At 69.8% G+C, this 57,671-nt stretch carries 46 protein-coding genes, 2 tRNA genes, 2 pseudogenes and 1 riboswitch (1 of these 51 running past the window's edge); of the genes and pseudogenes, 27 read left to right on the plus strand and 23 right to left on the minus strand.

Translation table 11 applies throughout. From position 1 onward, the window contains the following. Positions 1 to 247: 247 nt before the first annotated feature. The 7 genes and pseudogenes from AB0M46_RS12790 to rpmH form a co-directional block, all read right to left on the minus strand. Positions 248 to 1,150: a tetrahydrofolate dehydrogenase/cyclohydrolase catalytic domain-containing protein gene (locus AB0M46_RS12790; RefSeq protein WP_363335388.1), complete on the minus strand. Its 903-nt coding sequence runs from the start codon at positions 1,148 to 1,150 to the stop codon at positions 248 to 250. Positions 1,151 to 1,167: 17 nt separating this feature from the next. Next, positions 1,168 to 1,250: riboswitch (ZMP/ZTP riboswitch) on the minus strand. A gap of 537 nt (positions 1,251 to 1,787) precedes the next feature. Continuing rightward, a complete protein-coding gene (locus AB0M46_RS12795) occupies positions 1,788 to 2,549 on the minus strand; it encodes a R3H domain-containing nucleic acid-binding protein (protein WP_363335389.1) in 762 nt (253 codons plus the stop codon). A gap of 115 nt (positions 2,550 to 2,664) precedes the next feature. Next, positions 2,665 to 3,738, minus strand: coding sequence for a membrane protein insertase YidC (gene yidC, locus AB0M46_RS12800; RefSeq protein ID WP_363335566.1), 1,074 nt, complete (start codon positions 3,736 to 3,738; stop codon positions 2,665 to 2,667). 11 nt (positions 3,739 to 3,749) lie between these two features. Next, positions 3,750 to 4,021: pseudogene (gene yidD / locus AB0M46_RS12805) on the minus strand (membrane protein insertion efficiency factor YidD). Next, the gene (rnpA, locus tag AB0M46_RS12810; RefSeq protein ID WP_363335568.1) at positions 4,018 to 4,464 is read right to left on the minus strand and encodes a ribonuclease P protein component; all 447 of its coding nucleotides are present in this window, start codon (positions 4,462 to 4,464) and stop codon (positions 4,018 to 4,020) included. Before rnpA ends, yidD begins: the two are co-directional and overlap by 4 nt. Positions 4,465 to 5,094: 630 nt before the next feature. After that, positions 5,095 to 5,196: pseudogene (locus AB0M46_RS12815) on the minus strand (ribonuclease P protein component); the annotation flags it as partial. A gap of 38 nt (positions 5,197 to 5,234) precedes the next feature. Then, entirely contained in the window at positions 5,235 to 5,372 is a 138-nt protein-coding gene (rpmH, locus tag AB0M46_RS12820) for a 50S ribosomal protein L34 (RefSeq protein WP_344616653.1), read from the minus strand. A 560-nt stretch (positions 5,373 to 5,932) separates the two neighbouring features. Between rpmH and dnaA the strand changes: the two genes are divergently transcribed. From dnaA to AB0M46_RS12845, 5 genes are all read left to right on the plus strand, one after another. After that, positions 5,933 to 7,651: a chromosomal replication initiator protein DnaA gene (gene dnaA / locus AB0M46_RS12825; RefSeq protein ID WP_363335391.1), complete on the plus strand. Its 1,719-nt coding sequence runs from the start codon at positions 5,933 to 5,935 to the stop codon at positions 7,649 to 7,651. A 903-nt stretch (positions 7,652 to 8,554) separates the two neighbouring features. Then, positions 8,555 to 9,685 carry a DNA polymerase III subunit beta gene (gene dnaN / locus AB0M46_RS12830; protein WP_363335393.1) on the plus strand — a complete coding sequence of 377 codons (1,131 nt, stop codon included), beginning with the start codon at positions 8,555 to 8,557 and terminating at the stop codon, positions 9,683 to 9,685. Between the two features lie 14 nt (positions 9,686 to 9,699). Beyond that, positions 9,700 to 10,575 carry a phosphogluconate dehydrogenase (NAD(+)-dependent, decarboxylating) gene (gene gnd, locus AB0M46_RS12835; protein WP_363335395.1) on the plus strand — a complete coding sequence of 292 codons (876 nt, stop codon included), beginning with the start codon at positions 9,700 to 9,702 and terminating at the stop codon, positions 10,573 to 10,575. 2 nt (positions 10,576 to 10,577) lie between these two features. Then, positions 10,578 to 11,741, plus strand: a complete 1,164-nt coding sequence (gene recF, locus AB0M46_RS12840; protein WP_363335397.1) for a DNA replication/repair protein RecF — start codon at positions 10,578 to 10,580, stop codon at positions 11,739 to 11,741. Then, the gene (locus AB0M46_RS12845) at positions 11,734 to 12,249 is read left to right on the plus strand and encodes a DciA family protein (protein ID WP_363335399.1); all 516 of its coding nucleotides are present in this window, start codon (positions 11,734 to 11,736) and stop codon (positions 12,247 to 12,249) included. The genes recF and AB0M46_RS12845 overlap by 8 nt, the downstream gene beginning before the upstream one ends. Here AB0M46_RS12845 and AB0M46_RS12850 read toward each other — a convergent pair. Beyond that, positions 12,246 to 12,803, minus strand: a complete 558-nt coding sequence (locus AB0M46_RS12850; RefSeq protein ID WP_363335400.1) for a hypothetical protein — start codon at positions 12,801 to 12,803, stop codon at positions 12,246 to 12,248. The two genes, AB0M46_RS12845 and AB0M46_RS12850, sit on opposite strands and share 4 nt — an antisense overlap. A gap of 454 nt (positions 12,804 to 13,257) precedes the next feature. Between AB0M46_RS12850 and gyrB the strand changes: the two genes are divergently transcribed. The 6 genes from gyrB to AB0M46_RS12880 all read left to right on the plus strand — a co-directional run bounded on the left by gyrB (position 13,258) and on the right by AB0M46_RS12880 (position 19,396). Then, positions 13,258 to 15,201 carry a DNA topoisomerase (ATP-hydrolyzing) subunit B gene (gene gyrB / locus AB0M46_RS12855; RefSeq protein WP_363335402.1) on the plus strand — a complete coding sequence of 648 codons (1,944 nt, stop codon included), beginning with the start codon at positions 13,258 to 13,260 and terminating at the stop codon, positions 15,199 to 15,201. A gap of 32 nt (positions 15,202 to 15,233) precedes the next feature. After that, positions 15,234 to 17,756, plus strand: coding sequence for a DNA gyrase subunit A (gene gyrA / locus AB0M46_RS12860; RefSeq protein WP_363335404.1), 2,523 nt, complete (start codon positions 15,234 to 15,236; stop codon positions 17,754 to 17,756). 3 nt (positions 17,757 to 17,759) lie between these two features. After that, a complete protein-coding gene (locus tag AB0M46_RS12865) occupies positions 17,760 to 18,590 on the plus strand; it encodes a DUF3566 domain-containing protein (protein WP_363335406.1) in 831 nt (276 codons plus the stop codon). A 128-nt stretch (positions 18,591 to 18,718) separates the two neighbouring features. After that, positions 18,719 to 18,792, plus strand: a tRNA-Ile gene (locus AB0M46_RS12870). Between the two features lie 349 nt (positions 18,793 to 19,141). Further along, positions 19,142 to 19,270, plus strand: a complete 129-nt coding sequence (locus AB0M46_RS12875; protein ID WP_345120593.1) for a DLW-39 family protein — start codon at positions 19,142 to 19,144, stop codon at positions 19,268 to 19,270. 53 nt (positions 19,271 to 19,323) lie between these two features. Continuing rightward, a tRNA-Ala gene (locus AB0M46_RS12880) sits at positions 19,324 to 19,396 on the plus strand. 66 nt (positions 19,397 to 19,462) lie between these two features. Here AB0M46_RS12880 and AB0M46_RS12885 read toward each other — a convergent pair. Then, positions 19,463 to 20,101: a tyrosine-type recombinase/integrase gene (locus tag AB0M46_RS12885; RefSeq protein WP_363335408.1), complete on the minus strand. Its 639-nt coding sequence runs from the start codon at positions 20,099 to 20,101 to the stop codon at positions 19,463 to 19,465. A 40-nt stretch (positions 20,102 to 20,141) separates the two neighbouring features. On the opposite strand from AB0M46_RS12885, the gene AB0M46_RS12890 reads away from it, so the two are divergent. Both AB0M46_RS12890 and AB0M46_RS12895 read left to right on the plus strand, forming a co-directional pair. After that, positions 20,142 to 20,777, plus strand: a complete 636-nt coding sequence (locus AB0M46_RS12890) for an XRE family transcriptional regulator (RefSeq protein WP_363335410.1) — start codon at positions 20,142 to 20,144, stop codon at positions 20,775 to 20,777. A 128-nt stretch (positions 20,778 to 20,905) separates the two neighbouring features. Beyond that, the gene (locus tag AB0M46_RS12895) at positions 20,906 to 21,583 is read left to right on the plus strand and encodes a YdcF family protein (protein WP_363335412.1); all 678 of its coding nucleotides are present in this window, start codon (positions 20,906 to 20,908) and stop codon (positions 21,581 to 21,583) included. 19 nt (positions 21,584 to 21,602) lie between these two features. Here the strand turns inward: AB0M46_RS12895 and AB0M46_RS12900 are convergent, their stop codons facing one another. The 5 genes from AB0M46_RS12900 to AB0M46_RS12920 form a co-directional block, all read right to left on the minus strand. Continuing rightward, positions 21,603 to 22,664 carry a hypothetical protein gene (locus tag AB0M46_RS12900; RefSeq protein WP_363335414.1) on the minus strand — a complete coding sequence of 354 codons (1,062 nt, stop codon included), beginning with the start codon at positions 22,662 to 22,664 and terminating at the stop codon, positions 21,603 to 21,605. 419 nt (positions 22,665 to 23,083) lie between these two features. Further along, positions 23,084 to 24,196: a three-Cys-motif partner protein TcmP gene (gene tcmP / locus AB0M46_RS12905; RefSeq protein WP_363335415.1), complete on the minus strand. Its 1,113-nt coding sequence runs from the start codon at positions 24,194 to 24,196 to the stop codon at positions 23,084 to 23,086. Between the two features lie 89 nt (positions 24,197 to 24,285). Beyond that, positions 24,286 to 25,044 (minus strand): phage Gp37/Gp68 family protein, encoded by a 759-nt coding sequence (locus AB0M46_RS12910; protein WP_363335417.1) that lies wholly within the window; start codon positions 25,042 to 25,044, stop codon positions 24,286 to 24,288. A 1,519-nt stretch (positions 25,045 to 26,563) separates the two neighbouring features. After that, a complete protein-coding gene (locus tag AB0M46_RS12915) occupies positions 26,564 to 27,100 on the minus strand; it encodes a tyrosine-type recombinase/integrase (RefSeq protein ID WP_363335418.1) in 537 nt (178 codons plus the stop codon). Further along, positions 27,097 to 27,651, minus strand: coding sequence for a hypothetical protein (locus tag AB0M46_RS12920; protein WP_363335420.1), 555 nt, complete (start codon positions 27,649 to 27,651; stop codon positions 27,097 to 27,099). Before AB0M46_RS12920 ends, AB0M46_RS12915 begins: the two co-directional genes overlap by 4 nt. A 403-nt stretch (positions 27,652 to 28,054) precedes the next feature. On the opposite strand from AB0M46_RS12920, the gene AB0M46_RS12925 reads away from it, so the two are divergent. Both AB0M46_RS12925 and AB0M46_RS12930 read left to right on the plus strand, forming a co-directional pair. Continuing rightward, on the plus strand, positions 28,055 to 28,480 hold the full coding sequence (locus AB0M46_RS12925; protein ID WP_363335421.1) for a CBS domain-containing protein: 426 nt from the start codon (positions 28,055 to 28,057) through the stop codon (positions 28,478 to 28,480). Between the two features lie 48 nt (positions 28,481 to 28,528). Next, on the plus strand, positions 28,529 to 28,957 hold the full coding sequence (locus tag AB0M46_RS12930; protein WP_363335422.1) for a SufE family protein: 429 nt from the start codon (positions 28,529 to 28,531) through the stop codon (positions 28,955 to 28,957). Here AB0M46_RS12930 and AB0M46_RS12935 read toward each other — a convergent pair. The 3 genes from AB0M46_RS12935 to AB0M46_RS12945 form a co-directional block, all read right to left on the minus strand. Continuing rightward, on the minus strand, positions 28,907 to 29,440 hold the full coding sequence (locus AB0M46_RS12935) for a YbaK/EbsC family protein (RefSeq protein ID WP_363335570.1): 534 nt from the start codon (positions 29,438 to 29,440) through the stop codon (positions 28,907 to 28,909). The genes AB0M46_RS12930 and AB0M46_RS12935 overlap by 51 nt on opposite strands. Further along, positions 29,437 to 31,161 carry a substrate-binding domain-containing protein gene (locus tag AB0M46_RS12940; protein WP_363335424.1) on the minus strand — a complete coding sequence of 575 codons (1,725 nt, stop codon included), beginning with the start codon at positions 31,159 to 31,161 and terminating at the stop codon, positions 29,437 to 29,439. The genes AB0M46_RS12935 and AB0M46_RS12940 overlap by 4 nt, the downstream gene beginning before the upstream one ends. Positions 31,162 to 31,291: 130 nt before the next feature. Next, positions 31,292 to 32,029 carry an arginase family protein gene (locus AB0M46_RS12945; RefSeq protein WP_363335426.1) on the minus strand — a complete coding sequence of 246 codons (738 nt, stop codon included), beginning with the start codon at positions 32,027 to 32,029 and terminating at the stop codon, positions 31,292 to 31,294. A 143-nt stretch (positions 32,030 to 32,172) separates the two neighbouring features. On the opposite strand from AB0M46_RS12945, the gene AB0M46_RS12950 reads away from it, so the two are divergent. Both AB0M46_RS12950 and AB0M46_RS12955 read left to right on the plus strand, forming a co-directional pair. Continuing rightward, positions 32,173 to 32,943: an SGNH/GDSL hydrolase family protein gene (locus tag AB0M46_RS12950; RefSeq protein ID WP_363335428.1), complete on the plus strand. Its 771-nt coding sequence runs from the start codon at positions 32,173 to 32,175 to the stop codon at positions 32,941 to 32,943. 19 nt (positions 32,944 to 32,962) lie between these two features. After that, positions 32,963 to 33,853, plus strand: a complete 891-nt coding sequence (locus AB0M46_RS12955; RefSeq protein WP_363335430.1) for a sulfurtransferase — start codon at positions 32,963 to 32,965, stop codon at positions 33,851 to 33,853. Between the two features lie 25 nt (positions 33,854 to 33,878). On the opposite strand, the gene AB0M46_RS12960 is transcribed toward AB0M46_RS12955, so the two are convergent. From AB0M46_RS12960 to AB0M46_RS12970, 3 genes are all read right to left on the minus strand, one after another. Further along, positions 33,879 to 34,829, minus strand: a complete 951-nt coding sequence (locus AB0M46_RS12960; RefSeq protein ID WP_363335432.1) for a hypothetical protein — start codon at positions 34,827 to 34,829, stop codon at positions 33,879 to 33,881. Next, positions 34,819 to 37,257 carry a glycosyltransferase gene (locus tag AB0M46_RS12965; protein WP_363335434.1) on the minus strand — a complete coding sequence of 813 codons (2,439 nt, stop codon included), beginning with the start codon at positions 37,255 to 37,257 and terminating at the stop codon, positions 34,819 to 34,821. The genes AB0M46_RS12960 and AB0M46_RS12965 overlap by 11 nt, the downstream gene beginning before the upstream one ends. Positions 37,258 to 37,430: 173 nt before the next feature. After that, positions 37,431 to 38,309, minus strand: coding sequence for an ADP-ribosylglycohydrolase family protein (locus tag AB0M46_RS12970; protein ID WP_363335435.1), 879 nt, complete (start codon positions 38,307 to 38,309; stop codon positions 37,431 to 37,433). Positions 38,310 to 38,385: 76 nt separating this feature from the next. Here AB0M46_RS12970 and AB0M46_RS12975 point away from each other — a divergent pair, with 76 nt between their 5' ends. The 9 genes from AB0M46_RS12975 to AB0M46_RS13015 all read left to right on the plus strand — a co-directional run bounded on the left by AB0M46_RS12975 (position 38,386) and on the right by AB0M46_RS13015 (position 52,185). Beyond that, positions 38,386 to 40,161, plus strand: coding sequence for an HSP90 family protein (locus tag AB0M46_RS12975; RefSeq protein ID WP_363335437.1), 1,776 nt, complete (start codon positions 38,386 to 38,388; stop codon positions 40,159 to 40,161). Next, on the plus strand, positions 40,151 to 42,976 hold the full coding sequence (locus AB0M46_RS12980) for a hypothetical protein (RefSeq protein ID WP_363335439.1): 2,826 nt from the start codon (positions 40,151 to 40,153) through the stop codon (positions 42,974 to 42,976). Before AB0M46_RS12975 ends, AB0M46_RS12980 begins: the two co-directional genes overlap by 11 nt. Positions 42,977 to 43,514: 538 nt before the next feature. Further along, a complete protein-coding gene (locus tag AB0M46_RS12985) occupies positions 43,515 to 44,219 on the plus strand; it encodes a TetR/AcrR family transcriptional regulator (RefSeq protein WP_363335441.1) in 705 nt (234 codons plus the stop codon). Between the two features lie 80 nt (positions 44,220 to 44,299). Next, entirely contained in the window at positions 44,300 to 45,637 is a 1,338-nt protein-coding gene (locus AB0M46_RS12990) for a biotin carboxylase N-terminal domain-containing protein (protein WP_363335443.1), read from the plus strand. Continuing rightward, complete coding sequence (locus tag AB0M46_RS12995) at positions 45,634 to 46,527, plus strand: hydroxymethylglutaryl-CoA lyase (protein ID WP_363335445.1); 894 nt, start codon at positions 45,634 to 45,636, stop codon at positions 46,525 to 46,527. The genes AB0M46_RS12990 and AB0M46_RS12995 overlap by 4 nt, the downstream gene beginning before the upstream one ends. 144 nt (positions 46,528 to 46,671) lie before the next feature. Beyond that, entirely contained in the window at positions 46,672 to 47,520 is an 849-nt protein-coding gene (locus tag AB0M46_RS13000) for a hypothetical protein (RefSeq protein ID WP_363335447.1), read from the plus strand. Between the two features lie 264 nt (positions 47,521 to 47,784). Further along, on the plus strand, positions 47,785 to 49,326 hold the full coding sequence (locus AB0M46_RS13005; RefSeq protein ID WP_363335449.1) for a chaplin family protein: 1,542 nt from the start codon (positions 47,785 to 47,787) through the stop codon (positions 49,324 to 49,326). A gap of 172 nt (positions 49,327 to 49,498) precedes the next feature. After that, the gene (locus tag AB0M46_RS13010; RefSeq protein WP_363335451.1) at positions 49,499 to 51,013 is read left to right on the plus strand and encodes an acyl-CoA carboxylase subunit beta; all 1,515 of its coding nucleotides are present in this window, start codon (positions 49,499 to 49,501) and stop codon (positions 51,011 to 51,013) included. A gap of 14 nt (positions 51,014 to 51,027) precedes the next feature. After that, the gene (locus tag AB0M46_RS13015; protein WP_363335452.1) at positions 51,028 to 52,185 is read left to right on the plus strand and encodes an acyl-CoA dehydrogenase family protein; all 1,158 of its coding nucleotides are present in this window, start codon (positions 51,028 to 51,030) and stop codon (positions 52,183 to 52,185) included. A 19-nt stretch (positions 52,186 to 52,204) separates the two neighbouring features. Here AB0M46_RS13015 and AB0M46_RS13020 read toward each other — a convergent pair whose 3' ends face one another. Further along, complete coding sequence (locus tag AB0M46_RS13020; protein WP_363335454.1) at positions 52,205 to 53,680, minus strand: glutamate--cysteine ligase; 1,476 nt, start codon at positions 53,678 to 53,680, stop codon at positions 52,205 to 52,207. Between the two features lie 203 nt (positions 53,681 to 53,883). Further along, positions 53,884 to 54,459 (minus strand): YceI family protein, encoded by a 576-nt coding sequence (locus AB0M46_RS13025; RefSeq protein WP_363335456.1) that lies wholly within the window; start codon positions 54,457 to 54,459, stop codon positions 53,884 to 53,886. 109 nt (positions 54,460 to 54,568) lie between these two features. Between AB0M46_RS13025 and AB0M46_RS13030 the strand changes: the two genes are divergently transcribed. Then, the gene (locus AB0M46_RS13030; RefSeq protein ID WP_363335571.1) at positions 54,569 to 55,045 is read left to right on the plus strand and encodes a MarR family transcriptional regulator; all 477 of its coding nucleotides are present in this window, start codon (positions 54,569 to 54,571) and stop codon (positions 55,043 to 55,045) included. 326 nt (positions 55,046 to 55,371) lie between these two features. Here the strand turns inward: AB0M46_RS13030 and AB0M46_RS13035 are convergent, their stop codons facing one another. After that, on the minus strand, positions 55,372 to 57,671 hold the 3' portion of the coding sequence (locus tag AB0M46_RS13035) for an XRE family transcriptional regulator (protein WP_363335583.1). It continues 115 nt past the right edge of the window; the window shows 2,300 of its 2,415 coding nt (coding positions 116-2,415); the start codon falls outside the window, past its right edge; its stop codon occupies positions 55,372 to 55,374.

Raw genomic sequence — 57,671 nt, forward strand, 5'->3', positions numbered from 1 at the left:
TAGCGGGCGTTGCCGGCGAGGGTGGCGCCGTGGTCGCGGAAGGAGTCGGCGGCGCTCGCGTACGTGCGGAACGACGCGGTCGCGGGGAAGCACCGAGCGGGGGCGGCGCGGGGAATCACATACGAGGCATGGAACGGACGGAGTGGCACGACGCAGAGCGGGCCGACGGACCGCGGCCACCCAACCGCCAGGAACAACAACGGCGGGGGAGCACCGCCGCACGATGACGGCGGGCTCCCCCGATGTTTCACGTGAAACGGCGCTCTGCGGCCTCGATGGCGTTGCGGAAGAGCATGGCGACGGTGGTGGGACCCACGCCGCCGACCCGCGGGGTGATGGCGCCAGCGACGGCCGCGCAGGACTCGTCGACGTCGGGGAGGAGACGGCGACCCTCGTAGCGGACGCCGCCCCCCACGACCACGGCGCCCGGCTTGACGTGCTCCGGCTGAATGATGCCGGGGACGCCGACGGCGGCGATGAGGATGTCGGCGCGGCGGGTGTACCGGGACCAGTCGGGAACACCGGTGTGGACCACCGTCACGGCGGCGTTCGCAGTCGGGCGCTTCTGCGCCAGGAGCATCGCCAGGGGACGGCCAAGCGTGGCGCCCCGGCCGAGGATCACGACCTCGCGACCGCTGACCGGGATGCCGTGGTGGGCCAGGAGAGCCTCGATGCCGGCCGGCGTGCAGGGGAGCGGGCCGGGGATGCCCGCGGCCAGGCGGCCCAGGTTCAGCGGGTGCATGCCGTCGACGTCCTTGTCGGGGTCGACCCGCATGAGGGCGGCGTCGTAGTCCAGGTGCTGCGGGATCGGGTACTGGATCAGCAGCGCGTGGACGTCCCGGTCCTCATTGAACTCGTCGATCACGGCGTGCAGGTCGTCCTGGGTGGCCGTCGCCGGCAGGTGGCGGTGCGGGGAGGCGAAGCCGAGTGACGCGGCTTGGCGCTGCTTGATCCGGATGTACCCGGCGCTGGCGTCGTCGTCACCAACCAGGATTGTGGCCAGGGACGGGGTGATGCCTCGCGCGCGGAGGGCCGCTGCGCGGGATTCGACGTCCGCCAGGATCTGGTCGGCCACCGGAGCTCCGGGCAGGAGCCGGGCGCTCGGCGCCGGGGTGGGAGCGGCGGCCGCGGAAGAAGAGGAAATGGACATGCGACTCCTCGGCGTCACGTGGAAGCCCAGGCGGTCGACTTCCACGCCGAGGCTTCCCGATGGTTGCCCATCCTTGGTGCCGCCAGTCGCGTCTCCCTGAATTATGCCCGCCCTCACCGTGGCCGCCGCTACGCGGGGCTCCCCAGGCCGGAAGCAGATGGGTAGAAGGGGGCGCCACAGGAAGGGGCGTCCGGCACGACGGGCGCACGGGTCGAGCAAGCCGACGGACTAGACGGGAGCCCAGTCGTAGAGCCGGGCGGCGGGTGAGCAGTGAAGGGCCGGGCAGAAAGTCCCACCCAATCTGGACCACACGGGCCGGACACCGCACGAGGCCGTATACCAAGCGGTGCGGGGCGCCGCGCCGGGCCGGACACGAAGCCGGGCGCTGGCGAGGTGTCACAAGGATTCGGCGTAAGTGGGGGCGGGGACGAGCGACGCGGACACGAGGCCGGAGCCAACGCGAAACCGGGCCGGAGACAGGAGCCGAGCGGCGCGCTGGACGAGAGCCGTCGTGGGACAGCTCTAGCGGATCACGAACAAAGTCCAAGCGCTTCGAAGGAGTGGTGGAGAGGGCGTACAAAGGAAACCGCCCCAATCGCCGATGGGCGCTTGGGGCGGTCGGTGGAGCGGGGGAGAACTAAGCCGTCGGGCGGACCACGATCCGGCGGGCCGGCTCGACGCCCTCCGACTCACTCTCCACGCCCGGCAGGGCGTTGATGACGTCGTGCACGCACTTGCGCTCGAAGGCGCTCATCGGCTCCAGGCGGACGGCCTCGCCGTACTCCTTGACCTTCTCGGCGGCGTTCTTGGCGATGGCGCCGAGCTCCTTGCGGCGCAGCGCCCGGTAGCCGCCCACGTCGAGGAGGAGCCGGCTCGGGGAGCCGGTCTGCCGGAAGACGGCGAGGCGGCTCAGCTCCTGCAACGCCTCGAGCGTCGCGCCGCGCTGGCCGACGAGGGCCTGCAGGCGCTTGCCCGAGCCGTCGCCGCCCTCGACGACCTCGACGACCGGGCGGCCGCTCACGACCAGCTCGTCGATGTCGCCGTCGTAGTCGAGGATGTCGAGGAGGCCCTCGACGTAGTCGGCCGCGATCTCGCTCTCGCGGAAGAGGTCGGCGGCGGCGCGGCCGGAGCCGGCGGGGGTCTCCGAGTCGTCCTCGGCCTCCTCGTCGTCGTCTTCCTCGTCCTCGTCGTCGTCTTCTTCGTCCTCGTCGTCTTCCTCGTCGTCGTCATCTTCGTCGGCCTCGGCGTCGACCTCTTCCGAGTCGTCCTCCTCGGCATCGTCGACGGCACGGGCGTCCTGGTCCTCGGCCAGGGACACGTCCTTGTCCTCGTCCCGCACGTTGTCCCGCGAACCGGGGGCTGCGTCGAGGTCACTGGTGGTGTCGGTCACGAAACTCATCTCCGCTTGTTTGGGGCGCCGAGGCGCCGTCACAGGTCGTCGGTGAGGGGTGGGTTGCTGGTGCAGGGAGCGCCGCTACGCCGGGCCGTGAGAGGGGTGGCCCGGCAAGGGTGCGTCAACCCGACTGCCGCTTCGCGGCGCCACCCTTCTTCGGGTTGATCGGCTTCGCGCCGGGCTTCGGGGCGCGGGACTGGCCGCCGTCGGCCGGGGCGTCGGTGCCGGTCGCCTTCGCGCCGGCGGCCTTGGTGCCGGCCGCCTTCGCGGGGGACTTGCCGTTGGTCCGCTGCTGGGCGGCGGCCTCCTCGCGGGCGCGGGCGAACAGGGCGCCCAGGCCGCTCGGCTTCGACTCGGCCACCTTGGCGGTGCCACCCTTGAACGGCGTGGTGCTGCTCGTCGCGCTGGCCGGCGGCGGGTACTTGTGCAGCACCCAGTACTGCTGCGCCAGCGTGATGGCGTTGTTCGTGACCCAGTAGATGATGACGCCGATCGGGAAGTACCAGCCGGAGGTCAGGGTGAAGAACGGGATGCCGTAGAGCATGAACTTCTGGATCATGCGCTGCTGCGGGTCGGTGTTCCAGCCCGTCTTCTTGATCATCTGACGCTGCGTCAGGTAGGTCGTCGTGATCATCAGGGCGACCAGGAAGGCGGCCACGATCTTGACCGTGGTCGAGTTGGCGTTGATGGTGATCAGGTCGGCCGCGCTGCTGCTGAACTTGGCGACGATCGGGGCGTCGAAGAGGCGGGCGTCGACGGCACTGAGGAACTCGGCCTTCGTCCAGCCGTACAGCTCCATCTGGGTGTCCGACGTGTTCGGCCGGAGGTGGCGCAGCACGTGCAGGAGGCCGATGAAGACCGGGATCTGCAGGAACATCGGAAGGCAGCCCATGAGCGGGTTGACCTTCTCCTCCTGGTAGAGCTTCATGACCTCCTTCTGGAGGGTCTCCCGGTCGCCCTTGTGCTTCTCCTGCAGCTCCTTCATCTTCGGCTGGATAGCCTGCATCGCCCGCTGCGACTTGATCTGCTTGACGAAGATCGGGAAGAGGACGACCCGGACGGTGATCACCAGGAAGACGATCGCCAGGACCCACTGCCAGTTGGTGCTCAGCACCCGGTGGTCCGGCAGGATCGAATCCCACACGGTGTGCCAGAACAGCATCACCTTCGAGATCAGCCAGTAGATCCCGGCCATCAGCTTGCTAATCACGACACCGCTCCAGTCACGTCGACTCGGGCTCGGGCGAGTGTCCCCGGCGCGGAGGCACCGGGTCGAACCCACCGGGGTGGAATGGGTGGCAGCGCAGCAGCCGCCAGATCGCGAGACCGATTCCCCGGATCGCGCCGTGGGTGCTGACCGCCTCCAGGGCATAAGCGCTGCACGACGGGTAGAACCGACAACGCGCCGGCAACGCCGGGCTTATCCAACGACGGTACGCGACGATAGGAGCGGCGACGATACGGGCTCCCGCGTTCATCGACGGCCACCTCGGTTCCTCGGTCGGCGCACAGCCTCCAGCGCCAAGTCAAGATCACGAGCCAGGATTTCGTACGGCACGCTCGCCGCCTCCGGCAACGCCCGCACCACGAGCACCGACCCGGCGGGAAGGTCCGCGATGCGCTCCCGCACGAGGTGCCGCAGCCGCCGCTTCACGCGGTTGCGCACAACGGCACCCCCAACGGCCTTGGACACCACGAACCCGGCCCGCACGGCCCCGACGCCGTCTGAGACCGGCTCAACCAGGTCCTCGCCCGAGGCCGGACCCGACTCGGCCGACGCCAACGCCGACGCCGACAAATCGGAAACGGCACCAGAACCCGACAAGTCCGAAATCGCCGATCCGCCACCAGGCAAACGACCACCGGTCGATCCTGCTGAGGCTGAACCGACACCAAGAGAACTCACGGCAGCCGAATCGATGCCAGGCGAACCGGTCGTGATCAAACCGACGGCCGCCGAACCACCGTCAGCAGGGCCGACCTCGGTCGAACCGGTGGCAACAGAACCGCCCCCGGCTGAACCGGCGGCAGCAAAAGCGACCTCGTCCGAACCGACGCCAGCAGGACCAGCCTCGGTCGAATCGGCATCGGACGAAGCTGTGGTGCTCGAACCGGCACCGGTCTGACTCGCACCCGTCGAACCGACTCCGACAGAGCCAGCGGCAGTCGAACCGACAGTGGCCGATGCTGCCGTGCTCGAATCGGCACCGGTCGGGCCTACGTCGGCCGAGCCGACAACCGACGAACCGGCACCAGCCGAGCCGACGGCGGTCGAACCGGCCGTGTCCGAACTCGTAGTGACCGAGCCGACAGCGGAAGACGAATGATCGACGGCTACGGCCGACGAGTCACCGACGCCCGAACCGCCGACGAGGTCCGAGGACCCGCCTGCCGGAGCCGACGACGAGGAAAAGGCCGAACCCGACGACGAGCCGGGGGCCGCCAAGGGGCCGGAGACGGCCGGCGCGGAGCCGAGAGCCGAAGACGAATCGCCGACCGGGACCGCAGCCTCGGGAGACACAGCGACCCCGGGCCGCGAAGACCCGGGGTTCATGAAGTGCACAACTACGACCCCCCGGCCGGCCCGGCGGCCGTTGCGAATGGTGGCGGCGAAGTCCTCCCGCCGCCGCAGTCGCTGTGCGGCCGCCAGCACGCTGCCTCCCGGAGGGCCCGGTCGTCGCGGTTTCAGGCTCAGGCCGAGAGGCGGTCGCGCCCCTTGGCGCGGCGCGCCGACAGGATCGAACGGCCGGCGCGGGTGCGCATGCGCAGCCGGAAGCCGTGGGTCTTCGCGCGCCGGCGGTTGTTCGGCTGGAAGGTGCGCTTGCTCACGTCGGGGCTCCGTCTTCGTGGCTTGGTGGACTCACTTGGCAAAGCCGCGCGCCCACGAGGTGTCGATCGGTGGTTTGGAGTTTACCAGGGAACGGTGCTCCAACCGAAACAGGGTACGCGCCGCCTCACTCACAGTCAACGAGCGCCGGCGCGCGTCGCTGGGCACCCAGGGTGTGAATAAAGAATCCCCAGGTCAAGGCCACAATCCACAGGCTCGTTGTGGACAACGGTTGAGTGGTTGTGGACAACGCTGTTAACGTGCCCGGTTGCCGGTAGACACCGCGACGACCGGCGACGGGGTAAGAACGGACTTTTCGGCCAAACGGGCGCTCGACGAGGGGGACGAGACGCGCGCCTGACCTGTATTTCCGCCGCGTACGCGCTGATCACCGCACAGTCAGCACGGACAAGGGGAAACAGGACGATCCGTCCACGGCACATGACTCGTTGATACACAGGTTGTGGAAAACCTGTGGACAATGGGGCCGGGGGCGGCGGGGAAGTACCGGGCACCGTCCACTCGCGGTGGGGCCGCGAATGATGATGGGGGTGCGCGAACGGTGACGGACACCGACCTCGCAGCGATCTGGCATGCCGCGACGGATCAGCTCGCCGATGGGATCGACTCAGCGCAGCAGCGTGCGTACCTGCGCATGACGAGACTGCGGGCGATCGTCGAGGACACCGCGCTGCTGTCCGTGCCCGACCCGTACTCCCGGGACATGATCGAGAGCCGGCTCCGGCCGGTCATCACCGAAGCACTCTCGCGGCTGCTCGGCCGGGCCATCCAGGTCGCCGTGACGGTGCGGCCGCCCGAGGACGCGCCGTCCCTGTCGGCCCCTTCCGCCTCGCACTGGTCCAACGGCACCTCCGTGACGCTCCGTGACCCACTCCCCCTCGAGCCGACCGTGAACCCCGAGTCCGACCGGCTGTTCGACCTCCCCGAGGAGCGGAGCTTCCCGGAGCGAACCTTCCCAGAAACAGCCGGGCAGGACAGAGGCGTACAGAACAGGGGCATTCAGGAGAGAAGCGGACAGGACAGGAACGGGCTGGACCGAGGCGACCGGGACCGCGAGCGGACCTACGAGCACTCCGGCACGGCCGTCGAGGCCGGCGCCGAGGCCGGCCGCTACGAGCAGGCCCAGTTCGAGGCCACCCGCAACGAGCAGCTGTCCCCGCCCCGCCCCTCGACGCCGGGCACCGGCCGCGAGGACCGCCGCGGCGCGCCCACTCCGGCCGGGGACTCCGCCGGGAACCGGCTCAACCCGAAGTACACCTTCGAGACGTTCGTCATCGGATCGTCGAACCGCTTCGCGCACGCCGCCTCGGTCGCCGTGGCCGAGTCGCCGGCGAAGGCCTACAACCCGCTGTTCATCTACGGCGGCTCCGGGCTGGGCAAGACACACCTGCTGCACGCCATCGGGCAGTACGCCACGATGCTGGGCAATGCCCGGTTCGTGCGGTACGTGTCGACCGAGGAGTTCACGAACGACTTCATCAACTCGCTGCGCGACGACAAGACCCAGGCGTTCCAGCGCCGGTACCGCGACGTCGACATCCTCCTGATCGACGACATCCAGTTCCTGGAGACCCGCGAGCGCACCCAGGAGGAGTTCTTCCACACCTTCAACACCCTGCACAACGCGAACAAGCAGATCGTCATCAGCTCGGACCGTTCGCCCCGGCAGCTGGCCACGCTGGAGGACCGGCTGCGCACGCGGTTCGAGTGGGGCCTGCTGGCCGACATCCAGCCGCCGGACCTCGAGACCCGCATCGCGATCCTGCAGAAGAAGGCGGCCCAGGAGCGGCTCTTCGCCCCGCCGGACGTGCTCGAGTTCATCGCCTCGCGGATCGCCTCGTCCATCCGCGAGCTCGAGGGCGCGCTGATCCGGGTCACCGCGTTCGCCAACCTGACCCGCTCGCCGGTCGAGCTCGGCCTGGCCGAGGAGGTCCTGCGCGACTTCATCCCGGACGGCTCGGGCCCGGAGATCACCGCCGACCAGATCATGGCGTCGACCGCCGACTACTTCGGGGTGAGCCTCGAGGACCTGCGGGGGCACAGCCGCTCGCGGGTGCTCGTCAACGCCCGGCAGGTGGCCATGTACCTCTGCCGCGAGCTGACCGAGCTCTCCCTGCCCCGCATCGGCCAGGCCTTCGGCGGCCGCGACCACACGACCGTCATGCACGCCGACCGCAAGATCAGGCAGCAGATGGCGGAGCGCCGGTCGCTCTACAACCAGATCGCCGAGCTGACCAACCGCATCAAGCAGACGACGTAATCCACAGGATCCACAGGGGTTTCGCCGTCCACCGGGGTTGATCACAGCCTGTGGACAACTTGACTTATCCACCGTGTCCACAGGCGGTTCACCAGGGATCCGGTCCCCATCTGGCCACACGTTATCCACATGCTGTCCCCAGGTGGTCCACAGTTGTCCACAGCCGCAGGTCGCGCGGTTATCCCCAGCATCCACACGCTGTCCACAGAAACCCTGTGGATAACTTCGTTTGTGCCAACTTCCGGGCAACGGTCACCGAATCGCTACGGACTGCACACAGGAGTTACCCACAGCCTGTGGATAACTCCTGTGTATTCGCTGTGGAATGCATGTGGATGATGCCAGAGGGTAATCGAGATGACAACCGAACGTAATCGACCTTCGGGCCCTATGTTATCCACAGGAGTGGATAAACCCTGGGGATTACCGGTGGATTAGCGGTGGATAACCCCTGTGGACAATCGCTCATCCACAATCCACAGGCGTCATCCACACCTTCCATGCACAGGTCATCCACCGGTACACAAGCGGTCTGAGCTGGGAAAACGAGGGTTTTCCACAGTATCCACACCCCCTATGACTACGAAAGAAATTTCTTTTAAGAAGAGAAGAAAAGCAATCATCGGGGTGTGGGTAAGCTCGGGCCGCCGGACTTGGCGGGGTCGGTGCACGACCGCCGCCAGCAGGCCCTAAGGTTCGATGAGCGAGCCTCACCGGACGCACTGCCGACCGGGGGCCACCGCTCACCGGCACACACTCACTCACTCTCGCGACCCCCACCGGACCGAGGCGCTCCACGGGGACGCCGGGACCGGCGACAATCGGACGGCACGGCCGAAACGACCGCACCTGCGCGCGGCGGGTGGCGAACTGAAGTACCGAAGAGAATGCGGGAGGACCGCGATGAAGTTCCGAGTTGAGCGCGACGCGCTCGCCGATGCCGTCGCCTGGACGGCCAAGAGCCTGCCCAGCCGCCCCTCGGTGCCCGTCCTCGCCGGCGTCCTGCTGCGCGTCGCCGACGGCCGCCTCCAGGTGTCCAGCTTCGACTACGAGGTGTCCAGCCAGGTCTCCGTCGAGGTCCAGGCCGACGCCGACGGCGCGACGCTGGTCTCCGGCCGGCTGCTCGCCGAGATCACCAAGTCGCTGCCGGCCAAGCCGGTCGACGTCGCCGCCGTCGGCGCCCACGTCGAGATCACCTGCGGTAGCGCCCGGTTCACGCTGCCGACCATGCCCGTCGAGGACTACCCGACCCTGCCGGAGATGCCCGAGTCGGCCGGCGCCGTCGATGCCGCGCTGTTCGCCAAGGCGGTCTCACAGGTCGCCGTCGCCGCGGGCCGTGACGACACCCTGCCGATGCTGACCGGCGTGCGGATCGAGCTGGAGGGCACGACCCTGACCCTGCTCGCCACCGACCGGTACCGCTTGGCCGTGCGGGAGCTGATGTGGCACCCCGACGAGCCGGACATGAGCGTCGCCGCCCTGGTGCCGGCCCGCACCCTGGACGACACCGCGAAGACCCTCGGCCCGCTCGGCGGGAACGTGTCGGTGGCGCTGTCGCGGGGCAAGCTGGGCGACGGGATGATCGGCTTCGCCGGCGGCGCCCGGCGCACGACGTCCCGCCTGCTGGAGGGCGACTTTCCCAAGGTGCGGGCCCTGCTGCCGGACCACCACAACGCGCAGGCGCGGATCCCGGTGGCGGCGCTCAACGAGGTGGTCCGGCGCGTCGGCCTGGTGGCGGAGCGCCAGACGCCGGTGCGGCTCTCCTTCAGCACCGACGGCCTGGTCGTCGAGGCCAGCGGCAGCGAGGACGCCCGGGCCAGCGAGGCGATGGACTGCCAGTACGAAGGCGAGCCGATGACGATCGCCTTCAATCACCAGTACCTGCTCGACGGGCTCAAGGCGCTCGACGCGCCCATTGCGGTGCTGTCGTTCACTGACCCGAAGAAGCCTGCGGTCATGTCCCCGGCCAAGGATGATGGAGAGATCATCCCTGGGTACTGGTACTTGATCATGCCGGTTCGCATCGGTAGTTGATTCGGAGGCACCAAATGCAGCTCGGTCTCATCGGCCTGGGCAGGATGGGCTTCAACATGCGCGAGCGGCTGCGCGCCGCCGGGCACGAGGTCATCGGTTACGACCAACACCCCGACGTCAGCGACGTGGCGTCCCTCAATGAGCTCGTCGAGAAGCTCGCCGCGCCCCGCGTGGTGTGGATCATGGTGCCGGTGCAGTTCACCGAGTCCACCATCGACGAGCTCGCCGGCCTGCTCGGCTCGGGCGACATCGTGATCGACGGCGGCAACTCGCGGTTCAGCAACGACAAGCCCCGGGCGGACCGGCTGGGTGCCAAGGGCATCGGGTACCTCGACGTCGGCGTGTCCGGCGGCGTCTGGGGCCGCACCAACGGGTATGCGCTCATGGTGGGCGGGCCGAAGCAGCACGTCGAGCACTGCATGCCGATCTTCGAGGGCCTCAAGCCCGAGGGCGAGTTCGGCTTCGCGCACGCCGGCGAGACCCCCGGCGCCGGCCACTACGCCAAGATGGTCCACAACGGCATCGAGTACGGCATGATGCACGCCTTCGCCGAGGGCTACGAGCTGCTCGAGACCTCCGAGTACGTGGACAACATCCCCGAGATCATCAAGAGCTGGCGGGCCGGTTCGGTCGTACAGTCGTGGCTGCTCGACCTGCTCGACCGAGCCCTGGACGAGGACCCGGAGCTCGCCGAGATCAAGGGCTACGCCGACGACACCGGCGAGGGCCGCTGGACCGTCGAGGAGGCCATCCGCCTCGCCGTGCCGATGAACGTGATCGCCGCGTCGCTCTTCGCCCGGTTTGCCTCGCGCCAGGACGACTCCCCGGCGATGAAGGCCGTGGCCGCGCTGCGCAACCAGTTCGGCGGCCACGCCGTCAAGAAGGACTGAGCTTGTACGTCCGGGGCCTGGAGCTCGTCGACTTCCGAAGCTATCCGCGGGTGGTCGTCGAGTTGGGCCCCGGGCCGTGCGTGCTCGTCGGACCGAACGGGGTGGGCAAGACCAACCTCGTCGAGGCCCTCGCCTACGTGGCGACCCTGGAGTCGCACCGGGTCGCCACCGACGCCCCGCTGGTCCGCTTCGGCGCCGCCCGAGCCGTGGTCCGCTGCGCCGTCGTGCACGAGGAGCGGGAGCTGCTGATCGAGCTCTCGATCGAGCCGGGCAAGGCCAACCGCGCCCGCCTGGGCCGCTCGCCCGTGACCCGCACCCGCGACATCCTCGGGGCGCTGCGCCTCGTGCTCTTCGCGCCCGAGGATCTCTCGCTGATTCGCGGAGACCCTTCAGAGCGCCGGCGGTACCTCGATGAGCTGCTCGTCGCCCGCCAGCCCCGCTTCGCGGGCGTGCGCTCGGACTACGACCGGGTGCTCAAGCAGCGCAACGCCCTGCTGCGCAGCGCCTACCTGGCCCGCAAGACCGGCGGCAGCCGCGGCGGCGACCTGTCCACCCTCGACGTGTGGGACGCCCACCTGGCCCGGCACGGCGCCCAGCTCGTGCGCGCCCGCCTCGACCTCGTCGCCGGGCTCGCCCCGAAGGTGGCCAAGGCCTACTCGGCCGTCAGCTCCACCCAGTCCGGCTCGGCAGAGCTTGGCGACGGCCGGCCCGGACCAGGTGCCGGCCGCTCCGACGCCCGGATCTCCTACGCGCCGTCGTTCGGCCTGCAGGACGACCTCGAGCAGGCGTTGCTGGCCGCGCTGTCGGAATCGCGACCGTCGGAGATCGAGCGGGGCGTGACACTGGTCGGCCCGCACCGCGACGAGCTGACCCTGACGCTCGGCGAGATGCCGGCGAAGGGGTACGCCAGCCACGGCGAGTCCTGGTCCTATGCGCTCGCGCTGCGGCTGGCGGCGTACGACCTCCTCCGCGACGATGGCATCGAGCCCGTGCTGATCCTCGATGACGTCTTCGCCGAGCTCGACGCCGGACGCCGGGACCGCTTGGCCGCCCTGGTCGCTGACGCCAGCCAGGTGATCGTGACCTGCGCGGTGGAAGATGATGTGCCGGCCGGACTGCGGGGGGCGCGGTTCCTGGTGGGCGGGGGGGAAGTCCAACGTGTCTGAGAATGTGGCCAAGAACTCGGAAAAATCCGGTCCGGAGCTTGCCCGGGCCGCGGTCGAGGCCGCGCTGGCCAAGCACCGGTCCGCGCCGCGTCGGAAATCCGTCATCGACAGCGGGGGCCGGCGCCGCGGCTACACCGGGCCGGGGCCCGATCCGCGCGACCCGCAGCTCTTCGGCACCGTGCTGGAGCGGCTGATGAAGCAGCGGGGCTGGCAGCGCCCGACCTCCGAGGCCCGCATCTTCGGCGAGTGGGAGAAGGTCGTCGGGGCCGACATCGCGGCGCACAGCCGGCCGGTCAAGCTCGAGGACGGCGACCTGACCATCGAGGCGGAGTCCACGGCCTGGGCCACCCAGCTGCGCATGCTGGCCGCCCGTCTGCTGGCCGGCATCGCGCGTGAGGTCGGACACAACGTCGTCAAGCGCCTGCACATCCACGGGCCGGCCACGCCGTCGTGGGGCAGCGGGCCCCGGCGCGTCCGGGGCCGTGGGCCCCGCGACACGTACGGTTAGAAGTCCGCGTACACCGCGAAGCCGCGGTTGGCGCAGCGCCGGTAGAACCTGGCCAGCACGTCCAGCTCCGAGATGGAGTAGCTCCACTGCGGAGCGTTGCCGGAGTCGTCGCGCAGCGCGTCCAGCCGGCTCTGCAGCCAGCGTAGCTGCTGCTCGGCGAGCCGGGAGCCCTCCAAGGCCTTGCGCAGCACCGCGCTCACCGTCTCGAACGTGATCTCGTCGCCGTGCTCCTGATGGCCGTTGACGAATCGCTCGAGCCCACCGGCGATCCAGGCGCAGTCGTCCGGGCTGATCACCGGATCCTCGTCCTCCGCGGCCGCATCTGTGGCGAAGAGCACGCCGTTGAGCCCGAAGAGGAGGTCGACGAGTTCGGTGTACCCGGTGACGCGCACGGTCCCCGTCTTCGCCACGTGATCGGCGAGCGTGGCGGCCGGCCCGGCGTGCAGCGGCAGCTGCTCGGCCAGGTCGGCGAAGTCCACGAACTCGGCCGGCGCGACCGGGTCGTAGAACCGGCCGGTGCGCGGCCACTGCACGGCGACGTTGTCCAGGCCCATCGGGCACCCCTCATCCCGCTGATTCACTTACCACACACCCGCCCCGCGGCGGGGAACATACGCCACGTTCGGCCTCTCGCGCGACCCCCGGGGGTTCCGAGCGTCACAATCGGATCCTGTACTGCCCGTGCCGCCCGCCACCAGGCGCGGGGACCCCTTCCGCGTAGGGGGACCTTCGGACCGCACCGTTCGAGCCGCTACGTGGACTACAGGCGCCGTCCCGGTGCGAAAATGTCGCCCGCACACAGTAAGATTGCATCGGCTTATAGAACAGTCGATCACATCCCGCGTGTGCGTCACAGCGGAGGTCGGCCCGCCCGAGGTCAGGGCGCTCGCCTGTGGAGCGCCGGGCACTGGCGTGCCTTCTGCCGGCCGCGGCGCGCCCGCACCGACTCCGCACGAGACCCGGGGCGCCACACCAGCGCGGCCGGCCAGTGCGAGAAAGCGACCGAGGGTGGCAGCAAACAAGCCCGAACAGTCCTACGACTCCTCTTCGATCACCGTCCTCGAGGGGCTCGAGGCGGTCCGCAAGCGTCCCGGTATGTACATCGGTTCGACCGGCGAGCGCGGCCTGCACCATCTGGTGTGGGAGGTTGTGGACAACGCGGTGGACGAGGCCCTGGCCGGCTACTGCGACACCATCGAGGTCACGCTGCTCGCGGACGGCGGGGTGCGGGTCGTGGACAACGGCCGTGGCATTCCGGTCGACATGCACCCCAAGGAGAAGCGGCCCACCGTCGAGGTCGTGCTGACCGTGCTGCACGCCGGCGGCAAGTTCGACGGCCAGGCCTACGCCGTCTCCGGCGGCCTGCACGGCGTCGGCATCTCGGTTGTCAACGCGCTCTCCACGCGCATCGACCTGGAGATCCACAAGGACGGCTTCGTCTGGCGCCAGCGCTACAACAACTCCAAGCCGGACCCCCTGCAGAAGGGCGAGGCGACCGACCGGACCGGCACCAGCGTCACCTTCTGGCCCGACGACACGATCTTCGAGACGACGACCTTCGTCTACGAGACGCTGTATCGGCGCATCCAGGAGTACGCCTTCCTCAACCGCGGCCTGACGATCGCCCTTCGCGACGAGCGGCCCGACGTGCCGGAGGAGAAGCGCGAGGTCGTCTTCTGCTACGAGGGCGGCATCGCCGACTTCGTGCGGCACCTCAACGCCACGAAGACGCCCATCCACCGCTCCGTGGTCGAGTTCGGCTCCGACGGCGAGGGCATCGCGGTCGAGATCGCGATGCAATGGAACGAGTCGTACGGCGAGAGCGTCTACACGTTCGCCAACACGATCAACACGCACGAGGGCGGCACGCACGAGGAAGGCTTCCGCAGCGCGCTGACCACGGTCGTGAACAAGTACGGGGCCGACAAGAAGCTGCTCAAGGGCGACGAGAAGCTCACCGGCGAGGACATCCGCGAGGGCCTGGCCGCCATCATCTCCGTCAAGCTCGCCAACCCCCAGTTCGAGGGCCAGACGAAGACCAAGCTCGGCAACACCGAGGCCCGCAGCTTCGTGCAGAAGGTCTGCAACGAGTGGCTGGTCGACTGGTTCGACCGCAACCCGGCCGAGGTCAAGACCATCATCACCAAGGCCTCGCAGGCCGCCCGGGCGCGCATCGCCGCCTCCCAGGCCCGCAAGCTGGCCCGGCGCAAGTCGCTGCTCGAGTCCGGCTCGATGCCCGGCAAGCTGGCCGACTGCCAGTCCAACGACCCGCGCCTGTGCGAGCTGTTCATCGTCGAGGGCGACTCGGCCGGCGGCTCGGCCAAGCAGGGCCGCGACCCGCGGGTGCAGGCGATCCTGCCGATCCGCGGCAAGATCCTCAACGTGGAGAAGGCGCGCATCGACCGCGTGCTGAAGAACAACGAGGTCCAGGCCCTGATCACGGCGCTGGGCACCGGCATCCACGACGAGTTCGACATCGAGAAGCTGCGCTATCACAAGCTGATCCTCATGGCCGATGCCGACGTCGACGGCCAGCACATCCAGACGCTCCTGCTGACGCTGGTGTTCCGGTTCATGCGGCCGCTGATCGAGCTCGGGCACGTGTATCTGGCGGCGCCCCCGCTGTACAAGATCAAGTGGAACAAGAAGGGCGACGACGCGCAGTACGCGTACACCGACCGCGAGCGCGACGGCCTGATCGAGCTTCGGCAGCGCACCAAGCCCAACGCCAAGCCGGACGACATCCAGCGATTCAAGGGTCTGGGCGAGATGAACTACCCGGAGCTGTGGGAGACCACGATGAACCCGGAGACCCGCATGCTGCGTCAGGTGACCTTGGACGACGCTGCAACCGCGGACGAACTCTTCAGCGTCCTCATGGGCGAAGACGTGGAAGCGCGGCGCTCGTTCATCCAGCGCAACGCCAAGGACGTCCGGTTCCTCGACATCTGACCTGCGGACACGAGATAAAGGGATAAAGAAGCGTGACGGAACCGAACTCCACCCCTCAGAACCCGGAAGAGACGCCGGCCGAGGGCGGGTCCGCGGTCGCCAGCCGGATCGAACCGGTCGGCATCGAAGTCGAGATGCAGCGTTCGTACCTCGACTACGCGATGAGCGTGATCGTGGGCCGGGCCCTCCCGGACGTGCGCGACGGCCTCAAGCCCGTGCACCGCAAGATCCTCTATGCGATGTTCGACGGCGGCTACCGCCCCGACCGCGGCTACGTGAAGTGCGCCCGCGTCGTCGGCGACGTGATGGGTAACTACCACCCGCACGGCGACGCCTCCATCTACGACGCGCTCGTGCGGATGGCGCAGAACTGGTCGCTGCGGTACCCCCTGATCGACGGCAACGGCAACTTCGGCTCGCCGGGCAACGACCCGGCCGCGGCCATGCGGTACACCGAGGCCCGCCTCGACCCGCTGGCCATGGAGATGCTGCGGGACATCGACGAGGAGACCGTCGACTTTGTCCCCAACTACGACGGCCGGGCCCAGGAGCCGACGATCCTGCCGTCGCGCATCCCCAACCTGCTCGTCAACGGCAGCACCGGCATCGCGGTCGGCATGGCGACGAACATCCCGCCGCACAACCTGCGCGAGATCGCCGCGGCCGTGCAGTGGTGCCTCGACCACCCGGAGGCCGGCGAGGAAGAGACGCTCGACGAGCTGATCAAGATCGTCAAGGGGCCCGACTTCCCCACGAAGGGCCTCATCGTCGGCACGGCGGCAATTATCGACGCCTACCGGACCGGCCGCGGCTCGATCCGCATGCGGGCCGTGGTCGAGGTCGAAGAGGACCCGCGCGGGCGCACGCAGCTGGTGGTCACGGAGCTGCCGTACGCGGTGAACCCCGACAACCTGGCCGAGCGCATCGCCGACCTGGTGAAGGAGGGCAAGCTCGCCGGCATCGCCGACATCCGCGAGGAGTCCTCGGGCCGTACCGGCATGCGCCTGGTGATCGTGCTCAAGCGCGACGCGGTCGCCAAGGTGGTGCTCAACAACCTCTACAAGCACACGCAGCTGCAGGAGACCTTCGGCGCCAACATGCTGGCGCTGGTCGACGGCGTGCCCCGCACGCTCAACCTGGCCCAGTTCGTGCGCTACTACGTCGCCCACCAGATCGACGTCATCGTCCGGCGCACCCGCTACCGGCTGCGCAAGGCCGAGGAGCGCGCGCACATCCTGCGCGGCCTGGTCAAGGCCCTCGACATGCTCGACGAGGTCATCGCCCTCATCCGCCGCTCCCCGAGCGCGGAGGAGTCGAAGGTCGGCCTCATGAACCTGCTCGAGATCGACGACATCCAGGCCACCGCGATCCTCGACATGCAGCTGCGCCGGCTGGCCGCCCTGGAGCGCCAGCGCATCTTCGACGAGCTGGCCAAGATCGAGATCGAGATCGCCGACTACAAGGACATCCTGGCCACGCCGGCCCGGCAGCGGCAGATCGTCTCCGAGGAGCTCGCCGAGATCGTCGCCCGCCGGGGCGACGACCGCCGCACCCAGATCATCCCGTTCGACGGCGAGGTCTCCATGGAGGACCTCATCGTCCGGGAGGACGTTGTGGTGACGATCACGCGGACCGGCTACGCGAAGCGCACCAAGGTCGACCTGTACCGCTCGCAGAAGCGCGGCGGGAAGGGCGTCTCGGGTGCGACACTGAGGCAGGACGACATCGTCAGCCACTTCTTCGTGTGCTCGACGCACGACTGGATGTTGTTCTTCACGAATAAAGGTCGTGTGTACCGGGCAAAGGCCTACGAGCTGCCCGAGGCGAGCCGGGCGGCGAAGGGTCAGCACGTCGCCAACCTGCTGGCCTTCCAGCCCGACGAACACATCGCGCAGGTGATCGAGATCCCGAATTACCAGATCGCCCCCTATCTCGTCCTCGCGACGAAGGAGGGCCTGGTGAAGAAGACCAAACTGGAGGAGTTCGACTCCAACCGGTCGGGGGGCATCATCGGCATCAACCTGCGCGAGGACGACGAGCTGGTCGGCGCCGCGCTGCTCGGCCCGGAGGACGACCTGCTCCTGGTGAGCAAGCAGGCCCAGGCCATCCGCTTCACGGCCAGCGACGAGGCGCTGCGGCCCATGGGCCGGGCCACGTCCGGCGTGATCGGGATGCGGTTCGCCGAAGGCGACGAACTCCTTGCCATGGAAGTGGTGCGCGAGGGTATGGACCTGGACGTTCTGGTGACCACCGATGGTGGTTTTGCCAAGCGGACGCCCATCGAGGAGTATCCGGTGCAAGGGCGCGGCGGCAAGGGCGTCCTCACCGCTAAAATCACGTCGCGGCGCGGTGGTCTCGTCGGCGCGGTGGTGATCAGCCCGGATGACGAGCTGTTCGCCATCACCTCGAATGGTGGCGTGATCCGGACTCCCGTGAAGCCTGTACGGCGTACGAGGGATCGGAACACAATGGGGGTCAAGCTTATGGACCTTCCTGAGGGTGTGACCATCGTCGCGATCGCCCGCAACGCCGATGAGCCCGACGAACAGGACTAGTTGATGACAGACACACAGGCGAAGTCGGGGACCGCCTCGGCAACCGATGAGGCCAAGCAGGCCGGGGAGGCTGCCATGACGGGATCTGATTCGGGGACGCCTGCCGGCGGTGAGTTCGGCGCGGTCAACGGTGGCCTGCCGAGCGAGACCACGATCGGCGGCACGCCGAAGTTCATGCGCGCGCCGGGCATGGCGCCGCCCCCCGACTCGCTCACGGTGCCGATCCAGACGCCTTCAGGCACCGGCTCCGCGGCGCCCGTCTCGATCCCGGCCGGCGCCTCGTCGGCCAGCGGCTCGGCCACGGGCACGGCCAGTGTCTCCGCGATCGCCCGCGCCGCCGTCCGCACGCCGGCCGCCGCCGCAACGCAGGCCATCAACCAGCCTGCCCCCGCGGTCAGCGGCTCGGCCCGCGTCACGGAGGCCGTGCGCGCGGCCCGCAAGACGGTCAGCTCCGCCGTGGGCCGCGGCCCGCGCCGGGCCCGGCTGCACCTCAAGCGGATCGATCCGTGGTCCGTGATGAAGTTCGCCTTCGCCGTGAGCTTCGTCCTCTTCGTCGTCCTCATCGTCGCGACCTCGGTGCTCTACCTGGCCCTCGACGCGATGGACGTCTTCAAGAGCCTCAACAAGCTCCTGGCCGACCTGGTCAACTCCACGGGCGGCTCGGGCGACAAGACCTTCCGCATCACGGCGAAGGGCGTCATCGGCGGCGCCGCCCTCATCGGCGTCGTCAACGTGGTCCTCTTCACCGCGCTGGCCACCCTGGGCTCGTTCATCTACAACGTGTGCGCCGACCTGGTCGGCGGCATCGAACTGACCCTGGCCGAGAAGGACTGACCTGTGATTTCCACCCCTCGGCGGGGCCTGCGCCGCGCCGAGGGGTAACCGGTTTGAGGCAAGCGCACCGGGTACGGTAACCTTCTGTTCGCACCGCTGGAGCGCTTCAAACCGCGCCCGGTGTCCACGGGGCTATAGCTCAGTCGGTTAGAGCGCAGAGCTGATAACTCTGAGGTCGCTGGTTCGATTCCAGCTAGCCCCACGGACGAATGGCGCCCCCTGCTCAGCGCGGGGGGCGCTTTCGCGTTTTTCGTCCGTCATGCTTCGCGCTCGCTTCGCTCGCTCCCCATTGGGGGAGCTTTGCTCCACCCACGCCCCCTCAAGACCCGCGGCGGGTCCGTATGGCGGCGCAGTGTGCTGCGGGCGCAGGCAGGGTGGGTGGCTGCTTTCTGACAGCCGCTTTCGGTGACCCCCGGCCTTTGCGTGGGGTGCTCGGTGCTAAGCTCCGTCAGGCGGTGGGGGAGTTCTTCGTCACTGCTCGGGACGGGCGCTAATTTCGGTAGCGCCGACGCCTTTCGCGACGTCGCTGGTTCGACTCCAGCTAGCCCCACATGTGGAAAAAGGTGCTGCTGGTGGTCGCCGTCGTCGGGGCCGCCGCCTACGTTGCGAAGCGCGTGAAGGCCGCCAGCGAGGAGCGCGCCCTCTGGCACGAGGCGACCACCGCCCCGGATCTGCGATAGTCTCTATGGGCGTGCGCGGCTTCTGCTGAGGCCACGCCGCCACCCCGACCGGCGGGGGCGTAGCTCAACTGGCAGAGCACCGCCTTTGCAAGGCGGGGGTTAGGGGTTCGAGTCCCCTCGCTTCCACTCTTTAAGGCATCTGACCTGCGGTTGTAGGTCCGCCAAGATCACCCGGCAAGCCGCGGGTAAGTCTCACCGCAACTCTCCCTTCCGGCGCACGGCCGTCAGAGCCTCGCCGAAGATGCCGCGCGCCTTGACCCGCTTCGGCCACCAGCCAACGTAGGTCTCCATCGTGAGACTCAGCGACTTGTGTCGTAGCGCCCGCCGTACCTCCTGTGGCTCCGCGCCGTTCGTGATCAGCACGGTGGCGAAGAAGTGCCGCAGCGCGTGGAACCCGGCGTGCTCCGTGTTCGGCCAACTGGCCGCCTCCCGCCACTTCCCCCACTCCCGCGACCAGATCCGATCGGTCAGCGGGTTGCCGTGCCGCGAGGTGAACAGCAGCGGCGCTTTCCGGCGCACCAGCTCACCCGACGTGATGTCGGGCAGCTCGATCTCCACCGACGGGAACTGCGCCACATGTTCGGCGAGGTGCTCCGCCACCAGGCCGTCGAGATCGACCGTCCCCGACGAGCCGGCCTTCGGTTTCGCCAGGTAGAACCCGCCGTACTCCTTCGGCGAGTACCGCAACTGCTGCACCACGTGCAGCTCACCGGCAGCGGGTTCGGCGCACCGCGGACCGTCCTCCATCCCCAGCGCCTCACCGATCCGCAGGCCCTGCCCGGCTCCGAGCCACCCGGCCAGCCGCCTGCTCGCCCACGCCGAGGCCGCCATCGAGGTCTACACCGGGTCGCAGCTGGACGCCGCGCGGCGCGTGCTCGGCCTCGCGTACCAGCTCGCCGCCGTGCAGCTGACGAAGATCGGTGAGGCCGACCTCGCGTGGATCGCCGCGGACCGGGGTCTCAGCGCGGCCCGGGCCGCCGGCGACATTGTCGTCATCGGGACGCTCCTACGGTCGGTCACCCATGCTCTGCAGGCGACCGGCCGATACCGCGAGGCGGTCCAGCTCACCAACGACGCGGCCAACTACCTCGAACCGAACATGCGGGAAGCCACGCCCGAGATGCTGTCGGTCTACGGGACCCTGTTCCTCGCCGGTTCCATCGCCGCCGCCCGCGCCAACGACGCCATCACGACCAGATCGTTCCTTCAGGCCGCTGATGAGGCCGCGACGCGACTCGGCCGGGACGCCAATCACCTGTGGACCGCATTCGGCCCGACCAACGTCGCCATACACCGCGTCGCCACGGCGGCGGAGCTCGGCGACGTCCAAGTAGCCGTGGACCTCGGCCCGCGCGTCGACACCGCCGGCCTGCCGATGGAGCGCCGAGTGCGTCACGCGCTCGAGGTGGCCCGCGCCTACAGTACGTGGAACCGGGTGATGACGCACTGGCGACGTTGCTCGATGCCGAGAAGATGGCACCGGAGCAGGTCCGCTACCACGTCATGAGCCGCCAACTCGTGCTGACCTGGGTGCGGCAGAACAAGAGCCGGCCGTCCTCCACCCTGGTCGACCTCGCCCGCCGCCTCGACGTCATGGACTGAGCGACCACGGCTCGCACCGCTTAGTGTGTGAGCGTGACGCATGCCGACGAGAGCACCGCAGCGACCACAATCCCAGAAGAACACCGCGCGGACGTCGAGACGTTGTGGGAGTACCACAACATGCACCACGAACTCCGCCCGTGCGACGTAGGCATCGGCCTCGGCAGCCACGACCTGGGCGTGGCCATTATCGCCACCGACCTATACCACCGCGGCATGTACCCGCTTCTGGTCTTCACCGGCGCCAACGCCCCCACCACCATCGACCGCTTCCCACGCGGCGAAGCCGTCCATTACGCCGAATACGCCATCAAAAACGGTGTGCCAACCGGTGCGGTACTGGTGGAGCCGGGAGCAAGGAACACTCAGCAGAACTTCGAACTGACGCGTGACCTTCTTGACGGACGGGGGATCACCACGCGATCCGCGATTGTGATGTCCCGCCCGTACCAGCAGCGTCGTGCTTATGCGACCGCCAAGAAGCTGTGGCCAGAGCTTGACGTCATCTGCGCCCCGAACCCGCTCGACCTCGACGATTACGTGCGCAGCATTGGCGATGTCTCCAGGGTCATCAGCATGCTCGTTGGGGACACGCAACGCATTCGCGTATATGCTGAACGTGGATTTGCTATTCCTCAGAACATTCCTGTCCCGGTTGAGGCGGCATATGGACGCCTGGCTGAAGCTGGTTACGACAGCCGTCTCGTGTGACACGTGGTGCTCTCAGGCCTTAATTGAGTTCGGCACGGTCCGGCTCGCTGGAGGGCCATACCGGGCGAGAGTCGATATACTCGAATAGGTAGTCTCGAGGTAGGTCGCGCAGCGTCGGCCTGATTGTGGCCACCTTCACGAGATCCGCATTCCATGCAATCCAACGCCGCAGCCGAGACCAGACCGGGCTCTTGGGAAGATGGTCGGAAACCAGGCTTCCAAAAGTTTCGAGCCCTCGTGATTCAAGCAGGTTTGCTCGCACAATCTGGCGACTTGCGCGAAATGCCGCACCAATGCCGGTTGTTTGGCCCGTGGCCCAGATGGTTAGGAGCTTTCGACGACGCATCGCTGGACCGTTGTCATCAAACCCGTGAATACGTCCAGCATCGCCGGCGAAAATGGCATGTGCCGCCATCATGTCCAGTAGGAGCATGGTTCGACTTCGGGTCCCGACGGCGGCGACGAGGCTGTCATCCCAGCCGATTTCGTTCGCAACGACATCCAAATCTAGATTTTGCCATCGGTTGACGCGACCCCACTGGCTGCCTGGGCAGCCGTCTACTTCTGGGCTGATCTTGAGCAATCTCCGTACTGCATCCTGATGCTCGACAAGTTCGACACCGAGGATTGTGTACGCGTCGCTTGGCCGAATCGTGTTTTCAAGGACCAACGCGCAAACCCCCGCAAGATACTGAACTACTTCTTCGATTGCTCGCTCGTATGGGATTAGCGCAGAGTAGGAGTTGTTCAGAATCTCGAACGATTTTTGAGCCTGAGCAAAATCGTCAGAATTTGCATGCTTGAGGGCGCGGCCGCCTTCGCTCACAACATGTTGCAGGCTGGTCCGGAAATCTTCTGCGGCTTCAACGGTGACGCCGGCTCGTCGCCGCCCGCCCGGTCCATAGGCGGCCAATAAGGCCAGGTGCCAGTTCTCGCGCAGGTTAGCCCAGCGTGCACTCTCAACCCGAAGTGTTTGTAGGCGCGAAAGTCTGTTCTGCTGCCGAGCCACCAAGATCTGGCCGACGACGCCGAGTACGCCCATAGCCGTAAGAACCGGAGCTAGCCATTGCCAGTTATTCATCGATCACCACTCCCCTGAGCCGGGGTGCTCAGGTATCCGCTAACAATCGTAGTGTCGATTGTCAACGTCTCGTCGGCGTCCAGCGCCAGGTCTGCTACCCCATCGGCGCAAGCTCACGACCCCCATCGACGCAGACCCTTGCCTCACCGGCCCCAACAGCGAGCCAGCTTGCTTCCCCGTGTCCTACGTCGATGCCTACCGACCACGAACGGTGCTTGGGCACTCTTCGTCATCGCCCCTGAGGTCAGGCCACCATACAGCGGGGGAGACGGCAAGCCCCCTGACCGACCAGCTCGAAGCGTGGTCTTTCATAGCGCCGTTGGACGCCCACGACGAATGGGAGGAGTAAGCAACCGCCACCCGCACGGCAGCGGGGGAGGGCCGTCCAGGCGGCACTCGTGGCGACATCCACCCAGCGGCTAGAACATTGCTCCCTGATTGTTGATCTTAACGAACGATGCCCGTGTCAGCCGACCGCCGTCACAGCGAATCAATGATTGCTCGTCCACCAAGCGCTGTACAGCTTTGAGCGTCTGCGCCGGACGATAGATCGTTTCCAGGAGCACGAATTGACGCAACGTATCCACACTTACTTGCCTGTCTGGCGAAACGTTCATTCGGTCTAGTATCAACCGTCGCAAGGCTGCTGTCTGTGGCACCGGTTCTATCGCTAGCGTCTCCTGTGCTGGGTCTCGCGGGTCTCGATAGCCCAAGCCATGATAGGGGTCGACAGTCCAGATCGCGTCCTTCATTTTCTCGACACCGCGTTCCGAATTGGTGCCGTACACGAGATACAGGAGATTGCTTCTCTCGTCGGCCAACTCAAAGTCGAGCACGTAACGGAATCCTGCCTCGTTCAGGACCCGCCGATATTGCTTCTTAATGTAGGAAGCCTTGTTTCTGCTTGGTTGACCCTGCACATCACGCCACACCACAGGACCGAAGATGCGATCGCCGTAGTGATTTGGATCGGCAGCGAATCGCACGAACTGGCTGGGTTCGATCGTCACTACCGCCTCGGCAGCACGGCTGGTTCCGATCCTTCGAAGTAGCTCGAAATTTACCGCAGAGCCCCAGGTGTCAAGAATTACAAGCATTGGTTTACCCCACGCCCTGTGACGGTCGAGCATCTGCGGCAGGGTTTCCGTGCATGGGCCTTTCTCGATATCAACCACAAGGCCACGTTGCGCAAGCTTGGAAACGTCGAGAGTTCCCAAGCTTCTTTCTATGACTCCGCGCAGATAAGTAACGCGTGCAGCATCGCCGTCTACGAGCAGAAACCGAGCCGGGCGCCTCGGATTCGGAGGAGCAATCGATCCTAACGCAGCACTAAGTGCGATTGCTGGCGAGCCGGGCGAGCCGTCCTTATACTCGCCGGGTCCTGAAAATCCTTCCGCGTACGTAACACCTTTGGGGGCGTACTCGGACTGAAGAAGAATCGGGAACCAGGCGTCGAAGTAGGCACGGTATATTCGATGCTTAGCTTCCGTATGCGGATCTTTGTCCCACAGCACATCTTTAGGGGTGGCCATTCGACCTCCGCCGGAGGGTAGCGGACAGCAACTGTCTCGATACCGTACGGCATCTTCGATCGACGCACTAGACCCCCGAGCGTCTAGGCTTAACGCGCTACTTCCCGCACTCTGGCCTCTGGCATCTGGTCCCAAGTCCGCCCATCTAGTGCTCGACCACCTGCTTTAGGTGTACGTCCACCCCACTGCTTGAAGAAGAACGCCGTACCGTTGGCCGTGCACCGGTCGCGAAGTTCGCGGATCCAGTTGGGCTGCGGCGGACGCGATCCGGGCCCAGACTCGCCGCCGGCGATCAACCAGTCAATCCCGTCGAGCGAGAGGGCTCCCAGCGATCCAAGCAGCGGCTCTGCCGACACGAACCGTACGGCCGCGGGAACCATCCGGAGATCGTCAGCTCGGTGGACATGGGCACTGTCCTCGATGCTAACCCCCATCCAGATGTTCGAAGGCCAAGGAAGGTCTGGCGCTAGCCGCGCCAAACGGCTGGCACGCTTGGTCAGAATCTGATACGTGTGTCGGGGCGTTGCCGCCATCACCTCGAAAACGCGCGCTACGAAGCTCATTGGCACACGGGCATGGAACAAGTCGCTCATAGAGTTCACGAAGACCACGCGAGGCTCGCGCCATCGAAGTGGCAAATTGAGATCGCCCTCATGGACCGAGACCCCGAAGCCCGGACCGGACGTCCGCTGATCACCGTCGGTCTGATACTTCGGCGAGCCCATTGCCTTTAACCGCTTCGCGAGTGTGAGCGCATAGCAGTTATCGCAGCCGGCGGATATCCGATCGCATCCGGTGGTGGGGTTCCAGGTTGCTTCGGTCCACTCGATAGCGCTTCGATCCGCCATGTTGGCCTCCTTCGGCGCCGATCAACACATGATGTCGAACATGCGTTCTGATGGGAAGGGGTTCGAGGATCTTTCTCGGAATTGTGTCCTGTCTCCATCTGGGCTCTCCCCCGGTTGCCGAGACGTCAATCCATCGAGTCAACGTCGTACGCGGCCATCACAGGCCGGTGCGCCTGTTGTCCGAGCTCTAGACGGACGTTCATCAGGTCCTGGTACAAGATCGAACCTGCATCCAACTGATCCAACTGAACACTGCCGAGTTTGCCTGTACCAGATCAAGTCGCCTTCGGTGCAGCCCGCAGGCGGTCACCGGCCCGGCGGGCAAGCGGCGCCCGCGCTCCGCGCTGGCGCCGGAACCCCGCCGGCCAGGAAGCCGCCCGCGGGCCGCGCAGAGTGCTCTTGAGAGAAGCTTGATCAGCTCACGACCGATGCCGGTCCAGCAGCTTTTGACTCCGGTTCGTCGGGGCGCACGACCGTCGCTCCCGTCAGACACCGGTCGCTGCGCTCCCTGTCAGCATCTCCGGTAGTCACGCTCTTTGCCTCCGGCGGGGCCTCCAGCCGGGGGCCTCGGGGTTCCGGTGGGCGCCCCTCCGCATCCCCGCAGTCCAGGCAAAGCCAACGGGCCGGCGACGCGGGCTGCCCTCGTGAGTACGGCCAGCGACGTCCGCGACCACGCTTGGCGGCCCCCGTCGCCGGCCCGTTCCCAGAAGGGTGGACGACGGGTACACGGAGGGGCTGGAGATCTGCCATCTCCTACAGCTGGACGACTGAAGTATCGATGAACGTGAGCCGCGATCCGGGTTTATGTGCCTTCACCTGCGAAGACCACTCCACGATGTGCGTCTACCTCTTGAGACGCGTGACACAAACGTGTCGGGTTCGGCGTTTGACTTGCGTCGGCGGGTGCGCGGGGCGGACCATGTTTCACGTTCCGGTGTCACAGTGCACCAGAACGAATTGCGGCACCCGGGGTCCAGCCGGGTGCCGCAGGTGCTCCAAATCCCACGTGAAGCCATTCACTGAACCCGGAGACAGGATGAAGGTACCAAGTGCGCTCGGCGCGGACAATGTTACTGCGTTGGGTGAAGGCAGCATCTCACCCGACCGTGAACCGGTGGACGGGGGCGACCAGTCCGACTCGGAGGAGCCGCGGAGGTCGAGCGAGCCTGCCTGGCGCTTGATCGTCGGTGCCGCAACTGCGATCGCTGGAGCCGTCGCGGCGATCGTCGAGCTCGTTAGAGCGATCGCGGCCTAGCCGAGGTGCGACCAGGGTCCCCGGATCGTGGTTAACAAGATCATCGGGTAAGAATCCGGTAAGGCTGAGGTTGGCGAGCGCTGTCAAGCGACGGCAATCGATGACAGCGCTCGCCCTGCTCAGCGGCATTATCCGTCCGGGTTGGGTGATCTTTGGACGGCCTGGCGCGTTAGGGGTTCGAGTCCCCTCGCTTCCACTAGTGCTCTATGAGCAGGCCAGCCCGCATGTCGCGGGCTGGCCTTTCGTGTGCTCGGCTGTCCGGTATCAGTCGGTTTCCCGGTCCGTCGTCAGCGAATCGTCAGCGGGGTCGCTGAACGCCTCCCGTGCGCGGTCGAGGTGATCACCCGGCGCGTGCGTGTAGACGTTTAGAGTAGTCGATGCGCTCTGGTGGCCGAGCACCCGTTGAGCGATGTTGACCGGCACGCCGGACGGCACGAGCCATGTGGCGTAGGAGTGCCGCAGGTCGTGGAATCGCAGCCCGCCGTGCGTCACCTCCGCGACGTGGGCCACGGCATTGCGTCGGGTGGTGAACTCCCTGCTCCACTCGATACCGTCCTTGCCGCGCCAGACTGCCCGGAAGTCGTGGGGGCCGCTCTCCACCACCTCGCCGAGCAGACCGGCCTGCACGAGCGTGGGGTGCCACACCTGCCGCCGGAAGTTCGACCGGCGCGGGACACTGCCGGTGCGTGTGGTGAACACCAGGGCGCGCGGGTCCGGCTCGCCGCCGTGCTGCCCGGCGAGGGCGCGCAGCTGCTTGGCCGTCCAAGTCGTCGAGGTTGCCTCAGCCGGGCGTCCCGTCACCCGCCATGGGAGGCGTAGGCGTACACGCGAACGCTGGACGTGCCAGCGAGATGCTGGGCGAGCGCCGTCATGGAGTAGCCCTTGTCGTTGCCGGCGCTGAACTCCTGGAAGGACTTGTCGCTGCCGAGCTCCCACCCGATGTCCCGAACTGGCTTGCTGTCCATCCAGGCGCTGCGGTTGGACACGGCCTTCTCGGTCTCCGCCCCTCCGAGGCGCGAATGCTGCGGGAGATCCACTAGGTAGTTCACGGCGATGAACTCGTTGATGCAGTCCTCGGGTGCTTCCAGTTGTAGCAGGATCGTGTAGTAGTACCCGAATCCGTTATCGACGAGAGCGTATCGAAGGCCGGACTCGACGCAGTTCGGCAATGTGAACGCCGCGCGCCGTAGCGCCTCGTCGAGCGAGACTGTCGTTACGGAGATGGGGTAGGCACGCGGATCCCGCGCCGCAGCGTCGTCGCGGCTGAAACTGTGCACAACGAAGACGACGACGGTGCCGGAGAGCAGCAGCGCAGCGATGGCTAGGACAATGTTGTCGATCCGGCGACTCACCGCTCAGCACCATGCTCTCCGGATTCGGTTGCGACGCATCTACACATATTTAACAACGAGCCGAGCGGGTCCTCAGCCCGCCGGCTGAGCTGCGGTCCCACCACTGGGTCGATGCCTTGCACCGTGGACGGCGGCCACCGACGACGGCGTGAACAGAGGTTTGCTCGCCGTCCGCGGCGCCCGGATCCTGCTGGTCCTCGTGGCCGTTGTGGCGTTTCGATCGTTTTTGCCGGTCTCCGGCACCACGGAGCCTGGGCGCTGACTATGCCGCTCGTCTGTCTCGTCACGGGGTGTAGTTGCGCCGGGTTGCTAGCCCGCTGTCGAGCCGGAGCCAACTGCATGATCGTTAAGGCATCGGCACGGTGGGTAACAGGTGCGCATCGGATGGCGGGAGGTCAAGTCAATGGCGATGCAGACGGTCCGGGACGTGATGACCACGAACGTGGTGTACCTGCCCAGTGAGGCCACCCTGGCCGAGGCCGCGCGGACCATGCGCGAGCAGGACATCGGCGATGTGGTGGTGGCCGACGGGCCCGAGCTCTCCGGGCTGGTCACCGACCGTGACATCGTCGTGCGGGCGGTGGCCGAGCGGTGCGACCCGGCGGCCACGACGATCGGCGAGATCCTCAGCAAGAACCTCGTGACCGTGCGTCCCGAGGACTCCATCCAATCCGTGGCGCTGCTCATGCGCGACCAGGCCGTCCGGCGGGTCCTGGTCTGCGACGACAGCAACGGCCTGGTCGGCATTGTCTCGATCGGCGACCTGGCCGAGGAGATCGATCCCGACTCGGTGCTGGGTGGGATCAGTAAGGCCGAACCCAACACATGACGACATCCGCAACGGGGTACGGCGCGGCGGTACGTTAACAGTGTGGAGATGCCAGAGAAGCTCGCGCTGATCGTCGACGAGTTCGCGTCGGCGCCGCGAGACGTGGTGCTGGAAATGCTGCTGGAGTACTCCGAGGCGGTGCGGCCGCTCCCGCCGGAGCTCGAGGGCCATGCCGGCATGGAGCAGGTGCCCGAGTGCCAGACGCCGTTCTTCCTGAAGGCCGACGTGACCCCGCAGGGCACCGTGGAGCTGTTCTTCGACTGCCCGCCGGAGGCCCCGACGACCCGCGCGTTCGCCGGCATCCTGGCCGAGGGGCTCGAGGGTGCGACGGCCGAGCAGGTCCTGGGGGTGCCGGGCGACCTTTACCAGCGCATGGGCCTCGCGCATGCGATCAGCCCGCTGCGGGTGAGGGGCGGGACGGCGATCCTACAGCGACTCAAGCGCCAGGTTCTCGATCACGGTGGCGCCGGGCAGTGACGCGATCAGCGCGCCGGGCAGCACGATCTTGCTGCCCCGGATGCCGCTGCCGATGACCGCGGACGGCACGGCGAGGACGCGCGAATCGACGTACACCGGCCAGTCGGACGGCAGCCCGATGGGGGTGATTCCGCCGTACTGCATCCCGGAGATCCCGACGGCGTCGTCCATCGGCGCGAAGCTGGCCTTGCGCGTGGCGAGGAGCCGCCGCACGGCGCCGTTCACGTCGGCCCTGGTGGTGGCCAGCACGACGCAGGCGGCGTAGACCCCGGCCGGCTTGCCCAGCACGATGACGCAGTTCGCGGACTGTTCGAGGGTCACGTCGTACGCCTCGCAGAACGCGGCGGTGTCGGCGAGCTCGGGGTCGATGGGCGCGACCTGGATCGCGTCGGCGTCGGGCAGCTTCGACAGGGCGTCGACGACCGGCGCGGCGAGCAGTTCGGGCTTCGACAGCGCGGGAACGAGATCGAGGCGCAACGTCAGCGCCCGTCGCCCAGCGCGAGCGCCTTCGTGAAGATCTCGCCGATCTTCGAGGGGTCGGGCGCGACGAAGACCGCGCCGCCCGTGGCGTCGACGACCTTCTGCATCTCCGCCTGGTCCACCTCGGCGCCGACGCCGATGATGATGAGCTGCACCGGTTGGTCCTTGTTCTCGGTCTTCTTCAACGCGGCGACCAGCTCGTCGAGCGACGGCCCGGTCGGGTCGTTGTTCCGCCCGCCGGTGATCACCACGACCGAGTTGCCGCGGCCGGGGTCCCAGCCCTGCTGGACCGTCTGGTACGCCGCGAGGATCGTAGCGTAGAGCCCGGTGCCGCCCTTGGGATTGGGCTTGAGCCCGCCGATCGCGCCGCGCAGCTGGTCGCGCTGCGAGGTCAGCGGGCCGATCGGGACGAGCTCCTGGTAGTGGTGGCCGCCCGGCATGCCGGTGGAGAAGGCCCACAGCCCGACGGCCCACGAGTCCGGAAACAGGTCCAGGCCGCCCTGCGCGGCCTGGACGGCAACCTGTTCCTTGGTCAGCCCGCCGGCGGTCGGCACCGGCGTCTTCATCGTCGCGGACACGTCGACGACGGCGAGCATCCGCGACGGCTGCGTGATCTCGACCCACATCTGCAGGGCCTTGGAGATCACCGCGGCGTCCGGCACCGGCGTGACCTGGCCGCCGACCGGGGCGCTGGGGCTCAGCGTCATCCCCGTGCCGACCGAGCCGTCGTTGGCCCGCAGCTGGTGCTGGGCCAGCATGTCGCGGAACGACGCGCCGGAGAGCATGGTGCGGAACTGCTCGGCGGCCGCGGCCCGGTTGGGCGAGAGCCGGGGCATGGCCGCGAAGGGGAAGTCCAGCGCGATGGGGGCCGGATCGGGGTACACGGCGATGAGCGGCACCGCGGGGCCGGCCGCGTTGTAGGTGTGCAGCGCCTGCTCCGACAGCGGCGCCAGGGTTACCGCGGTGGAGAGCGTCTTCGGGTCGGCGTCGCGGGGAAACCGCCCGACGAGGCCGGTCTGCTGCTCCGACTTGCCCGCCATCAGCGACTTCACGGCGCCGACGGTCAGCGAGTCGCCGCTGGGCCCGAACTGGTCGCGCACCGAGGCCATGGCCACCAGCGTCGACACGCCCACGGAGTCGCGGTTGGGGTCGACGATGCCCGGCTGGACCCGGGTGTCGCCGACGATCTGCTCCAGGACCTGCTTCCAGGTCACGTTGTTCTCGATCCAGCCCAGCGCCTTCGCCGTCGGCTCCGGCACGGCCAGCACGATCGGGCTGCGGGCCAGCGACAGCGCGGCCTGCGGGACCAGGTCCCCGCGGGCGGCGCGCATCCGCTGCAGCCACATGGAGGAGTCGGGAATCCAGACCTGGGGCACCTGGGTCTTGCCGTCGGCCTGGCCGAGCCCGGGCACCGTGGCGCCGCCTTCGCCGGCCACGGCGGCCGCGACCTCCGCCGATCCGACTGCGGTCACGTCGACCGCGACGCATTCGTTGTCGACCCGCGGCTCGGTCTTGACCCACCGGGCCGCGGCGTCCTTGATCACCGGCGCGATCTCCGGGCTGGCGGCGACGGCGAGGCGCACCGTCCCCGAGCAGCCGGACGTCGACATGACCCGATATCCGCCGTAGACGCCACCGATGGCGAGGAGGGGAAGGACCATGCCGGCCGCGAGGGCGACGAACCCGTTGCTACGCAGGTCTGTCGCCCGATGGCGTCCTCTCACGGGTACCAATATTCCCTAGTTAAGCGATTCGTGGGTCCCGCGTTCGGCCATTTGGTACACGCAATGCCAGGGGTTCAGTACGCTGCGCTATTCCTTGACCACGCACGGTTGGAAACTCTGTAGGTTTCCTTTAAAGTCCCTCAGTAAGGGCGGCGACCAGGTCGCGCCGCTGTGCGTTGCCGCCGTCTGGGCGCCATGTGCACGCGACGTCCATCGCCACGACCCGGCCGGTGGCGATCAGCCGGTCGACCGCCGCCACGACCGCCGGGCCGGTGGGCCCGCCGTTGACCGGGAAGAGTACCCCCGGCACCTCGCGAGGATCCACGACGTCGAGGTCCACGTGCACCAGCAGTGGGCCTTCGGGGATTTCCAGAGCTTCGATGTCGTACCGCACGAGCCTCGCCCCGGCAAGGTAGTCGACCTCGGCCGGGTCGAGATCCCGCGCGTCCACCAGCACCGCGCGCTCCTCCGGCACCGGCCGCAGCCCGAGGCGGTCGGCGATGAGATCGGGACGGTGCCCGACCAGCAGGCGCAGGGGCATGCCGCCGATGTACCCCGACGTCGTCGTCTCCGGCGACTGCACATCGCCGTGCGCGTCGAACCACACCACCGACGGGTTCACACCGGCCCGCTGCAGGCCGGCCACGGTCCCGAGCGACACGGTGCAGTCGCCGGACACGACCACGGGCCGATCGCCGGCCGCCACCCGCGCGGCCACCCGGTCCGCGACCCGGTCGTAGAGGACGGCCAGCCGGGCCCAGACGTCGCCGTCGGGCAGCTCGGCGGTGACCTCGTCGCCGGGCGGGGCCGGCAGGTCGGCCTCGAGCCCGTGCAGACGTTCGTCCAGGTGGTACGGCACGAGGATCATCCGTCGACTCTAGCCAGCCTTTTGCCGAGTGAGATTCGTCACTTGAGGGATGGTGGTGTGGTCTGGGCCAAAGTCGCTTTCCCGGTCCTGAACCGGCTGCGAGGATGCCGAACGGGGACGGACCGACCGGGGGGAGCACCGACGTGGGACGCTGGGGAAGCTTTGTGGCAGTGGGCGACAGCTTCACTGAGGGCCTCGACGACCAACGCCCGGACGGGCGCGGCTATCGCGGCTGGGCCGACCTGGTGGCCGGCTCGCTGGCCCGCGGCGAGCCGGCCTTCAGGTACGCCAACCTCGCCGTGCGCGGACGCCTCTTCGACAACATCGTCGCCGAGCAGGTGCCCCTGGCCGTCGCGATGAAGCCGGACCTGGTCAGCTTCGCCGGCGGCGGCAACGACGCCCTGCGCCGCTCCTTCGACCCGCAGGTGGTGGCCGACCGCTTCGACCGCACGATCGAGAAGCTGCGCGCCACCGGCGCCGACGTCGTGCTCTTCTGCTGGGTCGACATGACCGGCCGGATGCCGGGTGGCAAGATGCTGCGCCCCCGAGTCGAGCAGTTCAACGGCGCCATCGCCGCGGTCGGCGCGAAGCACGGCGCCCACGTGGTGAGCCTGTGGGACGACCCGGAGTTCGCCAACCCGCGGCTGTGGGCCCCCGACCGCCTGCACCTGTCCGCGGCCGGCCACCGCCGCGTCGCCGGCCAGGTGATGACCGCGCTCGGCGTGACCTGCGACCCGGACTGGCTGGCCGCGCCGGCCCCGCCGGAGGAGCTGTCCTGGATGTCGCGCAAGGCGGCCGACGCCAAGTGGGCGACCCGGCACCTGGCGCCGTGGGTGAAACGCAGGCTGACCGGGCGCTCCTCCGGCGACATGGTCACCGCCAAGCGCCCGGAGCTGGCCCCGCTCACCGAATAGCGTCACTAGGCTCGAAGGTATGGCTGTGAGTTCCGATCCGGCGCCCGAGCTAGGCGCCTACGCAGACCCGGAGCGGCTCGTCACCACCGGCTGGCTGGCCGAGCACCTCGGCGAGCCGGGGCTGGTCGTGGTCGAGTCCGACGAGGACGTCCTGCTCTACGGCACGGGCCACATTCCCGGCGCGGTCAAGGTCGACTGGCACACCGAGCTCAACGACCAGGTCACCCGCGACTACCTCGACGCCGAGGGCTTCGCCACGCTGTGCTCGGCGAAGGGCATCGGGCCCGACGACACGGTCGTCTTCTACGGCGACAACTTCAACTGGTGGGCCACCTACGCGCTGTGGGTGTTCACCCTGTTCGGCCACCGTGACCTGCGCATCCTCGACGGCGGCCGGGCCAAGTGGGCGGCCGAGGGGCGGCCCATGACGAGGGACGTGCCGGTGCGGGAGGCGACGAAGTACCCGGTCGTCACCCGCGACGACGCGCCCATCCGGGCGTTCCGCGAGGACGTGCTCGCCCACATCGCCGCGGACCGGCCGCTGGTCGACGTGCGCTCGCCGGGTGAGTACTCCGGCGAGCTGCTGCACATGCCCGACTATCCGCAGGAGGGCGCGCTGCGCGGCGGCCACATCCCGGGCGCGGTGAGCAAGCCGTGGAGGCAGGCCGCCCGCGACAACGGCACGTTCAAGCCGGCCGACGAACTGCGCGCGATCTACGCCGGCGAGCTCGGGCTGGCGCCGGACGACGACGTCGTGGCGTACTGCCGCATCGGCGAACGCTCGTCGCACACCTGGTTCGTGCTGACCCACCTGCTGGGTTACCGGCACGTGCGTAACTACGACGGCTCGTGGACGGAGTGGGGCAACCTGGTCCGCGTGCCGGTGGCGAAGGGGACCTCGCCGAGGTAGCGGAGGTCCCCTTCCCGTTTTCGTCCTACTCGTCTTCGGCTGGGAGCGAGACCAGGTAGTCCACGACCTCGGAGTACTTGGCGCTCGCCATCGCCACGGTGAGGTCCGCCGCGCCGTAGTACATGCGCAGCTCGTCGCGGGCCTCATCGTGGATGATGCCCGCCGGGAACACCACGTTGGGCACGTCGCCGACCCGCTCGTACTCGGCGTCGGGCCCCAGCACCCAGCTCGGCGTGCGCCGGATGACCTTCGTGGGGTCGTCGAGGTCGAGCATCACCAGGCCGACCCGGTAGATGGAGGTGGCCACCATCGCCTTGACGCCGTGGTACACGGCGAGCCAGCCGTGCGGCGTCTCGATCGGCGGCGGCCCCATGCCGATCCGGGTGGAGTCCCACCACGGGCCGGAGCGCGCCTGCATCACCGGCTCGGGCGTCGTCCACGAGCGCAGGTCCGTGGACTTGGACAGCCACACGTCGGCGCGGGCGGACAGCACCGACACCGGCCGGTGGAAGAGCACGTACTGCCCGTTGATCATGCGCGGCAGCAGCGACGCGTTCTTGTCCTCGGGCGGCATCACGACGCCGAGGGGCTCCACCGACAGGAAGTCCTCGGTCCGCGCGAGCGCGACGCAGGGGCCGCCCGGCCCGTACGCCGTGTAGGCGATCACGTAGGCGCCCAGCTCCTCGACGTAGGTGACCCGCGGGTCCTCCACGCCCCAGCAGCTGTGCGCATCGGTCGGGTCGTCGGCGATGAGCGGCTTGCCCTCGACGACCCAGTTGGTCCGGCCGTCCTTGCTCCGGGCGACGGTCAGGTGGGAGATGCCCCGGCGATCCTCGATCCGGCAGAGCAGGACCGTGTCGCCGTTGTGCAGGCAGGCGCCCGGGTTGAAGACGCTGTTGATCGGGTACGGCCAGTCCCCCGCTGTGAGCAGGGGATTGTTCGCGTCCCGGTGGAAGAGCTCCGCGTCAAAATGCATCGGAATGGTCCTCCGTGGTGCGCAGACGGGGCGGTGTGGCGGTCGCGCTGAACCCCGCCGACGCCCGGCCGACCACGCGACCCTTGTTCGTGGGCTTGGAGAGCGTGGCTACCGGCAGGGAGGTGGGAACCGGGGTCGTGGCCGCCACAGGGTGCGGCAACGCGGCCAAACCGGCCCGGAGCAGGCTGAGGAGCGCTTGGTAATAGGCTAGCGTGGACTCGGCGCCTTGGTTCCCATTTGGCTCAGTAGCAGACAAACCGTCGTGGCACGCGCCGGTGGCGTCCACGTAGAGCCGGGCACCGGCGCGGTTGCGCCCCAGGAACCACGCGTAGCTCCAGCCGGCCAGCCGGGCCAGGTGCGGGTCCGCGGTGTGCTGCCAGGCGTCGACCAGCGCCTCGGTGACCGCGGCGGCGTCGATCGGCTGCTCGTCGCCGTCGTCGGCCAGCCACAGCGCCGGCGACTCGCCCCGGCGGTGCCAGCGGTTGCCCACGCAGCGCAGGGTGCCGTCGGCCAGGCCCACGTGCTGCACGTACCAGTCGAGGGCGGCCACCGCCCGGGCGACCGCGTCGTCGTCCTGCAGCAGCGCCGCCCCGAGCAGCAAGGCCTGCGGCAGGCGGGCGTTGTCGTAGGTGAGCTCCGGCTCGAACCAGCGCCAGCCCGGGTCGGCCGCCGAGGTCTCCACCAGCGCCTCGTCGAGCCGGGTCAGCAGCGGCACGGCCTGCTCCATCCGCCCGGCCCGGGCCAGGCCGATGAGCGCGTAGGCGCAGGAGCGCAGGCCGACGGCGGGCAGCGCGTCGGTGCGCGGGCCGAGCTCGTCGAGCAGGGCCGCGGCCGGGCGCCTGATGTCGTCGGGCACCGCCGGGGTGCCCACCAGCACCCCCAGCGCCCACACCGTGCGCCCGACGTGGTCGCCCGAGTGCGGCCAGTCCTGCCAGGTGCCGCCGTAGCTGAGCACGTTGTGCATCGCCCCGGACGGGTCGTAAGCGGCGGTCAGGAAGCGCATCGACTGCCGCAGCCACCGGGTGGCCAGCGCCGTCTGCTTGGCGTCGGTGCCGACGGCGAGCAGGTCGGCGGCGACGATGGACAGCCGGGCCACGTCGTCGACGCAGTACCCCGACGACGGGTCCGGGTTCGGCCCGCGGGAGAACTGGATGACGCCGATCTCGTCGGTCATCCGGTCCAGGTGATCGAGGTTGAGCAGCGGCGCGGCCGCCGTCGCGTGGCCGGGGCCGGCCGAGGCGGCCTGGGCCTGGCGCACCACGTCGGCGAACAGGTCGGCCTCCCGGGCGGCCACCGCCGGCCAGGGCAGCCAGGACGCGCACGACTCGGCGACCGCCTTGGCCGCGGCCAGCGCCCGGGTGTCGGTGAGCAGGTCGATGATCTCGGCCGCGAGCGCGCCGCCGTCGCCGATCGGCACCACCCGCCCGGCCCCGCCGGCCAGCATGTCCTCGGCGTAGCTGTAGGAGGTCGACACCGCGGGCAGCCCGGCGCCCAGCGCGAAGGTGAGGGCGCCCGAGCAGATCTGCTCCGGTTGACGGTACGGCGTGACGAACAACGTGCTGGCGTGCAGGATCGCCGACAGCTCGTCCAGCGCCAGGAACGCGTCGACGAAGTGCACGCTGCCGGCCAGGCCGAGCGAGCGGACCTGCGCCTGCAGGCTCTCGCGGTAGACCTCACCCTCCTGCCGCTTGATCTCCGGGTGCGTCGTGCCCGCCACGATGTACTGGATGTCGGGGTTCTTCTGGACCACCTCGGCCAGCGCGTCGATCGCGATGTCGATGCCCTTGCCCTTGCCGAGCAGGCCGAACGTGGTCAGCGTCGGCTTGCCCCGCACCTTGTCCAGCAGCTCGCGCAGCTCGGGCCGCAGCGTCGCCGGCTCAGGCGGGCGGCGCATCGCCTCGGGCGCGCCGTGCGGCACGACGACGAGCTGGTGGCCCGCGGCAACGCCGGTGCGGATCGCGACCCGGCGGGCGGTCTCGGTGAACACCGTCACCCGGGCCGCCCGGGCGCACAGCGCGCGCAGCGTCGCCGCCTGGCCCGGCGAGGGCTTCGGCAGCACGGTGTGCAGCGTCAGCAGGTACGGGATGCCGCACGCGTTGAGCGCGCGGGTGAGCTCGAGCAGGTGCGAGCCGTCCGGCCCGCCGAAGATCCCGTACTCGTGCTGGATCAGCACGACCTGGACGCCGGCCTCGCGCAGGACGCGGGCCGCCGCGGAGTAGTCCTCGATGCGGTCCTGGTTGATGGTGGCGACGACCTCGTCGCCGTAGGAGAGCCCGTCACGGTCGATGGCCACGACGACTGTTTCCAGATCGTCGGTGGCGACACCCAGTGCCTCGCGCAGGTCCGCGGTGTAGGTCGCGAGACCGCATTGGCGCGGCAGATAGGTCGACACGATACCGAGTCGATAGGTCGCGGCAGGGTCTGACATGAGCACATTGTTACCCCTGCCGACGCCGAAAATCCTTCATTCGCCACGGATGACGAGTGTGGTTCGATCATGCCCCCCTGCAGCTCATGCCCGATATCACCCGCCACCTGACCGTCGTGACGGTCAATATATAGCATTCGCCTGCGCGAACCCCCAATGCTCACGTACCGTGATTACGGCTTGTGGAACCATTCCGGCAGCGGTTCGCGGGCGTCGATCCAATCGCGCGGAATGCCGGCCTCCCCGACGTTGACCGCGACGATCCCCCCGACGATCGCGCACGTCGAGTCGACGTCGCCGCCGGCCCGCACGCACGCCTCGATCGCCGCGGGGTAGTCCTCGAAGTGGGCCGCCGCCACCCACAGCGCGAAGGGCACCGTGTCCTGGGCCAGCGCGTGCGAGCCGTTGCCGAGGTCGGCGGCGGCCTCGCCGGGGTCGGTGCCGGGGGCGATGCGGGTGGCCCGGCCGATGCCGTCGCGCACATCCGACGGCGGCAACTGGTTCAGGACGCTTCGCAACAAGCCGGACCCGGCAGCGGTACCGCGGGAAGCGGCGAACGCGGCCGCCAGCGCCACGGCCACGGCCCCCGCCACGCCCTCCGGATGCCGGTGGGTCACCTCGGCGGACAGCGCCGCCTCCCGGGCCGCGGTGTCAGGATCGGCGCCGAACAGCGCGCCCAGCGGGGCCACCCGCATCGCCGCCCCGTTGCCGGCCGAGCCCCGCCCGGCGAACAACGCACCGGCCGCGGCCCGCCACGGCACCCCCTCGCGCATGCTGGCCAGCAGGATCCTCGCGCCCCGGCCGTAGCCGCGGTCGTCGCTGCAGTGCAGCGCGAACGCCCGCGCCAGCTCGTCCTGGTCGACCCGGCCGCCCCGCTGCGCCACCCGCAGCAGCGCGCAGGCCATCTCGGTGTCGTCCGTCCAGCGCCACGGCGCCGGCGGCGGCACGAACGCGGCCTCGTCACCCATCGGTGGACGCATCTCGAACGGCGCGCCGAGCGCGTCCCCCACGGAGAGACCGGTCAGGCTGTCCGCCGCGGCGCGAAGATTCACCTCGCCGAAGATAGTGGATCGCCCGGGAGCGGAAACCGGGGCGGGAAATGTCGTACGCACGCGGTAGGTTGCCCGCGTGGACCGGACGTTCCAAGTTGACCTCCGCGGCGTTGTCGATCTCCTCAGTCACCACCTCTACGCGAGCCCCCGCGTATACATCCGGGAGCTGTTGCAGAACGCCGTCGATGCGATCACCGCCCGGCGGGCGCACGACCAGGGCGCGCGGGCCGCGATCCGCATCGAGCCGCCCGACGTCACCGGCGACGGCACGCTGCGGGTGCACGACACCGGCATCGGGCTCACCGAGGAGCAGGTGCACCAGTTCCTGGCCACCATCGGGCGAAGCTCCAAGCGCGACGACTTCGGCTTCGCCCGGCACGACTTCCTCGGCCAGTTCGGCATCGGCCTGCTCTCCTGCTTCCTGGTCGCCGACGAGATCCGGGTGCTGACCCGGGCCGAAGGCGCCCCGGCGGTGCTGTGGCGCGGCTTCGCCGACGGCCGCTATTCGGTGACCACCGAGGGTCAGGAGCGCGCCGACGTCGGCACCACGGTGACCCTCGTCCCGCGCCGCGACGCCGGGGAGTGGCTGCGCCGCGACACCGTCACCGAGCTCGCCGGCCTCTACGGTTCGCTGCTGCCGTTCCGGGTCGACATCGCCGGCCGGGCGGTCAGCGGCGACGGGCCGCCCTGGCAGGGCGGTGCCGAGGGCCGGCGGGAGCGCCTCGTCGAATACTGCCGCGAGGTCTTCGGGTTCGTCCCCTTCGACGTCGTCGACCTGGCGGTGCCGGAGGCCGGCCTCACCGGGGTCGCGTTCGTGCTCCCGACGCCGACCAGCCCGGCGGCCCGCGCCGGTCACCGCGTCTACCTCAAGCGCATGCTCCTGGCCGAGGGCGCCGAGGGGGTCCTGCCGCCGTGGGCGTTCTTCGCCCGTTGCGTCATCGACACCAGCGAGCTTCGCCCCACCGCCAGCCGCGAGGCCCTCTACGAGGACGCGCTGCTGGAGTCGACCCGGGAGGCCCTCGGCGACCAGCTGCGCGGCTGGCTGGTCCGGCTGGCCGGGCGCAGCCCGCAGCGGCTCGGCGAGTTCCTCGAGGTCCACCACCTCGGGGTCAAGGCGCTCGCCCTGCACGACGACGAGATGCTGCGGCTGGTCGAGCGCTGGTGGCCGATGGAGACCAACGCCGGGCGGATGACCCTGGCCGAGTTCCGGGCCCAGCACGGCCTGGTCCGCTACACCGCCCAGGTCGACGAGTTCCGTCAGATCGGCGCCGTCACCGCCGCGCAGGGCATCCCGCTGGTCAACGCCGGCTACATCTACGACACCGAGATCGTCGAGCGGCTGCCGCAGGTCGAGCCGGGCGCCCTCATCGAGCGGATCGAGCCCGGCGACCTCAGCACCGCCTTCGAGGGGCTCGACCCGGGCGTGGAGCTGGCCAAGCGGCCGTTCCTGCAGATGGCCCAGCGCGCCCTCGACCGCCTCGGCTGCGAGGTCGTGCTGCGCGTCTTCGACCCGGCCGGGCTCCCGGCGATGTATCTGACCAGCCGCTCGGCCTCGTTCGCGGCCGAACTGCGGGCCACCCGCGAGCGGGCCGACGACGTGTGGGCCGACGTGCTCGACGCGCTCGCCCGCACCGACGAGCAGGACCGCCCCCAGCTGGTCCTCAACTACCGCAACCCGCTCGTGCGGCGGGTCACCGAGATCCCCGACCCCCAGCTGGTCCGGCTGGCGGTCGAGGGGCTCTACGGCCAGGCCCTGCTGCTCGGCCACCATCCCCTGCGGCCGGCGGATGCCGCGCTGCTCAACGGCTCGTTCCTCGGTCTCCTCAACAGGGCGGTCGGTCATGAAGAGTGAAGAAGAGCTGTGGTCGCTGCTGCGGGATGCGTATCACATGCCCTACGGCGCGGCCCAGATCGCGCTCGTCGAGCAGGTCATGGCCCACGCCGACGCCGGGGGGCACGAGCAGCTGCGGCTCGCCTCCCGGATGTTCGCCACCACGGCATACGTCCACGGCGGTGAGCCGGCCCGCTCGTTCGTCACGTTCTCCTGGTGCCGGTCCGAGTACGACAAGCATCCCGAGCGCTTCGACGCCGACGACGAGCACACGCTGCTGTGGCACTTCAAGTACATGGTCAACGGCCTGCTGAAGTTCCCGGCCGTGCCGCTGGCCCGCACCCACGACGTGCTCGACGACATGGAGCGGCGCTTCCGGGCCGGCGGCCACAGCCTGCACGCCGTCTACGCCTACCGCTACGTGGTGGCCGCGCACCTCGAAGATCCGTCGGCCGAGGACTGGTATGCGAAGTGGTGCGCCGCGCCCCGCGACCGCAACTCCGACTGCGCCGGCTGCGACCCGGGCGCGAAGGTCGACCACCTCGTCACCCGGGGGCGCGACGAGGAGGCGCTGGCAATTGCCGGGCCGGTGCTCGCCGGGCAGCTGACCTGCATCGAGCAGCCGCAGTCGATCCTGACGTCGCTCCTGGTGCCGTTCGTGCGGACCGGCCGGCTCGACGAGGCGGTCGACGCGCACCGCAAGGCCTACCGGCGGCTGCGCGGCAACATCGCCGACCTGCAGAGCATCGCCGACCACGTCGAGTTCTGCGCCCGCACCGGCAACGAGACCCGCGGCCTGGAGCTGGTCCAGCGGCACCTGCCCTGGCTGGACCGGGCCCCCACCCCGCAGGCCGAGATGCAGTTCGCGGCCGCGGCGGCGCTCCTGCTGAGCCGCGTCGAGCCCGGGCTGCCCGCCGGCGACGCGACCGCCGGCGAGCTCGGCGCGCGGCTGGCCGCCCGGGCCCGCGAGTGGGCCGCCAAGTTCGACGAGCGCAACGGCAACGCCGCGGTGTCCCGGCGGACCGAGGCCACCCTGGCCGCGGCCCCCCTGATCGACCAACTGCCGCTGAGCGCCGACGCCCGGCACCTGGCCGAGCGGCGGCCCGGCTGGCCCGGCACCGTCGGCTCGCCCGCGGCCGCCGACCTCGTCCGGGCCGAGCTGCCCCCGCTGCCCGACGACCCGGCCGCGCTGCTGGAGCGGGCCTGGGAGCTCTACGACGAGCACCGGATCGAGGCGGCGACGGCCGCGTTCGAGCGCTTCGACGAGCTGCTGCCCGACCCGCCGGCCGACATGGCGGCGCGGCGGCTGGAGGGCCAGGCCCGCCTGGCCGCGATCCGCGACGACGGCGGGCCGGCCGCCCGCGCGCTGTTCCAGGAGGTCGCCGCCGCTCATCGGGCGCTCGGCGCGCAGCTCAAGGCCCTCGAGGCCGAGGCGCGGGCCGTCCTGTGCCGCGACGCCGACGACGCGATGCTCGCCGACCTCACCGCCCTCACCGAGCGGATCGTCGCCCACCCCGACGCCGACGCCGACACGCGGGCCGAGGCGCGGCTGCGGCCCGAGTGGGCGCTGCTGCGGCTGGAGCGGCCCGCCGACGCGCTCGCCGCGGTCGACGCGGCCGTCGCCGAGGGACCGCAGAAGCCCACGCTGCTGGCCGAGCTCGCCGGTCGGCGGGCCCGGGTGTTCATGATCCTCGAGGAGTACGAGGAGGCGGAGGTCGCCGCCGGGCAGGCCCTGGAGCACTACGCGGCGCTCGGCAACCCGCCGCCGGCGGCCATCCCGGCGGTGATCCGCGGGCACGCGCTGGGCAATCTCGAGCGCTACGACGAGTCGGTCGCCTCGTTCGACATCGCGCTCGGCCTCGACGTCGAGCGCACGCTGCGGCTCAACGCGCTGGTCGGGCGGGGCCGGGCCCGGCTGGCCTGGGGCCGCGCCGCCGAGGCGGTCGACGACCTGGTCGAGGCGGTGGCCGACCACGTCTCGCACGGCGAGGACATCCCGGCCGCGCTGGTGCGCCACGACCTCGCCGCCGGCTACCTGCAGGCCGGGCTGGCGCTGGACGCGGCCGAGGCGGGGGAGAGCGCCCTCGACGTCTTCGACCGGGCCGGGGCCCAGGAGCAGGCCGACCGGGTGCGCTATCTGCTGTCGCGGATCTACCGGGAGCTCGGCGAGGCCGAGCAGGCGCTCGGGCTGCTGGAAGGGCTCGCGGCCGGCCTGGAGGACTACGACGACCCGCACGCCCGGGGCCGGATGCTGCAGGAGACCGGGCAGGTCCTCTACGACATGGATCGCGACGCCGAGGCCGCCGAGCGGTTCACGGCCGCCGCCGACGTCTTCAAGTCCTGCGGCAACATGCTGTCGGAGCTGCACTGCCGGCGCATGCGCGCCCTCTCACTGCGCTGGGCCGGCGACCTGCCGGCCGCGGTCGCCGCCGTCGACGAGGCCGACGCGCTGGTCCGCCAGTTCGAGACCACCGCCCACCGCGACGAGCCCTGGCTGATCTGGCAGAAGGCGATGCTCGGCTGCGATGCCGCCCGCGTCTACATCGGCGACGGCCGCCCCGCCGACGCCGCCCACCGCTGCGAGATCGCCAGCCAGGCCCTGCGCCTGATCGGCGCCCTCGGCGAGGCCCTGGACGCCGACTTCCTGCACGCCGAGTGCCTCATGCGCCTGGGCGACCCGGCCGGCGCCGAGACCCGGCTGCGGGGGGTGCTGGGCGTGGCGCCGCGTGGGTCCCGGATCGAGCAGAACACGGCCTGGATGCTCGCCGAGTCGCTGGAGGCCCAGGGCCGCGCGGAGGAGGCCGAGCAGATCCGCGGCGCGTACCTGCAGCAGTAAGGGCGCGCACCTGAGGCAGTGCGCAGTCGTTGCGGGCCGCCCCGGGCTGTTCATCCGGGTCGGCCGCCGCGGGACCACCAGCGGCGCCCTCTGCTCCTCCGGTCGGGCTGCCGCGATCGCCCCGGTCCTCCGGTCGGGCTGCCGAGATCGCCCCGGTCCTCCGGTCGGGCTGGCGCGATCGCCCCGGCCGAGGGACCCCGTCGGGGCCTGTCCAGGGGCAGTTCTGCTCCGTGGGCCCGCCCTCCACCGTTACGCTCGCGGTCGGCCTTTCACACCGGTCCGCCTGCCGCGATGCCTGGGCGCGCTCGTCCGGTCCGCGTGTTCTCCGGTCGCCCGTCACCGGCTGGGTGATGGCCCGCCGGGGCAAGGAGTTTGTTTGCGGCGGCGGGTTTCGCGGTAGCGCAGCGCCGGGCCCGGAAGCGCGCCGCGGGAAGCGTTCGGCGCGCAGATCGGAGGGGTCGGGTTGGACGTAACAATCGGTCGTGATTTACTTAACGAGCGTTCAGTCCATGGCTTGACACCAGGTTAGGCTTTCCCCATGACGCTCGAACAGCAAGCCGTCCGCCCGCCGACCCAGTCCCGCGGCTCCGGGCCCGCCGGTGCCGGCGCGGCGTCGGCGGGTGGTGCGCAGGCCGCCCAGGCGGGCGACCAGTCCGCCGAAGCGGAGGGGGGCCGCCCGCCACGGCGGCGGTCGCGGCGCGACGAAATTCTCGAGATCGCCGTGGGGCTGTTCGCCACGCGCGGGTATCACGGTGTCTCGATGGACGACATCGGCGCGGCCGCCGGGGTCACCGGGCCGGCGCTGTATCACCACTTCAAGGGCAAGGAGGCGATGCTCGCCGCCGCCCTCATCCCGGTCAGCGAGCAGTTGCTGACCGGCGGCAAGGCCCGCATCGCCGAGGCCGGCGAGGACCCGGCGGCGGCGCTGGCCGCGCTGGTCGACTTCCACGTCGAGTTCGCCCTGGCCAACCCGGCGGTCATCGCCCTGCACCTGCACGAGCTCGACCGGCTGCCGGAGGAGCCGCGCCGGCAGATCCGGCGGCTGCAGCGCCTCTACGTCGAGGAGTGGGTCGGCACGCTGACCGCGCTGCGGGAGGGCGAGCTCACCGACGGGGAGGCCCGGGTCCTGGCCCACGCGGCGTTCGGCCTCATGAACTCGACGCCGTTCCTCGGTGGCGAGGTCGACCGGACGCGCCGGGCCGAATTGCTGCGCGCGGCGACCCTATCCGCGCTGCGGGGGTGACCATTCGCGGGCGTCAACAGGGTTATCCACAGGCCGCCCGCATTCCTACCCACAGAGTTATCCACAGGAGAGACGGCCGAATGCTCAGTTCGTTGCTCGTCGCCAACCGCGGGGAGATCGCCCGGCGGATCATCCGCACGGCGCGCCGCCTGGGGATTCGCACGATCGCGGTGTATTCCGACGCGGACGCCGGGCTGCCGTTCGTGGCCGAGGCCGACGAGGCCGTCGAAATCGGGCCGGCGAACCCCGCGCAGTCCTATCGTAACGCCCGGGTGATCCTCGACGCGGCGAAGTCGACGGGGGCGGAGGCCATCCACCCCGGGTACGGGTTCCTGTCGGAGAATGCGGCGTTCGCGGCCGAGGTGATCAACCACGGGCTGATCTGGGTCGGGCCGGGGCCGGACGCGATCGAGGCCATGGGCGACAAGATCAACGCGCGCAACCTCATGGCGGCGGCGGGGGTGCCGGTGGCGCCCGGGAGCCAGGAGCCGGCCCGCACGACGGACGAGGCGCTGAAGGCCGCGGCCGAGATCGGCTTCCCGGTGATGGTCAAGGCGGCGGCCGGCGGCGGGGGCATGGGCATGGCGGTCGCCGAGGACGCCGAAGGGCTGCGCAAGCAGTACGACACGGTGCGCGGGTTCGCCGAGCGGATGTTCGGCGACGGCTCCGTGCTCATCGAGCGCTACTTCCCGCGGGTCCGGCACATCGAGGTACAAATCCTGGGTCTGCACGACGGGCGGGTCGTGGCGCTCGGCGAACGCGAGTGCTCCGTGCAGCGGCGCAACCAGAAACTGGTCGAGGAGACGCCGTCGCCCGCGCTCACGCCGCCCCGGCGGGCCGCCCTGCTCGCGGCGGCCGTGCGGGCCGGGGAGGCGGTCGGATACCGCAACGCCGGCACCGTCGAGTGCCTGTTCGACCCGGTCGGCGACGAGTTCTTCTTCCTGGAGATGAACACCCGGCTGCAGGTCGAGCACCCGGTCACCGAGGCCGTGTTCGGCGTGGACCTGGTCGAGGAGCAGCTGCGGGTCGCCTCCGGGCTGGCGCCGAGCTTCGACCCCGCCGCGCTGACGGTCACCGGCCACGCGATCGAGGTGCGGGTCAACGCCGAGGACCCGAAGCGGTTCCTGCCGGGGCCGGGCGCGATCACGACCTGGGTCGAGCCGGCCGGCGACGGCGTGCGGGTCGACGCCGGGTATGCGGCCGGCACCACGGTCACCCCCAGCTACGACTCGCTGATGGCGAAGCTGATCGTGCACGGCGCCGACCGGGCCGAGGCGCTGGCCCGGCTGCGCGCCGCGGTGGCCGGGTTCGAGATCGCCGGGCCCAAGGTCAACCTGCCGTTCTTCGCCGAGCTGCTGGACCATCCCGAGTTCGTCTCGGGCGACTACGACACGGGCATTGTGGGCAGGATGCGATGACCGAGATCTCGATCCGCGAGGTCGGGCCGCGTGACGGCCTGCAGAACGAGGACCCCGTGCCGGCCGACGACAAGGTGCGGCTGCTCGACGCCCTTTCCTCGACGGGTGTACGGCGGATAGAAGCCGTCTCGTTCGTGCACCCGAAGGCGATCCCCCAGATGGCGGACGCCGCCGAGGTGTGGCAACGCGCGACCAAGAACCCCGCCGTGCGCTACTCGGCCCTGGTCCCCAACTCGAAGGGCGCCGAGCGGGCGCTGGCCGCCGGCTTCACCGAGATCGAGGTGGTCGTCTCCGCCTCCGACACCCACAACCGGCGCAACGTCAACCGTTCGACCGCCGAGTCCCTCGACGACATCGCCGGCCTCATCGCCCTGCTGCACGACGCCGGGGCGAGCGCCGAGGTGATCATCTCGACCTCGTTCGGGTGTCCCTTCGAGGGTGACGTCGACCCCGCCCGGGTGGCCGGCATCGTCGACCGGGTCGTGGCCGACGGCGCTGACCGGGTCGCGTTCGGCGACACCACCGGCATGGGCACGCCCCGGCGGGTCGAGGAGGTCGTCGGGCTGGTCCGCGACCGGCACCCCGACCTGCCCCTGCTGCTGCACTTCCACAACACCCGCGGCACGGCGCTGGCCAACATCCTCACCGCCCTGCGGCTCGGGATCACCGAGTTCGACGCCAGCGTCGGCGGGCTCGGCGGGTGCCCCTACGCGCCGGGGGCGACCGGCAACGTGGCCACCGAGGAGGTGGTGCACATGCTGCACGACATGGGGTACGACACGGGCATTGACCTCAAAGCCCTGCTGGAGGCCGCCCAGCTGGCGCAGGGGATCGTGGGCCGGGAGCTGCCCTCCGGGGTCCTCAAGGCGGGTCCGCGCCTCCCCTTCTGAGGCTTGCGCCCGATCCTTGTGAGGCTTGTGCCCGATTCGCCCGTTGTTGTGGCGTGTCCCCGGCCGGGGCGGGTCGTTGCTCAGTACGGAAAGAGTCACATGTGGGGCGTATGCCCGACATTGAGCCCGTACTGAGAGGCGGACATGGCCCAGTCGAGGAGCGAGCGCAACCCGCGCACGGCTTCGCTGCCGGCCGTTTCCCGCTGCGCGAGGTACGCCGTCCGCGGCCTGCTCGTCGCCGGTTTCGCCGGCGTCGCCTGGCTTCTGTCGGCCTCTGCGGCGCACGCCTCGGACCAGCCCGAACCGCTCTCGCCGGTGACAAGCCTGCGCACCGGGGCCGGCCTGCCCGGCCAGCAGCACGGTGACCTTGTCACGGGCACCGTGCTCGCGGCGCTGGACTCGGTGGCGAAGGCCGCGCCGCCGGTGACCCATATCCAGGCGCCGGTCCAATCCGTGGACCGGACCGACCGCTCGGCGACGGCAGACGCGCCGAGCGCGAAGCACGCGAGCACCAAGAGGCCGGCAAAGGCTGGCATCCTCAAGACCCACCCGCGGCGGACGCAGGAGCCGGTCGTCCAGACCGAGCCGGTCCGTGACGGGTTCGTCGGCGACGTCCCCGCCGCGGCGACCGGCACCCGAGGTGCTGGCGTCGACCCGGCCGTCGCCGCACGTGCGGCCGATCGCCTCCGTGCCCTCCGGGCCGCCGAGGGGCTCGCCGGCGCGCACGCCCAGCCGGTCGCGGACCGCAACGTTGCGCAGGGTACGCACCACGTGCCGCTGCTGCCCCGCCCGGCGCCCGTCCCGGCGCCGCCGGCGGTCGGTCTCGCCGTGGGGGCCCCGGGCGCCGGCTCGGGCGTCAACCACGACGGTGGCGCCGCCGCGCTGCCCGCCGCACCGGCCGGCGCGAAGGCGCTGACCTTCCGGCCGGAGGCGGTCGAGGACGTCGAGTTGCGGCTGCTCGCAGCCGAGAAGCCGACAGTCTCACCCGACTGAGGCGTTCCGGCCGCCGCCGCGACGCCGAGCGGGCTATCCGGTCTTGGTCAGGGCGGAGCCGACAGCCGGAGCGCACGCCTTGGTCCCAGCGGACCCGCATCGACCACATCGCGGCATCTCGTAATACGCACCACGCACCAAACCGGGCGCACGTCGACAGGGCGGAGTCGGGGGGAGTCTGCCCGCACGCAGGCTCATGGGCTTCGTACCGCGCCTATTTGCAGTACCGAGGATCGAAATCTACCGAAGGGTCTCACTTCCACCATGAAGACGTGGGTTCGTAAGTCGCTCAACGTCGGCGTGCTGTCCGCGGGCTTCCTGCTCGTTTCGGGCGGCGCCGCGCACGCGGACTGGACGTCCGGCTACAACGCCGGCCTGCTGAACGGCAATCAGTTCGACACGACGCTGCAGGTGCCGGTCAACGTCTGCGGCAACTCGATCGCGGTGCTCGGCTTCGCCGACGCGCACTGCGGCGGCGGCGCCGCGGCGGTCAAGACCGAGAGCGCCAGCGCCACCGAGAGCGCCACCACGGAGGACTGGACGACCGGCTACAACGCCGGCGTCGCCAACGGCAACCAGCTCGACACCACCCTGCAGGTGCCGGTCAACATCAGCGGCAACGCCGTGTCGGTGCTCGGCTTCTCCAGCGCCTCCAGCTCGGGCGGGGCCACCGCCGTCAAGGGCGGCGTCAGCGCCGACCGCGACAACGACGGTCACGGCCGCCGCCACCACCGCGGCGGGGGCAACGGCAACAACAACGGCGGCTACAACGGCGGCACCAACGGCAACTACGCCACCGAGGGCGTCGCGAACCGCACCGAGGACTGGACCTCGGGCTACAACGCGGGCCTGCTCAACGGCAACCAGCTCAACACCACGGCCCAGCTGCCGATCAACATCTCCGGCAACGCGATCGGGCTGCTCGGCTTCGCCGGCGCCTCCAGCCAGGGCGGCGCGTGGGCGGTCAAGGGCGAGAGCGCTCAGGCCACCGAGTCGAACCACACCACCGGCTACAACGCCGGCCTGCTCAACGGCAACCAGGCCGACACGACGCTGCAGCTGCCGATCAACCTGTGCGGCAACTCGATCGCGATCCTCGGCTTCGCCAGCGCCAACTGCGGCGGCGGCGCCACCGCGGTCAAGGGCGACGTCAACGGCGCGGGCCAGGGCGGCGGCCACGGCCACGGCCACGGCCACCACGGTGGCGGCAACGGCCAGGGCAACGGCGGTTACGGCAACGGCTCGAACAACGGCGACGACGGCTACGGCCCGGACGCCAACGCCAACAACAACGCCTACCCGCACAGCAGCGGCAACGCCAGCGGCGTCAAGGCCAACCACGCGTCGGCCAAGGCCCACATGCACAAGGCCAAGACCTCGAACCACAAGTCGGCCTCGCTCGACGAGCACGCCAAGAAGCAGCACAAGGGCACGGGCGCGGGCCTCTCGCCGGCCAGCGACAACGGCTACGGCGGCGGCTCGGGCCTGGGTGACGACAGCGGTTACGGCAACGGCCAGAACAACGGCGGTTACGGCAACGGCTCGGGCAACGGCGACGACGACAACCACGGCCGTCGTCACCACCGTCACCACGGCGACGGCAACGGCTGGAGCAACGGTGGCGGCGCCACCGCGGTGAAGGGCGGCTGCGGCGACTGGACCACCGGCTTCAACGCCGGCCTGCTCAACGGCAACCAGCTCAACACCACCGTCCAGGTGCCGGTGAACATCTCCGGCAACGCGATCTCGCTGCTGGGCTTCTCCAACGCCTCCAGCTCGGGCGGGGCGCTCGCCTACTCCTGCTGACGCAGTTTTTGGCGACGGCATAGCGGTACCCCCTGAGCCGCAGGGGGTACCGACCACCTGGCCGGGAGCACACCGACCCGCGTCCGGCTTGGAACTTCACCTCCGCGTCGGCTAACCTGAACGATCGTTAGGCGTGAACGATCGTTCAGGTTGCCGACGCGGAGGTTGCACCATGGAGGGTGAAGCCCTCACCCAGCTGAGGAAGCGGGTCGAGGCCGGGGGCGCCGAGAAGTACCACACGGCGAATGCCGCCCGCGGCAAGCTCTTCGCGCGCGAGCGGGTCGCCCTGCTCGTCGACGAGGGCTCCTTCGTCGAGGACGGGCTGTTCGCCAACGCCCTCGCCGACGGACTCCCGGCCGACGGCGTGATCACCGGCACCGCGACCGTCGACGGGCGGCCGGTCTGCCTCATGGCCAACGACTCCACCGTCAAGGCCGGGTCCTGGGGCGCGCGCACCGTCGAGAAGATCATTCGGATCATCGAGAAGGCCTACGCGACCGGGGTGCCGATGGTGTACCTCGTCGACTCCGCCGGCGCGCGCATCACCGACCAGGTCGAGCTCTTCCCCGGCCGGCGCGGCGCCGGGCGCATCTTCCACACCCAGGTGCGGGCCAGCGGCAGCATCCCGCAGGCCTGCGCGCTCTTCGGCCCCTCCGCCGCCGGTGGCGCCTACATCCCCGCGTTCTGCGACGTCGTGGCCATGGTCGAGGGCAATGCGTCGATGTACCTCGGCTCCGACCGCATGGTCGAGATGGTCACCGGCGAGAAGACCACCCTCGAGGCCATGGGCGGCGCCCGGGTCCACTGCGCCGAGAGCGGCGTCGGCCACTTCCTGTGCAAGACGGAGCAGGAGGCGATCTCGGCAATTCGGACGTATCTGTCGTATCTGCCGTCTTCGTGGACGTCCTCCCCGCCTGCCGTCGCCGCGACGGACGCCACGGGAATGCCCGAGATCCCGGCGAGCGAGCGGCAGGCCTTCGACATGCGCAAGGTCGTCCGCGGCCTGCTCGACGAGGGCTCGTACTTCGAGATCCAGGCCCTCTGGGCGCGCGAGCTCACCGTCGGCTTCGGCCGCCTCGACGGGCAGGCCGTCGGCGTCGTGGCCAACAACTCGATGTTCAAGGGCGGCGTGCTCTTCGTCGACTCGGCCGACAAGGCCACCCGCTTCGTCCAGCTCTGCGACGCCTTCAACGTGCCGCTGCTGTTCCTCGCCGACGTGCCCGGCTTCATGGTCGGCTCCGCCGTGGAGAAGCAGGGCATCATCCGCCACGGCGCCAAGATGATCACGGCGATCTCCGAGGCGACGGTGCCGAAGATCTGCGTCGTCGTGCGCAAGGCCTACGGCGCCGGCCTCTATGCCATGGCCGGCCCCGGCTTCGAGCCCGACGCCACCATCGCCCTGCCCACCGCCAAGATCGCCGTGATGGGCGCCGAGGCCGCGGTCAACGCCGTCTACGCCAACAAGATCGCCGCGATCGAGGACGCCGGCGAGCGCGCCGCCTTCGTCGCGGCCAAGCGCGCCGAGTACGACCGCGACATCGACATCATGCGGCTGGCCAGCGAGCTCGTCGTCGACGCCGTCGTGGAGCCGGCGGCGCTGCGCGGCGAGCTGGTCCGCCGCTTCGCCGCGGCCCGGCCCAAGGACCGCACCTTCTCCCGCCGCCGCCACGGCGTCACACCGGTCTGAAAGGGGGCCGCACCATGGTTGACTACGCGCTTTCCGAGGACCTCGAGGCACTGCGCGCCACCGTCCGCGAGTTCGCGCACGACGTGGTCGCCCCGGTGATCGGCGACTACTACGAGCGCCACGCCTTCCCCTACGAGCTGGTCCGCCAGATGGGCAAGATGGGCCTGTTCGGCCTGCCCTTCCCGGAGGAGTACGGCGGCATGGGCGGCGACTACTTCGCCCTCTGCGTCGCCCTGGAGGAGCTCGCCCGCGTCGACTCCTCGATCGCGGTGACCCTGGAGGCCGGCATCTCCCTCGGTGCCATGCCGATTTATCGGTACGGCACCCAGGCCCAGAAGCAACACTGGCTCCCGCGCCTGACGTCCGGCGAGGCCCTGGCCGCCTTCGGCCTGACCGAGCCGGGCGCCGGCAGCGACGCGGGCGGCACCCAGACCCGCGCCGTGCAGGACCCCGCCACCGGCGAATGGGTGATCAACGGCTCGAAGGCCTTCATCACCAACTCCGGCACCGACATCACCACCCTGGTGACGGTCACCGCCGTCACCGGCACCAACCCCGACGGCAGCAAGGAGCTGTCGGCCATCATCGTGCCGAGCGGCACCCCGGGCTTCGCCGTCCAGCCCGGCTACTCGAAGGTCGGCTGGTGCGCCTCCGACACCCATGAGCTGTCCTTCGACGACGTGCGCGTGCCCGCCGAGAATCTGCTCGGCGAGCGGGGCCGGGGCTACGCCCAGTTCCTGCGGACGCTGGACGAGGGCCGGGTGGCCTTCGCCGCCCTCGGCGTGGGACTCGCGCAGGGCTGCGTCGACGAGTCGGTCGCCTATGCGAAGCAGCGCCACGCCTTCGGCAAGGCCATCGCCGAGTACCAGGCCATCCAGTTCAAGATCGCCGACATGGAGAGCCGCGCGCACACGGCCCGCCTGGCCTACTACGACGCCGCGAGCCGCCTGGTGAACGGCCGTGACTTCAAGCGCCAGGCCGCGATCGCGAAGCTGTCCGCGAGCGATGCGGCGATGCTCAACGCCCGCGAGGCGACGCAGGTGCACGGCGGCTATGGCTTCATGAACGAGACCCCGGTCGGCCGGATGTACCGCGACGCGAAGATCCTGGAGATCGGCGAGGGCACGTCCGAGGTCCAGCGCATGATCATCTCTCGCGCGATCGGCCTGTAACCCATCGCGGTCGGGGCGGTCAGATCGGCCAGGTGTGGACCGGCACGTTCTCGTGCAGGCCCTCGGAGTACCGCTGCAGCATCTGTCGCAGCGCCGCCGGCCGGTCCAGGTGGTGGCGCTGCTCGAGCGACTCCACCACCCTCGTCTGCCAGGTCGCGCCGTTGATGCCCGTGCGGCACCGCGCCTCGATCACGCCCAGCAGGCGGTCGCGGATGGCCGGGCGGACGCCGAAGCGATCGAGGCCGGCCTCGGCCAGGGGCAGCAGATCGGCCAGGACCAGGTCGGCCGCCGCGATCTCGCCGCGGTCCGGCCACCACACGTGGGCGTCGAGCCCCTCCCGCGCCGCGGTGTGGAAGTTCTCCTCCGCCGCGGAGAACGACATCTGTGTCCAGATGGGGCGGTCCTGCTCGCACAGCTCGCGGACGAGGCCGAAGTAGAACGCGGCGTTGGCCAGCTGGTCCACCACGGTCGGGCCGGCCGGCAGGACGCGGTTCTCGACGCGTAGGTGGGGGCGGCCGTTCATGATGTCGTACACCGGGCGGTTCCAGCGGTAGATCGTGCCGTTGTGCAGGCGCAGCTCGCCCAGGTGGGGCACGCCGCCGGCCTCCAGCACCGCGACCGGGTCCTCGTCCTCGGTGATCGGCAGCAGGGGCGGGAAATACCGGACGTTCTCCTCGAACAGGTCGAAGATCGACGTGATCCAGCGCTCGCCGAACCACACCCTCGGGCGGACGCCCTGCGCCTTCAGCTCCTCCGGCCGCGTGTCGGTGGCCTGCTCGAACAGCGCGATGCGGGTCTCGGCCCAGAGTCGCTTGCCGAAGAGGTACGGCGAGTTGGCCCCCACCGCGACCTGAACGCCGGCGATGGCCTGGGACGCGTTCCAGTACATCGCGAATTCCTCGGGCGCGACCTGGAGGTGGAACTGCAGGCTGGTGCAGGCCGACTCGCCCGCGATCGAGTCGGACTGGGCCTCCAGCCGCTCCTGGCCCCGGATATCGAGCGCGATGTCCTCGCCGCGGGCGTTGATGATCTGGTCATTCAGGAGGCGGTACCGCGGCTCGTTGGACATGTTCGCCAGCACCAGGTGCTCGGGCCGCAGCGTGGGCAGTATCCCGATGAGCACCAGCCGGGCGTCGGACTTGTGGGCGCGCTCGTCGGCGTGGACCATGCTGGCCAGGATCTCGCGCTCGTACACCTGCAGCCCATCGCCCTCGATTACGCGCGGCGCAACGTTGATCTCCAGGTTGAACTGGCCCAGCTCGGTCTGGAACGACGGGTCGGCGAGATCGGCCAGCACCTCGGCGTTGCGCATGGCCGGCTGCGCGTCCGGGTCGATGAGGTTGACCTCGATCTCCAGGCCGGTCATCGGCCGGTCGGAGTCGAACCGGAAGTCGTTGAGCATCAGCGCGAACACGTCCAGGCAGCGGCGCACCTTCCGTCGGTATCGAGCTCGGTCCTCACGCGAGAAGGTGCCCCGTGTGACTTCCTGGCCCATGCCTGCCCCCTGGCCCCTCTTGGACCCCTCACGTTAAGAGGAGTCCAGATGTACCGCTAGGGACAAAACGGACGTGAAGTCAGCCGACGGTGAGCACAACCTTGCAGAGGGTGGGAGAATTCGCCCACCCTCTGCACGATGGTTGAACACCGGCGAATCGGAGATTCCCGAATTTCCCGGCGGTCGGGCCCAGGTGGCTCGGCTCAGCCCTGGCGCACGCCCTCGGCGCCGATCTCGATCTTGACCTTCCTGCCGACGAGGACGCCGCCGGTCTCGAGGGCCTGGTTCCAGGTGATGCCGAACTCCTCGCGGTCGATCTCGGTCGTCGCGCTGAACCCGATGACCTCCTGGCCCCACGGGCTCTTCGCGTGGCCCTCGAACTCGACGTCGAGCTCGACCTCGCGGGTTACGTCACGGATGGTGAGGTCGCCGACGACCTTGAACTCGTTGCCGGAGAGCCCGACCACGCGGGTGCTCTTGAAGGTCAGCGACGGCCACTGCTCCACGTGCAGGAAGTCGGGGCTGCGCAGGTGGCCGTCGCGGTCGGCGACGCCGGTGTCGATGCTGGCCGCGTCGATGGTCACCTCGACGTGCGACTCCAGCGGGTCCTCGGCGATCACGATGCTGCCGCTGGCGCTGGTGAAGCCGCCGCGCACCTTGCTGACCATCAGGTGGCGCGCGATGAAGCTCACGCGGGTGTGCGCCGGGTCAAGCTCGAACTTCCCGGGCGTCGGGATGGTGAGACCGTTGTACTCGCGGGTGTTGGCGGGTGCCGTCATGATGACTCCCTCGGTTGTGCGGTACGGAAGAAGATTGTCGCCGCAAATATACACTCGACAGACTCTCGCTCGTCAAGCTCTCTGCTAGACTCGCACTGTGACCGACGAAATGCTGGAAGATCCGCGAATCACCGCCATGGGTCTGTTCGTGGAGGCTTTCTCGGGTGTGCACGCGCGGCTCAACGTCCAGCTCGGCGAGCACGGCCTCGGCACCGTCGACTTCGAGGTGCTGGTGCGCCTGGCCCGATCGCCGGGTGGCGAGCTGCGCATGACCGACCTGGCCGCCCAGACGGGGCTGTCGACCAGCGGCGTGACCCGGGTGGTCGACCGCCTGGAGCGCGACGGCCTGGCCGCGCGCCGTGCCTGCCCGACCGACCGCCGCGGCTCGTTCACCGTGATCAGCCCGGCCGGCCTGGCCAAGATGCGCGAGGTGCTGCCCGGGCACCTGGCCGTGATCGAGGAGTGGTTCACCGGCCGGCTCGACCGCTCGCAGCTGGAAGTGCTGCTGACCGGGCTGCGCACGATCCGTGACGCGGTCCGCCCGGAGGCCACCTCGGGTGTGCCGTCGATGCGCTCGGCCGCCTGACCCTCGGCCGGTCCCCTCGCGCTTCGGCCGGTCCCCTCGCGCTTCGGTCGGTCCCCTCGCGCTTCGGTCGGTCCCCTCGCGCTTCGGTCGGTCCCCTCGCGCTTCGGTCGGTCCCCTCGCGCTTGGTTGGGATATATCCGACATTTCGGCGCACCGGTTCGTTACTGTCGCCGGCCGGCGGCGTGAGGCATGCTCGCGACGGACGGTCAGCGATTGCTTACCGGCAGAATTACCGGCAGGTCCGGGGTCAATTGTACGTACAAGTCGGAATTTTCGGTTTTTTGGCTTCTTGGCTGGGATAACGTCGGCCGCCGGCACGGACGAAGTTAGGTGGGCAGGCGTGACATCGCCGCCAGGGGGTCTTCGTCCGTGCCTTCCTGGTGGGCCAGGAGCCGGCGCTCGCGGGGCAGCAGCGCCATCCGGACCCGTTCCCGCAGGTCGGCCAGGTCCTCCAGGGCCCGCGCGCGGTGCGGGGGATCGGCGCTGGCGGCCAGGCCGGTGAGCGCCTCCAGCACGTCGCGGACGTCGTCGCGGCCGGCCAGGAGGTTGGCGGCCGACTGGAAGGCGGCGGCCGCGGCCGGGCGGTCGCCGCGCGACAACGCCAGGTAACCGTCGATCATCGCGGTGATACCGGCGCTGCCCGGCACCGCGGCCAGCTCGGACACCACGCGCGTCGCCTCGTCCCGGCGGCCGGCCTCGGCGAAGGCCTGGCCAAGGGTGCCGAGCACGCGCACCCGGTGGATCGGGTCGCCCACCTCGCCGATCGCGGCGGCGGCCCCGCGGGCCAGGTCGACGGCCTCGTCGAAGCGGCCGTCCAGGCGGGCCACCTCGGCCAGGTTGGCCTCCGTGAGCGCGCGCAGGCGGGCGTCGCCGGCCTCGGCGGCCCGGCGCCCGGCGCCGGCGAGACGGCGGGCCGCCGCGGCCAGGTCGCCGGCCATGATGTCGGCCCAGGCGAGGTTGTTCTGCGCCACGGCGATCTCGCGGGGCCGGCCGGCCCGGATGGCCAGGCCCAGCACCACCTCGTTGTGCCGGCGCGCCTCGTCGGCGCCGCCCAGCGCCTGCCAGATGCCGGCCAGCAGCGCCCGCGCGGTCAGCTCGCCGGCCACGTCGCCGCGCTCGGCCAGCACCTGCAGGGCCGCCTCGGTCGCGCGCAGCTCGCGCACCCCCTGGCCGTGCGCCATCGCGAGCATCGCCGCGCCGACCTGGGCCAACGCCCGCACGCCGGGGTCACAGTCGCGCGTGCGCCGGTCGTCGAGGAGCCGGCGCAGCAGGTGGTGGGCCTCCACGTCCCGGCCGCGCAGCCGGCACCAGCGCGGGATGGCCCCGGCGAGGCGAAGGGCGACCTCCGGCTCGCGGACCGCGGCGTACCGCAGCGCCGAGCGGATGTCGCTGTTCAAGTAGTCCAGGCGCGCCACCGCAGCGGCGCCGGCCGGCCCGGTCAGGTCCGCCGACACGCGCACCGCCACCCGCGTGATGACCTCGGCGTGGCGCAGCCGGGCGGCCCGCAGCTCGCCCGCGTCCGCGCACCGCTCGGTGGCGAAGTCGAGCACCACGTCGAGCAGGCGGAAGCGCAGGTCCCCCGGGCCGCGCACGCTCACCAGGCCCAGCCCGACGAGCCGGTCCAGCACAGCCTCGACGTCCTCGACCACGCCGTCGAGCAGCGCCTCGGCCAGCTCCACGGACCACCGGCCGCGCAGCGTCGACAGCCGGCGCAGCGCCGCCTGCTCGCGCTCGGAGAGCAGCTCGTAACTGGCGGCGACCGCGTCGCGCAGGCGGCGGCCCGTCGGGTCTGTCGGTTCTGTCGGGGCAAGTGCCAGGACCCGGTTGCCGTATCGCGACAGCAGTTCCGTCAGCTCCAGTACCCGTCCCCGGGCCGCGGCCAGCTCGATGGCGAGTGGCAGTCCGTCGAGCCGGCGTACCAGCTCCGCGATCGTCGGGATCTCGTCGTCCCGGGCGGGCTCGCGGCGTACCAGCCGCAGCCGCTCCACGAACAGCGCCACCGCCGGATTGCGCCGCATCGTCTCGATGTCCTCGGCCGTTGGCGCTTCGACGTCCCCGGTCGTCGGCGCTCCGGTTGTCGGCACCCAGGTCGTCGGCACGTTGATGTCCCCGGTCGTCGGCACCTCGATCGTCGACAACCTGGCCGTCGGTGCCTTGATGTCCGCGGCTGTTGGCACCTCGAGAGGCTGCACCTGCCAGTCGACCGCCCCCGGCAGCTCGGCGGCGAGCGGCCGGCGGGAGGTGGCCAGGATGCGCACCGACGGCACCCGCGCCCGCAGCCAGCCGATCGACTCGACCGCGGCCCGGTACGACCGGTCCACCCCGTCCAGCACCAACAGCGCCCGCCGCCCCGCGTACCGCTCCACCAGCTCGTCGGCCCGCGCCACCCCGAACACGGCGGCGACGGCGGAAAAAATGTCGGTGGGTTCCGATACATTGGTGACGGTCACGGAGACCGCGGTCCAGCCGGCCAGCGCCACGGAATGTGCCACCGAGTGCGCCAGCCCGGTCTTACCGACCCCAGCCATGCCGATCAGCGCGATGACCTCGGCCGCCGCGCCCGGCTGCGGGGCCACCGCGGCCCGTCCGGACGCGAGACCGGCACGGCCCGAGCCCACGGCGGCAT

This window comes from Dactylosporangium sp. NPDC051485, assembly GCF_040682015.1.
Lineage (GTDB): Bacteria > Actinomycetota > Actinomycetes > Mycobacteriales > Micromonosporaceae > Dactylosporangium.

Excerpts from the sequence above, each read along its gene's own strand:
- AB0M46_RS12980 (WP_363335439.1), top strand. The coding sequence starts at position 40,151 with ATGAAGAGTGAAGAAGAGCTGTGGTCGCTGCTGCGGGATGCGTATCAC.
- AB0M46_RS13000 (WP_363335447.1), top strand. The coding sequence starts at position 46,672 with ATGGCCCAGTCGAGGAGCGAGCGCAACCCGCGCACGGCTTCGCTGCCG.
- AB0M46_RS12925 (WP_363335421.1), top strand. The coding sequence starts at position 28,055 with ATGGCGATGCAGACGGTCCGGGACGTGATGACCACGAACGTGGTGTAC.
- AB0M46_RS12990 (WP_363335443.1), top strand. The coding sequence starts at position 44,300 with ATGCTCAGTTCGTTGCTCGTCGCCAACCGCGGGGAGATCGCCCGGCGG.
- AB0M46_RS13010 (WP_363335451.1), top strand. The coding sequence starts at position 49,499 with ATGGAGGGTGAAGCCCTCACCCAGCTGAGGAAGCGGGTCGAGGCCGGG.
- AB0M46_RS12955 (WP_363335430.1), top strand. The coding sequence starts at position 32,963 with ATGGCTGTGAGTTCCGATCCGGCGCCCGAGCTAGGCGCCTACGCAGAC.
- AB0M46_RS12910 (WP_363335417.1), bottom strand. The coding sequence starts at position 25,044 with ATGGCGGATCGAAGCGCTATCGAGTGGACCGAAGCAACCTGGAACCCC.
- tcmP (WP_363335415.1), bottom strand. The coding sequence starts at position 24,196 with ATGGCCACCCCTAAAGATGTGCTGTGGGACAAAGATCCGCATACGGAA.
- AB0M46_RS12985 (WP_363335441.1), top strand. The coding sequence starts at position 43,515 with ATGACGCTCGAACAGCAAGCCGTCCGCCCGCCGACCCAGTCCCGCGGC.
- AB0M46_RS12875 (WP_345120593.1), top strand. The coding sequence starts at position 19,142 with ATGTGGAAAAAGGTGCTGCTGGTGGTCGCCGTCGTCGGGGCCGCCGCC.
- AB0M46_RS12945 (WP_363335426.1), bottom strand. The coding sequence starts at position 32,029 with ATGATCCTCGTGCCGTACCACCTGGACGAACGTCTGCACGGGCTCGAG.
- gnd (WP_363335395.1), top strand. The coding sequence starts at position 9,700 with ATGCAGCTCGGTCTCATCGGCCTGGGCAGGATGGGCTTCAACATGCGC.
- AB0M46_RS13015 (WP_363335452.1), top strand. The coding sequence starts at position 51,028 with ATGGTTGACTACGCGCTTTCCGAGGACCTCGAGGCACTGCGCGCCACC.
- AB0M46_RS12965 (WP_363335434.1), bottom strand. The coding sequence starts at position 37,257 with ATGTCAGACCCTGCCGCGACCTATCGACTCGGTATCGTGTCGACCTAT.
- AB0M46_RS12930 (WP_363335422.1), top strand. The coding sequence starts at position 28,529 with ATGCCAGAGAAGCTCGCGCTGATCGTCGACGAGTTCGCGTCGGCGCCG.
- AB0M46_RS12900 (WP_363335414.1), bottom strand. The coding sequence starts at position 22,664 with ATGAATAACTGGCAATGGCTAGCTCCGGTTCTTACGGCTATGGGCGTA.
- AB0M46_RS13025 (WP_363335456.1), bottom strand. The coding sequence starts at position 54,459 with ATGACGGCACCCGCCAACACCCGCGAGTACAACGGTCTCACCATCCCG.
- AB0M46_RS12865 (WP_363335406.1), top strand. The coding sequence starts at position 17,760 with ATGACAGACACACAGGCGAAGTCGGGGACCGCCTCGGCAACCGATGAG.
- AB0M46_RS12995 (WP_363335445.1), top strand. The coding sequence starts at position 45,634 with ATGACCGAGATCTCGATCCGCGAGGTCGGGCCGCGTGACGGCCTGCAG.
- AB0M46_RS12795 (WP_363335389.1), bottom strand. The coding sequence starts at position 2,549 with ATGAGTTTCGTGACCGACACCACCAGTGACCTCGACGCAGCCCCCGGT.
- AB0M46_RS13020 (WP_363335454.1), bottom strand. The coding sequence starts at position 53,680 with ATGGGCCAGGAAGTCACACGGGGCACCTTCTCGCGTGAGGACCGAGCT.
- AB0M46_RS12850 (WP_363335400.1), bottom strand. The coding sequence starts at position 12,803 with ATGGGCCTGGACAACGTCGCCGTGCAGTGGCCGCGCACCGGCCGGTTC.
- AB0M46_RS12790 (WP_363335388.1), bottom strand. The coding sequence starts at position 1,150 with ATGTCCATTTCCTCTTCTTCCGCGGCCGCCGCTCCCACCCCGGCGCCG.
- AB0M46_RS13030 (WP_363335571.1), top strand. The coding sequence starts at position 54,569 with ATGCTGGAAGATCCGCGAATCACCGCCATGGGTCTGTTCGTGGAGGCT.
- yidC (WP_363335566.1), bottom strand. The coding sequence starts at position 3,738 with ATGGCCGGGATCTACTGGCTGATCTCGAAGGTGATGCTGTTCTGGCAC.
- AB0M46_RS12885 (WP_363335408.1), bottom strand. The coding sequence starts at position 20,101 with ATGGCGGCCTCGGCGTGGGCGAGCAGGCGGCTGGCCGGGTGGCTCGGA.
- dnaN (WP_363335393.1), top strand. The coding sequence starts at position 8,555 with ATGAAGTTCCGAGTTGAGCGCGACGCGCTCGCCGATGCCGTCGCCTGG.
- AB0M46_RS12960 (WP_363335432.1), bottom strand. The coding sequence starts at position 34,829 with ATGCATTTTGACGCGGAGCTCTTCCACCGGGACGCGAACAATCCCCTG.
- AB0M46_RS13005 (WP_363335449.1), top strand. The coding sequence starts at position 47,785 with ATGAAGACGTGGGTTCGTAAGTCGCTCAACGTCGGCGTGCTGTCCGCG.